The organism is Hymenobacter terricola (genome assembly GCF_017921975.2).
Classification (GTDB): domain Bacteria; phylum Bacteroidota; class Bacteroidia; order Cytophagales; family Hymenobacteraceae; genus Hymenobacter; species Hymenobacter terricola.
In genome coordinates, this window is record NZ_JAGEMO020000003.1 from 1 (window position 1) to 57,671 (window position 57,671).

The window sequence follows — 57,671 nt, forward strand, 5'->3', positions numbered from 1 at the left end:
GCGTGCCCGGCAGGGCGGCATTCGGTGAACGAGTGTCGCCCTGCCGGGCACGCCCCCGCCGGGGCTTTGTTGTTCTTTTGCGCTGCTTGCTACCGATATGTCGCCCCTACGAGGCTGTTGGGTGGCGGTAAGTGGTGGATGAGGCCCGGTAAGTGGCGGATGGGGGCTGGTAAGTCGTGGATAAGGTGCGGTAAGTCGTGGATAAGGCCCGGTAAGTCGCGGATAAGGCGTGGTAAGTGGTGGCGGAGGCGTAGCAAGTCGTGGCGGAGGGCAGGCAAGTGGTGGCGGAGGCCCGGCGAGGCGTGGCGTGGGCAATGCAACTGCCGGAGCAGGCCCGGTAAGCTGCCGTGAGGGGCCGGAGCATGCCGATACCTTCCGGCGAGCAGGCGTGGGGGTGAAGCCAGCGTGCCGGAGCCGGACGGGGGAGCTTGCGACGGGAAAATAAAGACCTACTTTAGCCGGCCTGAACCCACTTTACCCCTTCCGTTTCTTATGCAATCATTTCGTGCCGACCAATTTCGAATGATGGGCGTGCTTGCGCCCTGGCTGACTACCAACCTGCCGGCCATCGGCAAAAGTAAAATAGCGGCCAAGGAGGCCGCCGATGTGCTGGCCGGCCTGCCCGCCGTGCAAGCCAAAGCCGGCCTCACGGCCACCGAAACCAAAGCCGTGACCGAGCGCCGCACGAAGCAGCAGGCCTCTTTTGAAACCCGGATTCTGTCGATGCTCGGGCCCTTGCAAATGGTGGCCACGGCGGCCAACGACATGGATTTTCTGAGTCTCGTCACCATTGGGCGCAGCGCGTTCCGGCATTTGCGGCCCGAGCTGCAGGCGGGCGTGGGGCTGCAGGTGCTGGCCAAAGCCGAAGCCAACGAGAAGGCCCTGGCCGACCACGCCATCGACGCCGACTTCCTGACCGAGGCCCGCACCCTGGCCGAAACGTTCCAACAAGGCCTGCCCGATACCCAGTCGCTGCTCGACGCCCGCCAGAACGCCAATGCCACCTACGAGGAAGTGCACGAGGCCCAGATGACCCAGATTTATGAGCTGGACAAGGCCATGAGCATCTTCGAAACCGTGAATCCGGAGCTGTTCAAGGGCTACAAGTCGGCGCGGGCGCTGGTTAATTCGGCGGGGGCGAAATCGAAGAAGCCGAAGGGAGAGAAGGCGGCGTAGCGCGGACTTTGTAGTCCGCGTCCCCGGCGAAAACCCGAACGATGCTCGAACGGCGCGGGGACATGGACTACAAAGTCCGCGCTACTATTCGCCTCTTTGCTGGTTTTATGTGGCTGGCTCGTCGTTCACGAAACTCATCTCCAATGAGAGTTTCGTGAACTTTGAATGGTGAACGAGTTTCTTAAACTCCATCTGGACCGTTGAGCGGGTTTCTATGGCTGAGAAGCGCCAAATACATTCGTTTAAGGAAAGGAGCGTAATGGTAGCCACCTGGATTCGAGAAAAGCAGATTATCTTTCTCCAGCTACCTGTTTGGTTTATCCCCCCTATTTTTTCTGTGGTTCATGCTCGCTTCAGTTCCAGACACCCCCTATGGTCATGCCCTTGGACGGTTTTTGCTATTCTTCGAGCAATCGCCCCTTGACCTGCAAGCGGCGCACGCTGCCTTTACCGACCTCTCGGTTGTGGCCGCCCGCGAGCATCCGCAAATGGCATGGCCGCTGGCCGTGCCGCGGGAGGGCGAGGCGCCCTTTTTAATCACAGTCGACGGCCTGCTGGCCGCCAAGTGGGCGCGGTACGCTGCCTTTCCTACTGCCGACGCCGCGACCGTGGAAGCGGCGCTAGCGCCGTGGACCGGCGCGACCGTGCGCAGCGTGCAGGCCCATTGCTTCCACCAAGCCGGCCGGACCAGTTCGGTTTTTCACCTCGCGCTGAAAACAGTGGCTGGGCAAGCGCAGGGGTTCACGGCGTACTGTCCGTGGCAATTAACGTCCGCCCGCGCCGCGCCAGTCCAGTGGAACGACGCCGCGCCCTCTCCAGACCAAGCGCTTGCCCGCCTCCGCCGCGCACGGGTCCAACGGGTGGCTGTTTCGTCCGTGGGTGCCTTGCAGCTCACTTTCACCAATGGAGCTTACTTGGAGGTGGGCAGCGCAGGGTGGCAGCCGAACGAACAGGTGGCGGACCTGCATTATTTTCTGCAAACAGAAGACCAGCTGTTTTGGCGCGTGGCTAGCCAATTCCGTATCCAACCGCTCACACAGGAGGAAGACATAGGTTGAGTTCACAAAAACGGTAGTTAGAGCAAGATGTAAAGCTACATCTTGCTCTAACCAGTGTGAAGCCCTTACACTCCCGCCAGCTGCTGCCGCAGCATCGTGAGCACCGACTGCGCGGCGTACTCCACATTCAAGGGGCGGCCGCGGTCCAGCACGTACTCGCGGCTGGTGGTCTGTATTCCGTCGGCGTAGGCGAGGCACACGCTGTCCACCGACGAGGGCCAGCCGGGAAATGGGAGAGGCCCAAAGCCGCGTGAGCAGCCCTGAAAATGGTAACATTGGGCGTGATGATTTGACCCCGATAAAAGCTTATATTTAAGCAGTTATCGGGGTCAAATCATCACGCTATGCCATGAAAATCTGGATTGTCGTTTGGCTGTTTCTAATGGGGGTTTCGGCGGCGGCCCAGGTAAGCAGCGCAGTGCGGCTGAACTTCCAGTTTTGCCGGGTGGTACTGGCCAGCGGCGACACCCTGGACGGGCAGGCGGCGGTCGGTTTTTCCACCGATGTGCTCTACCTCCGCCAACCCGATGGCAAGGTGCGGGCCTTTTCGCCCGAAGCCGTGGCGGCTTTCGCCGTGCAGGGCGAAGTGGTCGGCTCGGGCCCCAATCGCCCCCGCGCCCCGCATGCCCTGGACCCCACCGTGGTGCGGCTGTTTCGCAGCCTGGCTCGCACCCCCGAGCACCCCGACCAGCGTCCCGAACCGGCCTTTTTCGAGCAGCTCAGTGCCGGCCCGGTGCTGCTGCTGCGGCGGCTGTGTCTGGTGCCGCGCATGGTGGCAATCGGGAGCAATCCGAATGCATTGCCGGCCTCAAATGCAGCGGGGATGTTTTGGGGCGGCAACGGTGGGGGCCGCGCCGCCCAGCAGGCCGCTGCTTCGGCGGTTCGCTACACCACCGTTACGGAGTTCCAGGACCAGTTCTACGTGGCGTGGCCAACCGGTGAGATTCGCTCGATTCGCACCTGCAAAAAAGACCTGCTGGCCGCTTTCCCCAAGCAAGCCCGGCAGCTGGAAAGCTACGCGGCCGAACACCGCCTGGGCTTCACCAGCGCCCCCGAATTAACTGAGCTGGTCAATTACGTTAATTCTCTCACCGCGACGGCCACGCAGTAGCCCCAGCGGCGCGGGGTGGCCGCCACCGGCTCAGACGCGCAACGTGTGGGAAATATCCAGCCCGGCCAGTTCCTGGCGCAGCATGGTGAGCACCGATTGCGCGGCGTATTCCACGTTCAGGGCGCGGCCCCGGTCCAGCACATATTCGCGGCTGATGGTTTTTGTGCCGTCGGCGTAGGCGAGGCAGACGGTGCCTACTTTCTTGGTGTCGGTGGCGCCGGTGGGGCCGGCGATGCCGCTGGTGGCTACGGCCACGTCCACGCCCAGGCGGCGGCGGGCACCCTCGGCCATCTCGCGCACGGTGGCTTCGCTCACGGCCCCGAACTGGGCCAGGGTTTCGGGTTTCACGCCCAGTTCTTCCTGCTTGATGTCGTTGTGGTAGGCCACGATGCCGCCCCGGAAGTAGCCCGAGCTGCCCGATACACTGGTGAGGCGCTGGGCCACGAGGCCGCCCGTGCAGCTTTCGGCGGTGCCGATGGTGAGGTTTTTGGCGAGCAGCAGTTTGCCGATGGCCGCTTCCAGGGTGGTTTCTTCTTCGGCAAAAATGAACTCACCGATGCGCTCGCGCAGGGCCGGCAGCAGGGCCAGCATCCGGCCACGCAGGTCGGGCTGGCCGTCGGCGGTGCCGGTCAGGCGCAGGCGCACGGCCCCGAAGCTGGGCAGGTAGGCCAGCTTGAAGTTGGCGGGCAGAGCGTCTTCCCAGTCGGCAATCTTCTCGGCCAGGAACGACTCGCCCAGGCCCGCCGTCATCACCACCAGGTGCTCGATGGGGGCGAGGTGGAACTGGGCCTGCAGGCGCGGCAGGACGTGGTCCGTCATCAGCCGCTTCATTTCAAAGGGCACGCCGGGCATGCTCACGAAAATGGTGCCCTGGTCCGAAAACCACATGCCGGGGGCCGTGCCCACCGCGTTGGGCAGCACCTCGCAGTTGGCCGGCACCAGCGCCTGCTGGCGGTTCACGTCGAGCATGGGCCGGTTGAAGCGCTTGAATATTTCCTCGACGTGGCGCAGCGTGGGCTCGTGCATCACCAGCTCGGTGCCGAAATAGCGGGCCAGCACGTGCTTGGTCAGGTCGTCCTTCGTTGGCCCCAGGCCGCCGGTGATGAGCACCACCTGCGCCCGCTGCCGAGCCTGGTCCAGGGCCGCCACTATCTCATCGGCCCGGTCCGACACCGACGAAATCTGCCGGACCCGCAGGCCGATTTTACCGAGCTCCTGGCCCATGAAGGCCGAATTGGTGTCGATTACCTGCCCGTACAGCAGCTCGTCGCCAATGGTCATGATTTCGACATCGGGCGGCGCGCCGGGGCTGATATTTGTGGAATTGGGGGTGGGAAGTGGGCTGGGCAGGAGCATGGGTTTGACGAAAAAAATAGGTTTGGCCGCAAAATTGTCTTCAATTTGCACACGCGGCGGTCCAAGGACAGCCACAGGGGCCATCCGGTTTTCCCGCCGCAGCTCTTTATTCCATGTTTATTCGCATTGCCAGTGCCCTGCTGGTAGCCGGCCTGCTGGCCACCACGGCCCCCGCCGCTCACGCGCAAACCACAGCTGCTAAAAAAGCCGCCGCCACCAAGGCTGCGGCTACTAAGGCCGCTGCCGCCAAAGCCGCCGCCGCGAAAGCTGCCGCGGCCAAGACAGCGGCCGCTAAGGCCGCTGCCGCCAAAGCTGCCACCACCAAAGCCCCAGTGGTAGCCACGCCCCCCGCCGCGTCCCTCACCGAAGCCCAGGCCAGCGCCGGCGTCAAAGAAGCCCTCAACAAAGGCATTATCAAGGCTGTGGGCTTTGCCTCGGAAGCCGACGGCTTCAACCTCAACGACGACATTCACATTCCCGTGCCGCCGGATTTGGACATGGTGAAATCGACCGTGGGCCGCCTGCCGGGCATGGCCACGGTATTTACTCAGTTCGAAACCCAGCTCAACCGCGCCGCCGAAGCCGCCGCGCCCAAAGCCAAGGACATTTTCCTCAACGCCCTGGCCAACATCAGCATCACCGACGCGCTGACGCTGGTAACCAGTGGCTCGACCGATGCCGCCACGCAATTCCTGCGCAAGTCGACCGAGACGCAGCTCATCGCGGCGTTCCACCCCGATATTGAAGCCGCCATCGACCAGGTGGGAGCCGGCCGGGCCTACGCCACCATCACCAATCAGTACAACAAAATTCCGCTGATGACCCCCGTGCAGCTCAGCCTGGCCGATTACACGACCCACAAGGCCGTCGACGGCCTGTTTGTCCTGCTGGGCCAGGAAGAGGCCAAGATTCGCAAGAACCCCGCCGCCCGCACTTCCGACATTCTGAAGCAGGTATTTGGCCGCTAACCGGTGAGGTAGTAAGAAGGCAATCAGACCATAAAATAGCCCCGGCTGGAAATCCCAGCCGGGGCTATTTTATGGTCTGATTAGTCGAATAACCTGAATGGGCTGCTCAACCTGATTAGAGCTAGAAGTCGTCGCTGTCGAAGCTGCTGCTGCGGCTGCTGCGCCCGCTGCTATAGCCTTCGTCTTCATCCTCGTCGTCGGCAAAGTCGTCGTCATCGTCGTCGAGGCTGGTGAAGCCGCCGCGGTCGGAGTTCTCAGCGCGCTCGGCTTCGGTAAATTCTTCCTCCGTCATGTTGGCCAGGTCCAGAGCCTCGTCGTGCGAGGAGCCCGTGTCGGTCCACATGAGGTAATCGGCGTATTTGGCCGAGAGGCGGTCTTCGGTGCTGCCGAGGGCGGCCGCGCCACCTTTGGCGGCGTAGGAATCCAGGCTGTCGTCGTCGTCGAGCAAGTCGTCGTCCAGGTCGTCGTTGTCTATCATGGCCGGGGCGGATTGTAGTTGAGGTGAGAAAATGAGCCTAAGCTGGCCGCGAAGATACGGAACGGGCGGATTTTCGGTTGACTTTCGAAGTTGTTTTCATGCGCAAAATGTAAGCTCAAGCTTTGCAATCGGCTGTTTTGCATGGCTGTGCTGGTACCAGCAATCCGAAATGACAAGATATTTTTGCCCTACTACAGCCGCTCAACTGCTAGCGCGCTACCTGAAAATCCGTCACCAGTAGCTGCTCGTCGCAGAAGGCGTACTCGGCCGGCACGTTGGAGCTAAGCAGCAGCGTGCGGCCGGTGCGGGTGGCCTGCACGTGTTCCTGGTACCAGGCCACGCCGGTGGCGTCGAGGTTGGTGGTGGGCTCGTCGAGCAGGAGCAGGGGCGCGGCGGCGTACAGGGCCAGGGCCAGCTTCAGCCGCTGCTTCATGCCCGATGAAAACTCGCGCACCAGCTGGTGGCGGGACTTTTCGAGGTACGTCAGCCCAATGAGCGCGTCCAGCGAAACCCCCGGCCGCAGGGGCTTAAACTGGGTATGAAACTGCAGCAGCTCCAGTAGCGTCAGCTCCTCCAGCAACTCGAGGTAGGGCGCGGCATACGCCAGATGCTGCGGCACATCTTCCACCGCTACGGTGCGCCCCGCCAGCGAATAAGTCAACATGCCTTCCGTGGGCAGCAGCTGGCCCGAAATCGTGTTCAGCAGCGTGCTTTTGCCCGCGCCGTTGGGGCCGAGCACGGCCGTGGCGCTGCCGGGCCGGAAGGTGCGCGTCAGGCCCCGGAAAATCCAGTCGCGCTGAAAGCGCTTGCCCAAGCCGGTGGCGATGATTTGCAAGTGTAGTTGTCAGTTGCTCGTTGTCAGTTGTCAGTTGAGCAGTGCCACGTAATAGCCAAGGCTAACAACTGACAACGAGCAACTGACAACTAAAAAGACTACTCCGACTCGCTACCGTCGGGGCGGCCGCGCTTGGGACCTTTGATGATGCCGCGGGTTGCCGCGCGCACGAAGCTCACCGCCGTTTCGCGCTCTGGCGATTCCGGCAGTTCCCGCTCAATCTGGGCCAGGGCATCCTGGTTGTTCAGCCCGCCCAAAAACAGCGTGCGGTACAGCTGTTGCACCATATTGATAGCTTCTTCGGAGAAGCCCCGGCGGCGCAGGCCCACCGAATTGGCCCCGGCGTAGGACAGCGGCTCGCGGCCGGCTTTCACGAACGGCGGCACGTCCTTGCGCACCAGCGAACCGCCCGAAATCATGGCGTGGGGGCCGATTTTAACGAACTGGTGCACCGCCGACGAACCGCCCACAATGGCATAATCGCCAATCTCGACGTGGCCCGCCACCTGCACGGTATTGGCCAGAATGCAGTGGTGGCCGATGATGCAGTCGTGCGCCACGTGCACGTAGGCCATCAGCAGGCAATGGCTGCCCACGCGGGTTTCGCCGCGCTCGATGGTGCCGCGGTTCACGGTCACGCATTCCCGCAACACGGTGTAATCACCGATAATGGCGGTGGTTTGTTCGCCGGCAAACTTCAAATCCTGCGGAATGGCCGCCACTACCGCGCCGGGAAACACCTGACAGTACTGCCCGATGCGGGCCCCGTTCATAATGGTGACGTTCGGCCCAATCCAGGTGCCCTCCCCAATTTCGACATCTGCCGCGATGGTCGTAAACGGTTCAACGGTTACGCCCGACGCGAGGCGAGCATTGGGGTGAATATAGGCGAGGGGGGAAATCATTCTTTACTTTAATGAAGAATGAGGAACGAAGAACGAGGAATTATACAACCGGTAAGCAGGTGCAATCCTTCATTCTTCATTCTTCATTATTAATTCAAATTAGGCGTCTTTGCGGACAATGGCGGCGCTCATTTCGGCATCGCACACCACTTTGCCGTTCACGAAAGCCTGGCCGCGCATCTTGGCGATGCCGCGCTTGATGGGGGCCAGCAACTGGCAGTGAAAAACGATGGTGTCGCCGGGCAATACTTTTTTGCGGAAGCGGGCATTTTCGATGCCGAGGAAGTACTGCCAGTAGTTTTCAGGGTCGGGCACGGTGTTCATCACCAGAATGCCACCGGTTTGGGCCAGGGCTTCAATCTGAAGCACGCCGGGCATAATCGGGTTGCCGGGGAAGTGGCCCTGGAAGAACGGCTCGTTGATGGTCACGTTTTTCACCGCCGTCACCATCTGGTCGTCGAGGTGAATGACCTTGTCAATCATCAGGAACGGGTAGCGGTGGGGCAGCACCTGCATGATGCGGTTCACGTCCATCACCGGCTCGCGGCTGGGGTCGTAGAGGGGCACGGGGTTGCTGCGCGCCTCCAGCATCTTCTTCTTGATTTTCTTGGCAAAGGCCACGTTGGCGGCGTGGCCGGGGCGGGCGGCCAGAATCTGGCCCTTCAGCGGGCGGCCCACCAGGGCGAGGTCGCCCACGAGGTCGAGCAGCTTGTGGCGGGCGGGCTCGTTTTTGTGGCGCAGGTCCACGTTGTTCAGAATGCCTTCTTTCTTGACCGAAACGCGGGGCTTGCCCAGCATTTTGGCCAGGTCATTCAGCTCGTCGTCGGTCACCACGCGGTCCACGACCACAATGGCGTTGCTGAGGTCGCCGCCGCGAATGAGGTTGTTTTTGTAGAGCATTTCCAGCTCGTGCAAAAAGCAGAACGTGCGCGAAGAGGCGATTTCGGCGCTGAACTTGCCGATGTCGTCCAGCGTGGCGTGCTGCGAGCCCAGCACCGGCGAATTGTAGTCCACCATCACCGTAAGGCGGTAATCGGTGAGGGGCAGGGCCGCGATTTCGACGCCGCGGGCGTTGTCCACGTAGCGGATGCTTTCCGGGATTTCGTAGTAGTTGCGCAGCGCGTTCTGCTCCGCCAGCCCCACGGTTTCAATCGCCTTGATGAACTCGGCCGAGGACCCGTCCATGATGGGCGGTTCGGGGCCGGACAGCTGAATCAGGACGTTGTCGAGCTGCAGGCCCACGAGGGCCGCCAGGGTGTGCTCCACGGTGTTGACGCGGGCGCCGTTCTGCTCGATGGTGGTGCCGCGGCTCAGGTCCACCACGTTGTCCACGTCGGCATCCACGATGGGCTGGCCGGGCAAATCCACGCGCTGAAACTTGTAGCCGTGGCCCACCGGCGCCGGGCAAAACGTCATGGTGGCTTCCACGCCGGTGTGCAGTCCGATGCCGCGCACCGTCACGGGTGCCTGAATGGTGTGTTGCTTGTCGTTCATCTGATTGGTTGTCAGCTGTTGGTTGTCAGTTGTTAGCTTTTGAGAGCCCAAAGCCCTGACAACTGACAACTAGCAACGAACAACTAAGAGGCTGCAAAGCTAGGGCTTTTCCGTCGCGTTTTTCGCCTTTTCCAACCGCTCTACTCGCTGCTCTAGTTCGGGCAGGCGGCGGAAAACGATTTGGGCGCGCTGGTTCTGCTTAAAATCGAAAGCCGTGGAGCCTTGCAGAATGGTGCCTTCTTTCTTCACGTTCTTGCCCACGCCCGACTGCGCCGCGACGGTGGTTTTATTGGCCAGCACCACGTGGCCGGCCATGCCCACCTGCCCCGCCAGCACGCAATGGTCGCCGATTTTGGCCGAGCCGGCGATGCCCGTTTGCGAGGCAATGACGGTGTGCTGGCCGATTTCGACGTTGTGGGCGAGCTGCACGAGGTTGTCGATTTTGCTGCCCCGGCCCACGCGGGTCGAGCCCAGCGTGGCGCAGTCCACGGTGGCATTGGCGCCGATGCTCACGTAGTCTTCCAGCACCACGTTGCCGATTTGCGGGATGGCCTTATAGGTACCGTCGGGCTGCGGCGCGAACCCAAACCCATCGGACCCCACCACGGCCCCGGCTTTGATGACGCAAAACTGCCCGATGACGGTGTCCGGATAAATCTTGGCCCCGGCGTGAATGATGCTGCCCGCGCCAATCGTGACCCGGTCGCCGATGTAGGCATGCGGGAAAATCAGCACGTTTTCGCCCAGCTTGCACTGTTCGCCGATGTAGGAAAACGCGCCCCGGTAGTGGCCAGGACCAATCTCCGAGGTTTCGCCGATATAGGAAGGCTGCTCGACGCCGCGCTTGCCCGTGCGGGTGGCCTGGGCATAAAACTCAAGCAGCTGGCTGAAGGCGGTGTAGGGGTTTTCGACCCGAATGAGCGTGGGCCTGACGGCCTGGCGCAGTTCCTGGGCAGTGCCTACGATGACGGCCGAAGCGCCGGTTTCGTACAGGAACGGCTCATACTTCGCATTCGAGAGGAAGGTGAGCGAGCCGGCCCGGGCCTCTTCAATCTTGGCCAGGCTGGAAATGCGTTGGGCCGCGTCGCCCTCCACGGTGCCGCCGAGAACTTCGGCAATTTGCTGAACGGTAAATTCCATAGGCGGCAAAATTAGTTGTCAGCTGGTGGTTGTCAGTTGTCAGATTCGGGCGGTTTGCTGTCGGCATCCAGGGCTTGGCAGCCTAACAACTGACAACTAGCAACTGACAACCAAAACTTACACAATCTCCTTCGGGTAGCAGATGTAAAATTTCTCCACCCGCTGGCTCAGGGCCCGGATGTTGGGCAGGTCGGAGGCTTCCATCACGTTCACGACGTCGCCTTTTTTGGTGAGAATTTCGATGGGCTCCTGGCTTTCGGCGTTGTAGGCGCTGTTGCTCAGGCGGCCCGATATCATGAGCAGGGCGGCCTGGTCGGGCGGCAGGTTGAATTTCTCCTCAATCAGCTCGCGAATGCCGAGGCGGAATTCCTCGTCGAAGGGCTCGGAGGCCAGCACGATTTTGAGCAGGTTGCGGTGCAGAATGCTTTTGGCGAGGTAGCTGAGCACGGGGTCGGGGTGGCCGGCCCAGGCTTTGATGGCCGACCAGATATCGTAGTCGTCCAGCTCCACGAAATGGCTGAGGATTTTGTTGTCCTTCTCGAACTCGGCCAGGCTCACGGCGCGGCCCAGGAAGAAGCTCAGGCAGCTGTTGGCGGGCACTTCTACGCCCTGGCGGGCCAGGTCGCGGGCGCGCTGCACGGTCCGAATCACCATTTGCTCGGCGCTGGTCACGGTTTTGTGCAGGTACACCTGCCAGTACATCAGGCGGCGGCTCACCAGGAAATTCTCGACCGAGTACACGGCTTTTTCTTCGAGCACCAGCCGCTCGTCGTGCACGCGCAGCATTTTGATGAGGCGGTCGGCGCCGGGCCGGCCTTCTTCCACGCCGGTGTAGAAGGAGTCGCGGTTAAGGTAGTCGAGTCGGTCCATGTCGAGCTGGCTGCTCACGAGCTGATGGAAAAACGGCCGCTTGTACGTCCCCTTAAACATGTCGATGGCCAAATCGAGCTTGCCGTGAAACTCGCCGTTCAGCCGCTCCATTAGGAAAAGGGAAAGCTGCTCGTGCGGCACGTCCTGGAAAATGGCCGTTTCGAGGGCGTGGGAGAGGGGGCCGTGGCCGATGTCGTGCAGCAAAATGGCGGCCAGCGCGGCCTCGCCCTCGGCGGCCGAAATCTTCACGCCCTTGTCCTTGAGCGTGCGCAGGGCCAGCGACATGAGGTGCATGGCGCCCAGCGCGTGGTGAAAGCGCGTGTGCAGCGCCCCCGGATACACAAACCCCGTGAGCCCGAGCTGCTGAATGCGCCGCAGCCGCTGGAAATAGGGGTGCTCGATGAGGTCGAACAGAAACTCCGTGGGGATGGTGACGAAGCCGTAAACGGGGTCGTTGAAAATCTTCTTTTTGTTCACGTTGGGGACTTGGCGGGAGAAAGAGGAAGCAAGAACGTCATGCTGAGCGGAGCCGAAGCATCTCGCGTGGGGAAGCATTTCAATCGTTTAGCGGTTTTGATTGCTGCCCCGAGCGAGATGCCCTGGCTGCGCCTGGCATGACGGCTTGGCAAGGCAAGCTGCGTTGAACAACATTTTGGCGGGGGAAACTTCGCGGCAGCGGAAATACTTGATGGGGCAACGCGCTGCCTTCCCGCCAGATTCTTAGCTTGCCGAAATCAACCATGGCAGCGGTTAAAAGACGGCTGGTAAAAAGCAAAAGGCAACATTTGCAGCCGTGAGCCGTCAATGTTATGCTGCGAAGCTACGGCGCACCATTGAGCCGGCTCCCACAATTCACCCGGGACTTAGCCCATTATCCCCATAAAAACCCAAGACCCTAAGTCCCCAAGACCCCAAGTCCCTATTATGCAACAAACCACCATTCTCTGGGCCGACGACGAAATCGACTTGCTCAAGCCCCATATTTTATTTCTCAAGGAAAAAGGCTACGACGTAACGCCCGTCAACAGCGGCGCCGATGCCATTGAGGAGATTCAGGAGAAGAGCTACGATTTGGTTTTCCTCGACGAGAACATGCCCGGCCTCACCGGCCTGCAAACCCTCACCGAAATCAAGGCCATCCGGCCCACCGTGCCCGTGGTGATGATTACCAAGAGCGAGGAAGAGCACATCATGGAAGAGGCCATCGGCTCGAAAATCGCCGATTACCTGATTAAGCCGGTGAACCCGAGCCAGATTCTGCTTTCCGTGAAAAAGGTGCTCGACAACAAGCGCCTGGTGAGCGAAAAAACCAACTCGGGCTACCAGCGCGATTTCCGCCAGCTCGGCATGCAGCTCTCCGACCGCCTCACGCCCGCCGAATGGGCCGAGGTGTACAAGAAGCTGGTGTACTGGGAGCTCGAAATCAACGAAACCGAGGGCAAAAGCATGGCCGAGGTCTTCAACATGCAGAAGGACGAGGCCAATTCGTATTTCGGCCGCTTCATCACCGAGAACTACGAGGACTGGGTGGATGGCAGCGACAAGGACGCGCCGCTCATGTCGCACCAGCTGTTCAAGGAGCGGGTGTTCCCGACCCTGAAGGCCACCGGCGACACGCCCGTGTACTTCGTGCTGATTGACAACCTGCGCTATGACCAGTGGAAAGTGCTGGAGCCCATCATCACCGAGCTGTTCACCGTGGACAGCGAGGAGATGTACTACGCCATCCTGCCCACCACCACGGCCTACGCGCGCAATGCCATTTTCTCGGGCATGATGCCGGCCGACATTCAGAAAAAATACCCCAACCTGTGGGTGACCGACGACGACGACGAGGGCAAAAACCTGCACGAGGCCGAGTTCATGGAAATCAATTTCCAGAAGAACAACCAGAAGGTGAAGCACAGCTACCACAAGGTGACCAACCTGCAGGCCGGCAAGGATTTGCTGGGCAAAATCAGCAACCTGCACAACAACTACAAGTGCAACGTCATCGTGTACAACTTCGTGGACATGCTCTCGCACGCCCGCACCGACATGGCCATGATTCGGGAGCTGGCGGCCGATGAGTCGGCCTACCGCAGCATCACCCGCTCGTGGTTTCTGCACTCGCCGCTGTATGAGATGATGCAGCAGATTGCCGAGAAAAAAGGCAAGCTCATCATCACCACCGACCACGGCACCATTCGCTGCAAGCGCCCCTACAAGATTGTGGGCGACCGCAACACCAACACCAACCTGCGCTACAAGCACGGCAAAAACCTGGGCTTCGAAGACTCGCGCGACGTGTACGTGGTGCGCAAGCCGGAAAGCATTATGCTGCCCCGCGAGAACGTGAGCACCGCGTATGTATTCACGATTGGCGACTATTTCTTCGCCTACCCCAACAACTACAACTACTACGTGAACTACTACAAGGACACGTTCCAGCACGGCGGTATTTCGCTGGAGGAATGCATCATTCCGTACATCACGCTCACGGCGAAGGGCTAATCCGCCTCGCCACCCCAGTAGAGAACCCCCGCCGTTGGGCAGCGCTTACTCCATCGAGTAGGCACTGCCCAACGGCGGGGGTTCTCTTTGAAAGTCGGGCCGAACCCTACCGGGCAGCGGCCGAGGCATACCGACACTCCCTCATGGCCTCACAATACTGAGCCGGAGACCACCAGCATGCCTTTGGGGGCTGCCGATGGCAGTTTGGGGACCACCAGCATGTTGTTGGGGCTGCCGATGCTCGGGTGGGGGCTACCGATGGTCGGGTGGGGGGTACCGATGGTCGTCTGGGGGGCCACAGAGGCCCACCGGCAGCCTTTTTGCCCATAATCCAGGGTTTCCCGAGCGCGGCTCCGGCCTACTTCAGCTACAGGTCCGAGGCGGGGGAGCCGTGGGGCATCCGCCACTTTACGCGTTTACTCGAGCAATTTCAGGAGTTCCTCCAGCTCACCCGGCCGTAGGTCGGCGCGGTCGGCTTTGTCGTAAATCGTGAGCAATACGATTTCTTCGTTAAGGATAGCGACGAACGTAACGACTCGCGCGCCCCCTGAGCTGCCTTGGCCCTTGCTGCTAACGGCAAGCCGGATTTTGTAGCAGCCCTTTCCAAGCGCGGTACCAAGCGTTGGATTTTCAAGCAGCTGCTGCTGCAAGCTTCCCAATTCACTTTTCAGGGAAGGATATTTTTTAAGGAGTGGTTTGGCCGCGCGCTTAAATTTTGCCAGTAGCTTGATGCTGTAGCTCACAACTCTTTCAAAAAGTCATCGAGCGTCTGAAGCTGCGTCTCGCCGCGCTGATACTGCTTTAATTCAGTAAATGCCTCCCGCAAATCATCGGCTACCGAAGGCAGCGGCTTCTTCGGCCGCCGGGCTTTGGGCACGGGTTGCTGGAGGAGCTCTACCAGCTGCTGCCGCTCAGCGGCGGAAAACTGGGTGCGCAGTAACTCGGCCAGCTGCGGTAGGGTGAGGGGGATGGTCAGATTCAGCGTGTGCATGAGTGCAAGGTAATGCGTCTGAATAACTAACGTGCCGCTGGCCCCAAATGTGACCAGCGGCTGCCGCTTTTTCTACTTCAGCTTATCCAGCGCCGCCTTCAAGCGGGGCAACGCCGCCACAATAGAATCCACCGTTTCGGCCCCCACCGAGGCACGGAACCAGGGCTCCGTGGCGGGCGAGCCGAAGGCGCTGAAGGGCACCAGGGCCAGCTTGGCCTCAGCGATGAGGTAGGAGGTGAGCTCGGCGGTGGTGGTGAGCACGGTGCCGTCGGGGGCGGTGCGGCCCAGCACGTCGATTTTGGCGGTGAGGTAAATGGCCCCGGCCGGCGCCACGGCATCGACGGGGTAGCCCTGGGCTTTCAGCTCTTTCAGGCCATCGAAGAGGGCGGTGAGCGAGGTTTGCAGGCGGCCTTTGATGCTGGTCAGGAAGGCATCGACGGCAGCGGTTTCGGGCAGGAATTTGCCGGTGGCTACCTGCTCGGCCTTGGGTGCCCAGGCCCCGACGTGGCCGAGGATGGACTTCATCTTGTCGATAATAGTGGCCGGGCCGAAGCTGTAGCCCACGCGCACCCCGGTGGCGGCGAAGCACTTCGAAATGCCGTCGATGTAGATGACGTAGTCGCGCAGCTCGGGGCGCAGGCTCACGGGGTCATAGTGCTGGGCTGCGCCAAAGGTGAGCAGCCAGTAAATCTGGTCGTAGAGGATGTAGAGGGGCTTTTCGTCGGGGCCCCGGCGCTTGTTTTCGGCAATCACCAGGTCGCAGATTTCTTCCAGTCCTTCCTTGGTGAAAACGGTGCCGGTGGGGTTTAGCGGCGAGCACAGGGCCAGCAGGTTGGCGCCCGCCACGTGCGGGGCCAGGTCGGCGGCGGTGGGCATGAAGTTGGTTGAGGGCAGCGTGGGCACGGCTACGGCCGTGGCCCCTACCAGGTGGCAGTAGTGGTTGTTGTTCCAGCTGGGCAGCGGGAAAATGGCGCGGTCGCCTTCGTCCAGCAGGGCGCGGTAGGTGGCGTAGATGAGCGGGCGCGAGCCGCCGGCAATGAGGATGTCGTTGGCGTTGTAGTCGAGGCCCTGGCGGGTTTTCAGGAAATCAGAAACGCTCTGGCGCAGGTCGCCCATGCCGGCGGCGGGCGGGTAATTGGTCATTCCGGCCTGGTAGGCCTGGATGATGCCGGCCGTGAGCCCGGCCGGAATGGGGAATATTTTGGAGTCAAAGTCCCCAATGGTCAGGTTGCAGATGTTCGCGCCCTGGCGCACCTGCTCGCTTACCTGGTTACCAATTCGAATGATTTCGGAGCCGATAAGGCCGGCTGCCATCTTGGATACTTGCATGGAGAGAAACGGGAAATAATTGCCGCATCGGCCCACGAAGGTAAATGACGCTTCGCTTACTGAGGAATGACGCCTGCGGCTTAATGAAGAATGAAGGATGAGCAATGAAGAATTCAGAAGGCGAGCGAATGGGTTGAAAACCCCCAATTTTTCATTCCTCATTCCTCATTCCTCATTCTTTATTAAGCCGCAGGCGTCATTGTCCGGCGCGGCGCAGCTCATCTTCGGCCCCGATGGCGCGCTTGCGGGCGGCGGCTACCTTGCTGTTGCCGAAGCGGTAGGTGAAGGCTACGGTGACTACCCGCGTATCCTGCCGCCGGTAGAAAGTTTCGGTGAAATCGGTGTAGGCCGAGGTGGAGCGAACGGGCAGGGTGTAAAATATATCGGTTGCGTTCAGGCGCAACGTGCCCTGTTTGGCCCACAGGCTTTTCTGGATGCCGGCGGCCACCTGGCCCCGATTACTAACCACTTCGAACCCGAATTTTTCGCGGGAGTCATACGAGCCGTTGAGGTCGGCCGACCAGCCGTGGGGCAGGGTAAAGCTGCTATTGGCCGTGAGGCCGAAAGCCATCTGGCCGCGGTCGAGCGCCGTGCCCGCGAGCTCACCCTGGAAACGAGCGTAGTAAAACACTCCATTGGCGTACAGGGTCCACCATTTGGCCAGCTCCAGGGGAACGGTGAGCGTGAGGGCGGCGTAGTGTTCCGTGGTCAGGTTCACGTCGCGGTTCACCACCAGGCGGCCGCCGTCGGGCGCGGGCTGCACGGCTCGCACAATGGGGTTGTCGGTTTGGGCATAGGTGAGGGCCGTCGTGAATTTCTGGCGGTAGGTGTGCGTCAGCTCAAAGTTGTAGCTGGTTTGGGCCACCAAAGCAGGGTTGCCCGACTGGTAGGAAGTAGCGTCGAGGTAGATGCGCAGCGGGTTTATCTGGCCGTAGCTGGGCCGGTCGATGCGGCGCGTGACGGACAGGCCCAGCTGGTGCCGCTCATTGAGCTGGTGCTGCACCGTGGCACTGGGAAAAAGCTGGAAGTAGTGGCGTTCCCGCGTGGCGTCGCCCGCCGTTTCCGCCAGCGTATTGGTCTGCTCGGCCCGCAGGCCGGCTTGCAGCGTGGTTTTGGAAGCGGTACCGCGCAGGTTCACATAGGCCGCGTTCACGTTTTCGTGGTACCTGAACTGGCTGGAAGCGGCCGGGACCGGCGTGCTGATGCCGTTGGCGGTGCTGACAAACTGCACGTTATTGTCCGACGTTACCCGCGTCGACTTCGCACCCGCTTCCAGGCGGGCCCGGTGGGGCAGGGGCTGGCTGAAATCCGCTTTGAGGGCCTGAATCGTGAGCGCACTGCGCTGGTCGCCGTGGAGCAAGGTGGTGGTGGCCGCGGGCTCCACAAAGTAGGTGGTCAGGTCCAGCAAGCGCGTGGTGTTGTAGCGGGCCATATCGGCGTCAACCGTAATGGCGCTGGCCGTCGCCGAGTCGGCAAAAGCGTGGCGCAGGTTCACGTTGGCGCCGCCGTTAGGCCGGCTCATCTCTTGGGGTGTCAGCGAGTTGTAGCGGCTGAGCGGCTCGCCGGCGGGGCCAAACAGCTGCGTGAAATTGGTGGTGGTGATATCGTTCTGGCTGGCCAGGCCGCTTACGGCCACGCCCAGCAGCGTGCGCTTCGACAGGGCCCAATCGAACCCCAGCTTGCCGGTGTGCGTGCGCAGGTGAGCCACCTGCTCGGTGGCCAGCACGCTGCTGGCGGCCGGCAGCAACGGCGTGGCGGCATACTGCCGGTCAAAATTGAGCCGCACAAAATTGGTGCGGTCATTATAAGAATAGCTGCCGTAGATATTGAGCCCTTTACGGCGATGGTTCATCGCCAGGGTGCTGGTGAACTTGCCGTATTCGCCCCGGCCGTAGCTGGCGTTCAGGCTGCCGTTGGTGCCCTGGCTCTGGTCTTTCCTGAGGTTGATGGCGATGACGCCCGCGCCGCCCTGCGCGTCGTACTGCGCCGGCGGGTTGGTGATGAGCTCGATGCTCTGAAGCTGCTCAGCGGGCAGGGCTTTCAGGTAATCGGCCAGCTCCAGGCCGGTAAGGGGTACCCGCTTGCCATCAACCAGCACCAGCAGGCCCTGGCGGCCGCGCAGGACCAGATTGTCGCTGCCGTCCAGGGTCAGACCCGGTGAGCGGCCCAGCACGTCGAGCGCCGTGGCCCCGGCCGAGAGCGGACTGTCGGCCACGTTCACCACCGTGCGGTCGGCCAGGTGCTCAAACAAGGGCTTGCGGGCCGTTATGGTCACCTCTTTCAGCGCCGCGCTCCGGCTGGTTGTCAGCCTGATTTCGGGCAGCTGCAAGCCCGCAGCCGGCAGCTCAAACGCCGGGCTCCAATACCGGGCAAACCCCACCTGCGCCGCCGAAACCAGGTAGCGCCCCCCCGCTTTGGCGGATAGCTGAAAGTGGCCCTGCGCATCGCTGAACTCGGTTTTGACGACCACCGAATCGGCAGCCCGGTGCAGAGTGATGGTAGCAAATTCCACCGCCGTGCCCGTGCCATTGGTCACGGTGCCGCTCAGGGCGGCCGGTTCCTGGGCCAGCACCGGCCGCGATAGCAGCAGCAGGCCCAGGAGCAGCAGCTGCACGAAACGAAAGGGCGCAAACCCGCCCCGGACAAGAGTAAAGTTGGGCATGTAGCAGAGACCGGGTAGAAATCGAAAAGAGCAAGGCGCACCCGCCTGGAGCTGGTGGCCAAACCAGTGCAACGTTTTAAGTACAGGGTTTTAAAAGGGAAGTGACACTTCTTTTAAACTGAATACTTTAGCGTGCCTGATAAAGTGTAAAGGTGCAGTTTTGGAGGAGATAATCCAAGAGCAGGAAGCTGCTTCTGCCCGGCAGTCGGTAATTTTGCTCAATGCTCCCTCTCACGCTCGCCGTTCCTACCCTCGCCGACCTGCCCGCCGCCGCCCGGCACCTGTGCGCGGCCATTGCCGAATCCGGCTGTTCGGTGGTGGCTTTCGAAGGCGAGATGGGCGCGGGCAAAACCACCCTCATCCGGGCGCTGGCGGCCACACTGGGCATCGCCGACGACGTGAGCAGTCCCACCTTCGCGCTGGTGAATGAGTACCGCGACGGCCGCGACCAACCCGTGTACCATTTTGACTTCTACCGCATTGATTCAATCGCGGAAGCCGAGCAAATGGGCGCTACGGAGTACCTTGATTCGGGGTATCTTTGTTTAGTGGAATGGCCCGCCCGCGTGGCGTCGTTATTGCCTCAGCCTCGGTTGGAAGTACGCCTGGACGTGCTGAGCGCCGAAGCCCGTGAAATACATCTAACTGTTATAAAATAATACCCGAGAATTGTTGATTAATAAGTAGCAGTTTACGCAGGCCCGGCCCCGCCGCTTGCCTAACTTGATTATTGTTAATTGATAACCGGTACTTACTGACATGGCCGAAAAGCTACCACCCGGTTTTGAATCACTAGCGACGAGCCGCGCCTATTTCACGCAGGAATCGATGCTGGCCGTGGAAACGCGCAAGCGCAAGCTCTTCATTGGCTTGCCCCGCGAAACCTCGTTGCAGGAAAACCGCATTGGCCTCACGCCTGAAGCCGTGCAGCACCTCGTGAACGAAGGCCACGAAGTGGTGATGGAAGCCGGCGCCGGCGAGCCCAGCAAGTACGCCGACCACGCCTATTCCGAAGCCGGCGCCCAGATTGCCTACTCCACTGAGGAGGTTTTCAAGGCCGACGTGCTGCTGAAAGTGGCCCCGCCTACGCTCGATGAAATTGAGCTGCTCCACGCCAATCAAACCCTGATTTCGGCCCTGCAAATGGGCTCCATGACCCAGGAGTACATCGCGGCGCTGGCCCGCAAGAAAATCAACGCCATCGGCTTCGAGCTGATGAAGGACCCCAGCGGGGCCCGCCCCGTGGTGCGCGCCATGAGCGAAATCGCCGGTTCCACCGTGATGCTGATTGCGGCCGAGTACCTGGCCCGCTCCAACGAGGGCAAGGGCATTATTCTGGGCGGCATCACGGGCGTGCCGCCATCGCAGGTCGTCATCCTCGGGGCGGGCACGGTGGCCGAGTACGCCGCCCGCGCCGCCACCGGCCTGGGCGCCGAAGTGAAGGTGTTCGACAACCACCTCTACAAGCTGCGCCGCCTCAAGCACAACCTGGGCATGCAGCTCTACACCAGCACGCTGGATACGTTTGCCCTCAGCCAGCAAATCCGCCGGGCCGATGTCGTCATCGGCGCGCTGGCCGTGGAGGATGGTCGCATTCCGTTCATGGTGCCCGAGGAAATGGTGGCCAGCATGGCCCCCGGCTCCGTTATCATCGACGTGAGCATCGACCAGGGCGGCAGCTTCGAAACCAGCGAAATGACCAGCCACAGCAAGCCCGTCTTCCGCAAGTACGACGTGGTGCACTACTGCGTGCCCAACATCGCCTCCCGCGTGCCCCGCACCGCCACCAACGCGCTGAGCAACATCTTCACGCCCATCCTCCAGGAAATCAGCCAGCACGGCGGCATCAACGAAGTGCTGTTCACCAACGAGCATTTCCGCAGCGGCGTCTACATCTACCGCGGCTCGCTGACCAATGCGATGATTGCGAAGAAATTTAATTTGCGGTATAAGGAATTAGGGCTGCTGATTGCGGTGCGAAATTAGGGGAGTGGGGCAATGCTTTTTGCGGGGCTTGATGTTTCACTTTGACTCTAGTTTTGACTGGCCCGCTTTAAGGGGGAGCTTACACTTCACGCCCTGGAACAGTCCCTGACGCTGCGCCAGCCCGCCCCGGGGCTCATCGTTCACGCCGACCGCGGCAGCCAGTACACCAGCGCGGCGTGCCGTGCCCGCATCGAACAGGCCGGCGCTGTGCCCAGCTTCAGCCGCCCCGGCAACCCCTACGACAATGCCCAGGCGGAGGCGGGCTGGAGCACGCTCAAAACCGAACTGCTGCCGCACGGCACCGCCTTTGCCTCCCTCGAAGAAGCCCGCCTGGAAGTGGCCCACTACCTCGATACCTACTTCAACCTCGACCGCCGCCACTCCGCCCTCGGCTACCGCTCGCCCCATCAATTTGAACACGACCTGATAAGCAATCTACCTTAACTCACTTTCTGGTTTTATTAGACTACTCCAGTATACGGACGGGAGGGAATTTATATTACGAATGATGCTATTAAGAATTTGAATGACAACAAGTAGTATAACTAATGTCTATCTTCCTGCTACTATAAGAAGGCCTTTACGAAAAAAGGCTCGCAATCCAGTGCTCTAACAGCTTCTATCCTTTGAGAATAGAAATTCCATGTATTATTAACTCTTTTTTTAGGTCTTCAAAAAAAAGTGTGTCATCTTCTATAACTAAACGTTCAGTATTTTCAAATATTATTTTTTTGCTTTCTGCAAATCCTCCTTTATGAAATATACACCGCAGGCAATCTACAAATGTATGGAAGCTATGCCCCATATAGCCTCGTTCTCCAAAAAAAGCCTCCCCCATCAAATATAATACATCTCTATACTCACGAACTAATGACATGTCTATTTTATATAAGTCTTTATCAATAATTTCTGTACTGACACCTGAATAATGTAGGCAAGCTGTGATGTAGTCTTCTTTTAAAAGACCTTTCGTTGGCAAACTGAACCAGTCAATCTTTTCTCCTTTTTGCCAAGAAGCAAGTACGTCAATTACACCCTGTCTGTATTCTTCATAATCGTGATGAACAAGTCCATAAACCCACTTTAGTTTACTATCAAAGTCTAATAATAGAATATTAAACTCATAAATAGGCTTTACATTAGAATATTTTGAACGGCAAGAAATGCGAACCTGTATCTTATTTAAAGATAAAAAGTCTTCAGTAGTTTTGAATTTTAAGTTATGGAATAAAAATTTTCTTGCGGTAGAAGTAGCATAAGGTTCTAAAATAATAGAACCGCATTTAGCAATTTTAACGTTATTAATGTATAAATTAATTTCCAGGATTTTTCTCATGATTATTTAGTTGCCTTTAGGTGTAAATTTTTGTATTTTCGATTGATAATGGTCAGTTTGTAAGCTCCCCCTTAAAGCGGGCCAGTCAAAACTAGAGGTTTGCGAGTTACGTATTGGTTAAACAATCACGCATTGTAAAGCAGCACTTTCCACGCTTCTACCAGCCGCCCTTCGGCCAGTAATTGGCGGCCCAACTGCAGCAGTTGCTGACGCAGTTCCGGGGTGTCGTCGCGGTATTTGTTGAGGAGGTAGGCTACCATCGGTTCGGATTTGAATTCCTCAACTTGCGCGGGCGTGGGTAGGGCGTCGCGCTCGATGTTGGAGAGGCGGCCCAACTCGTTGCCGGTCAGCACATCGCTACTGCGAAGGAAGTCGGGCAGCTGGTCGAAGCCGATGCCGATGTGGCGATTGGGCTTGGGCACTTCGAACAGGCTGGTGCCGCTGGCCCGGCAGTACCAATCGCCGCCGAGCCGAGCCACGGCATCCAGCTTAAATGGGTCGATACCGGTGGCATTGGGTAGGAGAATAGTGGTACGAAAGTGGGCGCGCACCACCCGGCAGATGATGAGGTTGCCGGCGCCATTGTTCTGGCCCAGCTCGATGATTTGCTCCACCACGCACTCAAAAGCGGCCGGCGCCTCGGCCACGCGCGGCGGCCGCACCAGCTCCGAGGCCAGCTCGGTGAGGCCGGCTTTGGTGAATTCGTTGATGCCCTTGCCGTATTCGGTGCTGGCCAGCGACATCTGCTCTACCAAGGCGAAATCACAGATATTGATGACGACTTCGGGCACCTCGCGCACGTTTTGGAGGGTGTGCTTCTGGGTGTTGTCGCGCACGCGGTTGGCGGGCGAAAACACGAGAATGGGCGGGTTCGAGCTGAAGGCGTTGAAAAAGCTGTAGGGGCTGAGGTTGACGCGGCCCTCGGCGTCGATGGTGCTGGCGAAGGCGACCGGCCGAGGCGCCACCGCGCCCACCAGAAACGGGTGCCACTGGGCGGGCGTGAGGTCGGCAGGCGTGAGGGAGTGGAAATCGGACATGGATGCAAAGGAAGTAATTGTTGGGCGGGCAGGCCAAGGGCGGGCACCGCAAGCCATGCGCTGCTGAGCAGGACCAAGGGGCGGCATCAACCGGTGAACCCGACGGATTTGCTTATGCGGAACGAAATGTTGCTAAATTAAAATAGGCGGATAAAACCTTTTCTCTAAGCCTTCAAAACCTGTTTTCTGTGCCGAAATGGAAACCTTCGGGTATCAATAACTATGGTGAATTCCTCCAATGCCATGGGGTAATACCGGTACAGCCGGGCGGGGCGGTGCGCTATTCCCAAAAAAATGGTAACGTTAGGTGTTTCAACCATTTCCCTCTTCTCTATGAATCCAACAAAAATTCCGGCTGACCCCGTGGTCCGCCCGGCGGTGGGCTTGTTCAGCGCCATCGTGATTGTGGCCTCTTTGGGCTATTTCGTAGATATTTACGACCTGGTGCTGTTCAGCATCGTGCGGGTACAAAGCCTGAACAGCATCGGCATCACTGAGGCTTCGGCCGTGACCAATGAGGGCCTGTTTCTGCTCAACATGCAGATGGGTGGCATGCTGCTCGGCGGCATTCTGTGGGGCGTGCTGGGCGATAAGCGCGGGCGGCTGTCGGTCCTGTTCGGGTCCATTCTGCTGTATTCGCTGGCCAACATTGCCAACGGCTTCGTGCAGAACATCGACCAATACGGCTGGTTGCGGCTCATTGCCGGTATCGGCCTGGCCGGTGAGCTGGGCGCGGGCATCACGCTGGTGGCCGAGACCCTGCCCAAGGAAAAGCGCGGCTACGGCACCATGATTGTGGCCTCGGTGGGCGTGAGTGGCGCGGTGGTGGCCTACTTTGTCGGAAATGAGTTTGGCTGGCGCAGCGCCTATTTCATCGGCGGCGGGCTGGGCCTGGCGCTGCTGGCCTTGCGGGCGGGCGTGTTCGAGTCGGGCATGTTTGAGCAAACCAAGAATTCGAGCGCGCGGCGCGGTAACTTCATGAGCTTATTTACCAACGCGGCCCGCTTCAGCAAGTACGTCCGCTGCCTGCTGGTGGGCGTGCCGTTCTGGTTTCTGGCCGGCATTCTGATTACGCTGGCCCCGGAATTTGGCAAGGCCTTTCATTTGCAGGGAGCCGTGACGGGCGGCCTGAGCATTTCCTGGTGCTACTTCGGCCTCACGCTGGGCGATTTCACCAGCGGCGGCCTCAGCCAGCTGCTCAAAAGCCGGATGCGAACCCTCCAGATGTTTATTCTGGGCAGCGCGGTAGCGGTATCCTTCTATTTGTTTGGGCTGAACGGGGCCAGCACCACGGCCTTCTATGCCGCCTGCTTTTTCGTGGGCTTCACCGGCGGCTTCTGGGCGCTGTTCGTCACGGTTTCGGCCGAGGAATTTGGCACGAACATCCGCTCTACGGTAGCCACCACGGCCCCCAATTTTGCCCGCGGGGCCCTCGTGCTCGTCACCATTGCCTTCAAGGCGCTCAAGTCCTTCCCTTCGCTGGGGATGGTGGGCGCGGCGGCCATCATTGGGGCGGTGTTGCTGGTGCTGGCCTTCTTCAGTGCCAGTACCCTGCCCGAAACCTACGGCAAAGACCTCGACTACCTGGAAGAGGAGTAAGGCCAGCCGCATCTCAGACCGGTAAGCCAGCTACAAAAGCGGCAGCGACCTCAGCCGGCGCTGCCGCTTTGCTTTTGGCCCCGGCTAAGGGTGCCCGCGGCACCAAAGGGCGGGGCTTGACGCGATGACCAGGCGTAAATATTAGCGAATTAGCACGTTGCCGGGCCGAAGGAATCCGGACAAAAATACAGAATGTGCTATTTATTCGCTAAAGTGCTATAGATTTGCTCAGCAACTATAGCTTTAGTATAAACTTCCCTGCTTTCGGCCCCATGAATGCTCCCGCCTGCCCCAAATGCGAATCGAGCGAAGCCACAAAAAGTGGCGTGGTGAACGAGCGGCAGCGTTTTAAGTGCAAAAGCTGCGGCTACCACTACACCGTGGCCAAAGTGGGCCGCGAAGTCAATCCCTACTACGTGGTGAAAGCCCTGCAACTCTACATCGAGGGCGTGAGCTACCGCGAGATTGAGCGGCTGCTGGGCGTAAGCCACGTGAGCGTGATGAACTGGGTGAAGAAGTACGGCGTGCGCGCGCCGCGCCAAACCGACTACCATCCCACCTACAAAATCCTTAATCAAGCCGAGCTGGCCGCGTTTTTTCAGGTGCCCGCCAACGTGAAAGGGGCCGGTATGATGGTGACGGAGCTGGGCGACAAGTTCATGGTGATTCGCTGGGAACGGTTCCGGGCGGGGTAGGAGGTGAGCAGCTATAGGCGGTTAGCAAAACGACCCCAATAAAGTAGCTAAGCGGGAATGAAGAATGCTATTTAGCAGAACCAATCGGCGTGAGGTAGGAGTAGGCGGTTTCGTCTTCCTCAATTCTACCGAATTCTACCGGAGGTTTCGCGGTATAACTTCACTTATTTTCCCCAAGTACAATGCAAAATACATGTTATGCATTAACTCTGAGTGGTCTGCTGCTCTCCGGTGCCGTCTTCGGCCAGGTCACTCCTCCCGCTACCGGCCCGGCCCCCGCGCCAGCCACTCCCACCGCGCCGCCGGCCGTGCCCACTCCAGCCAAGCCGGTGCCCTACGGCGCTGGCATGAAAGTAAATCTCTCGCCCGACGGCTCGAAGTACCTGCGCTTCCTGACCTGGGCGCAGATGTGGGCCCAATACAATGAGAACAACAGCAACACCGTCCGCAACGGCAACCCCAAAAGCGACCAGACCACGTTTGGCATCCGGCGGGCGCGCCTGATTATGCTGGCCCAGCTCAACCCCCGGTTCCTGACTTTTATCGACTTGGGCATTGAAAACCAGACGGCCCTGACCGGCGGCGTGCCCAACGACCCCAACGGCCCCGGAAAGCGCTCCCCAAACTACATCCACGAAGCCATAGCCGAATACAAGGTGAACAAGTACCTCAGCATTGGCGGCGGCTTGAACTACCAGGTGGGCGTGTCGCGGATGACGGCCGCCAGCACGGCCACTATAATGACCTACGACATTCCGGTCACCAACTTCCCCACGCTGGACCTAACCGACCAGTTCGGCTTTTTCCTGGGCTTTTATGGCAAGGGCCGCATTGGCGGCTTTGATTACCGCGTGGCCATCGACGATGCCTTTGCCACTAATACGGCCAGTACGCCGGCCGCGCTCCGCACCAATGTAGCGCAGTTCAACCCCCGCAACACCAACAAAATTTACCAGGGCTATTTCAGCTATTCCTTCTTTGATAAGGAGCCCAACTTGTTGCCCTTTACCACGGGTACCTGGCTGGGCACCAAGAAAGTGTTGAATGTTGGCGCCGGCTACCACTACAACGCCGAAGGGACGTACTCGCGGGACCAGGACGTGGTGGTGAACCCCACAACCCACACGCACGACATCAAGCTCTTTGGAGCGGACGTGTTCTATGATGCCCCGGTTGATACCACGTCTAACACGGCTCTGACGCTGTATGGCGTGTATTACAACTACGATTTCGGCCCCAACTACGTGCGTAATGTCGGCGTGCTGAACCCCGGCTCAAACACCGTGGTGGGCAGCCCCGGCCCGGCCAACCTGTATGGCAACGCCCTGCCCCTCATCGGCACTGGCCACAGCTACTATGCCCAGGCCGGCCTGCTGCTGCCCAAGCAATTGCTGGGTGCGAAAGCCCGCCTACAACCCTACGTCGCGTACCTGCGCAACGAGTGGGAGGGCCTGCACGACACCGACGGCAGCCGTAAATCGGTGAATGTGTACGATGCCGGCCTGAACCTGCTGCTCGACGGCCACAACGCCAAAATCACACTCAACTACCGCGCCCGGCCCGATTTCTCGGACCAGACCTTCATCCCGGCCAACAACGGCGCGGCCACGGTCAACAGCGTGCAGTACCGGCCCGAGGTCACCATGCAGTTCCAGGTGTACCTCTAGGCTCGGCGGCTATCTTTTTGCGTTCACACCTCATCTTTTTATGCTGAAATTTCCATGGAACAGAGTTTGACCCCACCGTACGGTGCCGCTTTGGACGCGCCGCTGGCGCACGACAACAACACGACCCCAACCAGTAAAATCTGGCAGGTGATTAAAGCCTCCTCGGTGGGCACGGTCATCGAGTGGTACGATTTCTACATTTTTGGCTCGCTGGCTACGATTATCGCCACCCAGTTTTTCCCGAAAACCAACCCGCTGGCGGCATTGCTGAGCACGCTGGCCGCGTTTGCGGTGGGCTTTGTGGTGCGGCCGTTTGGGGCCATTGTGTTTGGGCGCATCGGCGATATGGTGGGGCGGAAGTACACGTTTCTGCTCACGCTGCTGCTCATGGGCGGCTCCACGTTTGCCATTGGCCTGATTCCGAACTACGCCGCCATCGGCGTGGCCGCGCCGATTCTGATTTTCCTGCTGCGGGTGGTGCAGGGCCTGGCCCTGGGCGGTGAGTACGGCGGCGCTACCACCTACGTAGCCGAGCACGCGCCCGACAGCCGCCGTGGCTACTACACCAGCTTTATTCAGACCACGGCCACCATTGGCCTGTTCATCAGCATCGCCGTGATTGTGGGCACCAAGCTCACGGTGGGCGCGGCGGCCTTCGCCGAGTGGGGCTGGCGCATCCCTTTCCTGCTGTCTTCCATCCTGGTGGTGGCATCGTACATCATCCGCCGCAAGCTGAACGAGTCGCCGCTGTTTGAGAAAGCCAAAGCCGAAGGCACCACGAGCAAATCACCGCTGCGCGACTCTTTCGTGGAGCCCGTGAACCGCAAGCTGGTGCTGCTGGCCTTGTTTGGGGCTACCATGGGCCAGGGCGTGATTTGGTACACGGGGCAGTTCTACGCCTACTTCTTCCTGCAAACCATCCTGAAAATTGAGCAGGTGCAGGCCAGCATCATTCTGTGCGTGGCGCTGCTGGCGGCCACACCGTTCTTCGTGTACTTCGGCTCGCTGTCGGACCGCATCGGGCGCAAGCGCATCATCATGACGGGCATGCTGTGCGGCGTGCTGTTCACCGTACCGATTTTCTACGGCCTGAAGCAATTCTCCGGCCCCATCGTGGAGAAAACCGCCGCCACCGTGGATGCCGCCGGCGTGGCCGTGCCCGCCGTGATGGTGGCCAACGATTTCCAGATGCTGCCCATGATTGTGCTGGTGTTCTGCCTGGTGTTGTTCGTGACCATGGTGTACGGCCCCATTGCCGCTTACCTCGTCGAGCTATTCCCCACCAAAGTGCGCTACACTTCGCTGTCCGTGCCTTACCACATTGGCAACGGCATCTTCGGCGGCCTGGTGCCATTGATTTCGACCGCGCTGGTGGCCTATGCTGCCGCGCAGCCGTCGGGCTTCCTCAAGGAGCACAGCATCTACTTCGGCCTGGTGTATCCGGTGGTCATCGCGGCCATCTGCTTTCTCTACGGCTCGGCCAATATGAAAGACATGCGCAATGTGAAGCTGATGGACTAACGGCCCGGGCCCCGCTGCGACGGTTTAAAAGTCCGCCGGGCCCGCGCCCGGCGGACTTTTGCTTAGATTGACGGTCTATTTCACCGGCCCGTCCCATGCCCAACAAGCCCGGTTTTTTCATGCCCTCCACTCCACGCCCTGAGCAGGCCGAGCCGCGCCGGGACCAGCGCTTGCTGTTCCTGGCGGGCCTGTTTGGCGTGCTGCTCAATTTTCCGCTCCTGGCCGTGTTCGACCACGACGGCCGGCTGGCCGGCGTGCCGGTCCTCTACCTCTACGTGCTGCTGACGTGGATTTTACTGGTGGCCCTGACGGCGTGGCTGGTGAGGGAGAAGGCGTGAGCCCGCTTGTCATTGCCGCGTTCCGCTGCGCTCCACTCGCAATGACAAAATCTTAAAACCAATGTCCAAGCTGCTCGTTATTGGTTTCTCCTTCGGCTACCTGGCCCTGCTTTTCGGCGTGGCCTACGCGGCGGAGCGTCGGTCGGCGGCCCGGAAAAGCCTGGTGAGCAACCCCTACGTGTACGCCCTGAGCATGGCCGTGTACTGCACCGCCTGGACGTATTATGGCTCGGTGGGCCGGGCGGCGCACTACGGGCTGGAGTTCGTGGGCATTTACCTGGGGCCCACGCTGCTGGCCCCGGCCTGGTGGCTGGTGCTGCGCAAAATCATTCGGGTGTGCCGGCAGCAGCGCCTCACGTCCATTGCCGATTTTATCTCGGCCCGCTACGGCAAAAGTGCCTCGCTGGGGGCGCTGGTTACGGTGGTGTGCGTGCTTGGCATCGTGCCCTACATCGCCTTGCAAATCAAAGCCATTGCCGCCTCCTTCGTAACCATGACCGGCAGCAGCGCGGGCGTGGGCGGCCCGGCGGCCACCACGGCGCTCTACACCACGGGGGCGCTGGCGGTGTTCACCATCCTGTTCGGGGTGCGGTCCGTCGAGGCCACCGAGCGGCACGAGGGCATTGTGCTGGCCGTGGCCGTGGAGAGCGTGCTGAAGCTGGTGGCGTTTCTGGTGCTGGGCGTGTTCGTCACGTTCGGCTTGTTCCATGGCTTTGCCGACGTGTTTGACCAGGCGGCGGCAGTGCCGGCCCTGCGGCAGCTGTTCACGCTGCGCGGCAGTGGCACGAGCAGTGCCGGGTGGTTCACGCTGCTGGCCCTGAGCATGTCGGCAGTGCTGCTGCTGCCCCGGCAGTTTCAGGTGGCCGTGGTGGAGAACGTGGACGAAAACCACCTCCGCAAGGCCATGTGGCTGTTCCCACTCTACCTCATCGTCATCAACTTATTTGTGCTGCCGGTGGCTTTTGGGGGTATGCTGAAGCTGGGCGGGCGCGGGCTGGACGCCGACACCTTTGTGCTGGCGCTGCCGCTGGCGGCGGGGCATTTCTGGCTGGCGCTGCTCACCTACCTGGGCGGGCTCTCGGCGGCCAGCAGCATGATTATCGTCGAAACCATTGCCCTGAGCGTGATGATGAGCAACCACCTGCTCATGCCACTGCTGGTGCGGGTGCCCGCCGCCCGGCCCGAGGGCCAGACCCGCTGGTTTGCCTACCTGGGCCGTGTGGCCCTCAAAAGCCGCCGCCTGGCCGTGGTGCTGGTGCTGCTGCTGGCCTATATCTACTACGCCATGGTGGGCAAGCAGCTGCCGCTGGTGAACACCGGCCTGGTTTCGTTTGCGGCGGTGGCGCAGTTCGTGCCCGCCGTGTTGGGCGGGCTGTACTGGAAAGGCGGCACCCGGCGCGGGGCCACGGTGGGCCTGCTGGCAGGGTTTGGCGTCTGGTTTTTCACGCTGGTGCTGCCCACGCTGGTGGGGCCGGGCCGGCTGCCTGCTTCCATCCTCACCGAGGGCGTGGGCGGCATTGCAGGGCTGCGGCCGTTCGCGCTGTTTGGGCTCGAAGGGCTCGATTACCTCTCGCACGGGCTGTTCTGGAGCTGGTTTTTCAACATTGGTATCTACGTGGGCCTCTCGGTGGCGGTGCCGCCCACGGCCCTGGAGTTGCGGCAGGCCGACGTGTTCGTGGACGTATTTACCCGTCGCAGCCTGGCCGAGGAAGTGGCCGGCTGGCAGGGGCGCACGCCCTTTCCCGACGTGCGCGCGCTGCTGCTGGGCTTCCTCGGGAAGAAGCGTACCAACCAGGCCCTGCGCACCTTCGCCACCCGTTTCCCCGACGCGGTGCCGTCCGAAAACCCAACGTCCGACCCGGACTCAGTCCCCCATTCGTCCGCTCACCCCTTCACGCCCGCCGACCCGCGCCTGCTCACCTACGCCGAAAAGCTACTGGCCGGCAGCCTGGGCCCGGCCTCGGCTCGCATGCTGGTGGCCTCGGTGGCGGGCGCCGAACAGATTAGCTACGACAGCGTGGTGGGCATCCTGCGCGAAAGCCAGCAGCTGCTCGAAGCCAACCGCCAGCTGCAAAAGCAAAGCCGCCAGCTCCAACGCCTCACCGACGAGCTGCGCGCCGCCTACGACCAGCTCCAGGCCCTGGACCAGCGCAAGGACGAATTTCTCTACACCGTGACCCATGAGCTGCGCACGCCGCTCACCAGCATCCGGGCGCTGGCCGAAATCCTGGCCGACAACCCCGAGCTGGAGGAAGAGGAGCGCCAGCGCTTCCAACTCACCATCGGGCGCGAAGCCGAACGCCTCACCCGCCTGATTTCGCTGGTGCTCGATTTGGAGAAGTTCGAATCGGGCCAGGCCACCCTCGACCGGAACCGCGTGGTGGTGCCCGAGCTGGTGGCCGAAGCTTTGGAGGCCGTGGGCCAGCTCCTGCGCGACAAGCAAATTGCCCTCCACGTAGATGTGCCCGCCGATTTGCCGGTGCTTTCCGCCGACCGCGACCGGCTCATGCAAGTCCTCGTCAACCTGCTTTCCAATGCCGTGAAGGCCTGCCAGCCCCACGGCCTGGGGCGCATTTCGGTGCTGGCCTGGCCGGTGGCCGACGTGCTCCTGCTGTGCGTGGAAGACAATGGCCGGGGCATTTCGCCCGCCGCGCAGCACCTTATCTTCGACAAGTTTTACCAGGCCCACAACCAGAACATCCGCAAGCCCGAAGGCTCGGGCCTGGGCCTGGCCATCACCAAGAAGATTGTGGAGCTGCACCACGGCCGCATCTGGGTCGAAAGCGCCCTGGACCAGGGCGCCCGCTTTTTTATTGAGCTGCCGCTGCCCGTATCGGCCGTGCCCACCGCCGTTTACTCACCTTCCCTTTCCGCATGAAAACACTTGCTTTGCATGAAAACACCTCACATTTTAATTGTTGACGACGAGCCCAACATCGTCATGTCGCTCGAATTCCTGATGCGCAAAAACGGCTACCAGGTCGGCATTGCCCGCAACGGCACCGAGGCCCTGGCCGCCATCGCCCAAACGCCTTTCGACCTCGTGCTGCTCGACGTGATGATGCCCGACGTAGACGGCTACCGGGTGTGCCAGCAGCTGCGCCAGCGCCCCGACCGTGCCGGCACGAAAGTCATTTTCCTCTCGGCCAAAAGCCGCGAAGCCGACGTCCGGAAGGGCTACGAAGCCGGGGCGGACTTGTATATTCCAAAACCCTTCAGTACCCGCCAGCTCATGGAGAAAGTCCGCGAGCTGCTCACTATGTAGCGCGGACTCTGTAGTCCGCGCCTGAACAATACCCGAGTAACCTACCCAACCCATCCCATGCGCGGGCTGCAAAGTCCGCGCTACATCCCACCCGCCATGAAACCAGCCTGCTCTTACGCCGCCACCCACGCCGCCAGCCTGGCCGACCCCGGCGCCTTCTGGCTGGCCCAGGCCCACCACCTGCACTGGGACACCCGGCCCACTGAGCCGCTCTCGCAGGATGCCAACGGCACCTACCGCTGGTTCCGGGGCGGCGAGCTGAATACTAGTTTCCTCTGCCTCGATTACCACGTGCAAAACGGCCGCGCCGACCAGCCCGCCCTGCTTTACGACTCGCCCGTTACCCACACCCAGCGCACCTACACCTACGCCGAGCTGCTGGATATGACGGCCCGCTTCGCCGGCGGCCTGCGCGAAATAGGCGTAGGCCTCGGCGACCGCGTCATCATCTACATGCCCAACACGCCCGAAGCCGTGGTGGCCATGCTCGCCTGCGCCCGGCTCGGGGCCGTGCATTCGGTGGTGTTCGGCGGCTTTGCGGCCCACGAGCTGGCCGTGAGAATTGACGACGCCCAGCCCCGCGCCATCGTCTGCGCCTCGGGTGGCGTGGAGTTCGACCGCGTCATTCCCTACAAGCCGCTCGTGGACGAGGCCATTGCCCAAGCCGCCTTCAAGCCGGCCCACGTCGTGGTTTTTCAGCGCGATTTTGTGACCGCAGAGCTGCAGCCCGGCCGCGACCTCGACTACCAGGAGTTGCTCCGGGCCGCCCCCGTGCCGGCCGTGCCGGTGCCCGCCACGCACCCGCTCTACATCCTGTATACCAGCGGCACCACCGGCCGGCCCAAGGGTGTGGTGCGCGACCATGGCGGCCACGCCGTGGCCTTGCATTTCAGCATGCGGGCCATCTATGCTATGGAGCCCGGCGATGTCATCTTCACGGGTTCCGATATCGGCTGGGCCGTGGGTAGCAGCTACATCGTGTACGGGCCCTTATTGCGGGGCTGCACCACCGTTTTATTCGAAGGCAAACCCGTGCGAACCCCCGACGCCGGCACCTTCTGGCGCATCGTCGAGCAGTACCGGGTCCGCGTCATGTTCACGGCGCCCACCGCCATCCGGGCCATCAAAAAAGAAGACCCCGAGGGCCTGCTGGCCAAAAAATATGACCTCAGCAGCCTGCGCCACCTCTTCCTGGCCGGCGAGCGCTGCGACCCCGCCACCTATCAGTGGGCCCAACACCTGCTCGGCGTGCCCGTGGTCGACCACTGGTGGCAAACCGAATCGGGCTGGCCCATGCTGGCCACCCTCGTCGGCCTCGAAGGCATGCCCGCGCCCCGCGCCGGCAGCGCCGGCCACCCCGTGCCCGGCTACGACGTACACATTCTCGACGAGGCCGGCCACCCCGTGCCGCCCGGCACCACCGGCCTCGTGGCCGTGAAACTGCCCCTGCCCCCCGGCTGCTTTCCCACCCTCTGGAACGACGATGCCCGCTACCAGGCCTACCTCAGCACCTTTCCCGGCTACTACCTCAGCGGCGACGGCGGCTACCGCGACCACGAAGGCTACACCTACATCATGGGCCGCGTCGATGACGTCATCAACGTGGCCGGCCACCGCCTCAGCACCGGCGAAATCGAGGAAATCCTCGCCGCCCACCCCGCCGTGGCCGAGTGCGCCGTGCTCGGCATCGCCGACCCGTTGCGCGGCCAGGTGCCCGTGGGCCTGGTGGTGCTGAAGGACGGCCAGACGATAGGAGAGGAGGCCCTCGAAAAAGAGCTGATTGCCGCCGTGCGGGCCCAAATCGGGGCCCTGGCCTGCTTCCGGGCGGTGCTGGTGGTGAAGCGCCTGCCCAAAACCCGCTCCGGTAAAATCCTCCGCAAAACCCTGCGCCAGCTCGCCGACGGCGAAACTTTCCCCATGCCCCCCACCATCGACGACCCGCTTATCCTCGATGAAATCCGCGCGGGCCTGCAACGGCGCAGCATCGGCGCCGCCTTCGAAACTAACCCTGCGGCTTAGCATTTGACAATCGGAGGAATCGTTTCAGGACCTGGAGTATTGAATTTGACAAGTCCCGGAAGCCACAACCCAAGTCCCGGGAACAATAATCCAATCCCCGGAAGCCACAACCCAATCCCCGGAAGCTTTATTCCAAGTCCCGAAAGCTTTAGCCTAAGTCCCGAAAGCTTTAGCTCAAGTCCCGGAAGCAATAATCCAAGCCCCGAAAGCCATAACCCAATCCCAGCAAGACTTTCGGCAAGCCCCGATAAGCTGTTTTTAATCGCCTACAATCATTCCGCCTTTTTTTATTCCTCCAAAATGTCCGCCATCCGCACCCGCACGCTCGAAGAATACCACGCCGATTACCAGCAATCCATCGAAGACCCTGATGCTTTCTGGGCGGAAGCCGCCGAACAGTTCACCTGGCGCAAAAAGTGGGACACGGTGCGCGGCGGTGAGTTTTCGCCCGCCGGCAGCAGCACTTGGTTCGATGGCGCCACCCTCAACATCACCGAGAACTGCCTCGACCGCCACCTCGCCCAGCGCGGCAACAAGCTGGCCATCGTCTTCGAGCCCAACGACCCCAAAACCCGCCACCTGCGCCTCACCTACCGCGAGCTGCATACTCAGGTGTGCCAGATGGCCAATGTGCTCAAGAAAAACGGCGTGCAGAAGGGCGACCGCGTGGTTCTCTACCTGCCCATGATTCCGCAGCTGGCCATTGCCGTGCTGGCCTGCGCCCGCATCGGAGCTGTGCATGGGGTCATCTTCGCCGGTTTTTCGGCCACGGCCATCGCCGACCGCGTCAACGATGCCAATGCCAGCTTCGTCATCACCGCCGATGCCCTGGAGCGCGGCGCCAAGCAGATTCCCGTCAAGAGCGTGGTCGATGAAGCCCTGGCCAACTGCCCCTCCGTGCGCGGCATGCTGGTGGTGGAGCACACCGGCTGGCCCGTCGACATGAAAGAAGGCCGCGACGTTTGGTTTCACGACGAGGTGAAGGACGTGGAAAAAGACTGCCCCGCCGAGGAAATGGCCGCCGAAGACCCGCTCTTCATCCTCTACACCAGCGGCAGCACCGGCAAGCCCAAGGGCGTGGTCCACAGCCAGGCCGGCTACATGGTGTGGGCCGATTACACGTTTCGCAACGTGTTTCAGGTGGAAGAAAACGACCTGTACTGGTGCACCGCCGACATCGGCTGGGTCACCGGCCACACCTACGGCCTCTACGGCCCCTTGCTGGCCGGCAGCACCACGCTGCTGTTTGAGGGCGTGCCCACGTTCCCCTCGCCGGGCCGCTTCTGGGAGGTGATTGACAAGCACCACGTCACCATTTTCTACACCGCGCCCACGGCCATTCGCAGCCTCATGGCCACGCCCCTCGATAACGTGCTGGCCTATTCCCTCAGCAGCCTGCGCATCCTCGGCTCGGTGGGCGAGCCCATCAACGAAGAGGCCTGGTACTGGTACCACCAGCACGTCGGCAAGGGCCGCTGCCCCATCGTGGACACCTGGTGGCAAACCGAAACCGGCGGCATCATGATATCGGCCCTGGCCGGCATCACGCCCAGCGTGCCCGCCCGCGCCGGCTTGCCTTTGCCCGGCGTCCAGCCGGTGCTGCTGAACCAGGACGGCACCGAAATCGAAGGCAACGACCAGGAAGGCTACCTCGCCATCAAGGCCAGCTGGCCCGGCGTTATCCGCACCACCTGGGGCGACCACGAGCGCGCGCGCCAAACCTATTTCACGCCTTATCCCGGCTACTACTTCACCGGCGATGGCGCCCGGCGCGACGAAAACGGCCTCTACCGCATCATCGGCCGTGTCGACGACGTCATCAACGTCTCGGGCCACCGCTTCGGCACCGCCGAAATCGAAAACGCCATCAACCAGAGCGAGTACGTGGTGGAAAGCGCCGTAGTGGGCTACCCGCACGAGGTGAAGGGGCAGGGCATCTACGCCTACGTCATCTGCCAGAACGGCGTCCCCACCACCGACCTCGACCTGCAAAAGACCGAAGCCAGCATCATCGAAGCCGTAGTCGCCGAAATCGGCCGCATCGCCAAGCCCGACAAGATTCAAATCGTCTCGGGCCTGCCCAAAACCCGCTCCGGCAAAATCATGCGCCGCATCCTGCGCAAAGTAGCCGAGGGCGAAACCACCAACCTCGGCGACGTCACCACGCTATTGGACCCACTGGTTGTGGATGAAATCCTGGCCGGCAAAAAGTAGGCTTCCGCCACATACTCCCCATTAAAAAGGCGGCTCTGGATTTCCAGGGCCGCCTTTTTAATGAATCAGGAATCTTGCTGAAATCATCCAAACACTTTCACCCGCTCGCCCTTGCGCTTGGTCCGCAAATGCTGCCGGATAATCTGCTGCACGTCCTTATTGTCGGTGAACTGCTTTATCACGTCCCGGAAATCGGCCAGTTTGCGCGCCGTGAACGTTTCATCGACGTAGCCAAAGCCCTGGTACCGGCCGTTCTCCACCAGCACGATGGTTTTTTCCAGCTCCGTGCGGCCCGGGCCGATGACCACGAACGTCTCGTGCTCGTAGCTGATGCTGTCGATGGCCTCGTCCACGCGCAGGTTGTAGGATTCCGGCGGTTCCTGGCCCACGCAGGCGCCCTGGCAGCGGTGCACCTGGAAGTCGAAGCAGCTGCCCGGCGTTTTATACAGGCCGCAGAGCTTCTGGCAGAGGTTGTACTTGGCCACTTTGTGGTAGAGGAAGCCCTGGGCCTTGTATTGGTTGCCCAGTGCGATGATGGGAATTTCGGCATTCCGCGCATCGGCGCGGCCATAAGCCAGGCGCTTGTAGCCCTGCTCGTCTATCCGCAGATAGATGCCCGCCGGAAACACCGAGCGCCGCTGCGCCCGGTTGTACGCCGGCTTTAGCTGCTTAATCAGGTGCGACTCGTACAGCAGCGCCACCAGCTCCGAACCAGTTAATTCCCAGGTGATATCGGCAATAGAATTCTTGAATTCCAGGCTCTTGCGCGATTTCACGTCCACCGCAAAGTGCTGCTGAATGCGCTTGTAGATGTTGATGGACTTTCCCACGTAAATCACCTCGCCGGCCTCGTTGTGGAAGTAGTACACGCCCGTGGCCTGGGGCAGGCTGGCCACCAGCGCCGCCGATACCAGCGGCGGCATCAGCGCCTCCCGAATGGCAGATTGCACGGCGGCCACGCGCTTGGGCGAAGGCGCTTTGGTGCCGTCGGGCCGGCGGCCGGCAGGGGCCAGGGCATCTACCCGGGCCAGGGTATCAGCCGGAGCCTGGCCGTTTTGCACGGCTTCGCTGTCCTGCGTAATCTTCAGCAGCTTGCCAAAGAGCAGAGCCGTGGCGTGGGCATCGCCAGCCGCGCGGTGCCGGCCTTCGAGCGGAATACCGATATTCTGGCAGAGCTTTCCCAGGCTGTAGCTGGGCTGGCCGGGAATGAGCGAACGGCTCAGGCGCACGGTGCACAGCGTTTTGCGGGAATAATTATAGCCGAGGTCGGCAAACTCTTTTTTCAGAAACGAATAGTCAAACCGCACGTTGTGAGCCACGAACACGCAGCCTTCGGTCATTTCCACCACCTTGCGGGCTACTTCGTGGAATTTGGGTGCGTCGCTCACCATGTCATTGGTGATGCCGGTGAGTTGGGTGATAAATGGCGGAATAGCCCGACCGGGATTGAGAAGCGTGGCGTATTCGTCCACGATTTTCTCGCCGTCGTGAACGTAAATGGCTATTTCGGTGATGCGGTCCTGGGTAGGCTGCCCGCCGGTGGTTTCAAGGTCAATGATGGCGTACAAGGCGCGGCGCAGAAGGTGGTCGAAAGGAAAGCTAACAAACTTAGCCCGGCAGAAGGTTGCACGAAAAAAGGGCAGCCTGTGGGGCTGCCCTTTCTTCAATCAACCGTGAGCAGTTGTCAGCGAGTTGTTCAGTTCGCAATTTGATAACGGCCCAGCGTTAACTGCTCATTGAAACTATTTCACCTCGCCTTTCCACTGCGTCACCATGTTTTTGGCGTTCAGAATCTGGCTGCGCTGCTGCTCAATCACGCTTTTTGCTTCGGTGGGCAGGTCATTGGCTTGCAGGGCAGTTTCATAGGCTTTGAGAGCGGTGGCATCGCCGGTTTCGCATTCGCCGAGAATGGCCGAATCATCCTGGCCGGTGATGGCCGATTTGATGTTAATCCAGCCGCGGTGCACGGCGGCTGCAGCGTCGGTCAGGGCGCCTTCAACGGTGCCGTGCGCTTCGGGGTTGATGCCGTACTGGGTGGCGTGCTGCGAAAGCTCGGAGGCGAACTGGGCGCGCTGCTGCGAGAGGCGGCTCAATTCCGATTTCAGCTGGGGGCTGGTCACGCCTTCAGCGGCTTCCTGGTAGCCTTTGGTGGCGGTTTTATTGATTTCAACTAAGTCGTTGTAAGCGCGGGCCGTGGTTTCATTGGGCGTAGCCATAATCGTAGGAAATGAGTGGTGGAAGGAAACGTTACCTTGGTTATACTGCAATGCAAGCCAAGGGGTTGTGTAAAATATTGGCCTTTATCCGCCTTTTTACATGCGCTTTATCATGAGCCACGCCTTCGCCAGAAAGCTGAGCTTGTCGTCCGATTTGTCCTTTCTCGTGTCTTCGCCATCGGTCACATCGCCCAGCAAAAAGCCCCACGGCTCCGTCGATTTATTCGCATCAAACACAACCTTGAGCACGGCCATCAGCGGGATACTCAGAATCATGCCCGGCGTGCCCCACAGCTCGCCACCCAGAATAAGGGCCACGATGGCTGCCATGGGGTTAATGCTCACTTTGGAGCCCGTAATCATGGGCGTAATGAAGTTGCCTTCGAGGAATTGCACGAACACAAACACGCCCACCACGGCTGCGGCCTTGCCCGGCGAGCCCGTTTCGACCAGCGTAATCAGGGCCGGAATGGTGGCCCCCACCATAATGCCGATGTAGGGAATCACGGCCAGCACCGAGGCAAAAATGGCAAAAAAGATGGCAAATTTCACGCCCAGCAGCAGCAGCCCGATGCCGTTGAGCACCGATACGATTACGATGACCGTGAGCAACCCCGAAATGTAGGCCTGCACCACGCTCTGAATGCTGTCCATGGTGTGCAGCACGGCCGTACGCTTGTCGGGCGCCACAAAGCGGAACATGAACTGCCGCATGTGGTCGCGGTAATAGAGCAGGCAGAAAATATAAATGGGAATGAGGGTGAGCACGCTCAGCACGCCGGCCGTGGTGCTGAGCGTGCTGCCCAGAAACCCGCCTGCCGACTTTTTGGCCGAGCTCAGCGAGGAGTCGATGAACTCGTCCTTGCTCATCACGCGCATCCCAAACCGGTCGTGCAGCCACGTCTGGCCCTGGTCGAACATCACCGCCAGCTTGGCCTGAATCAGCGGCAACTCGGCTTTCAAATCCATTATTTGGGTGCCGAATAGCGCAATAAGCCCCGCGATGCCGCCCACCAGCATAAAAATGGCGGCGAGAATGGCCAGTATCCGCGGCCACCGCCAGCTTTCTAGCTTGCTCACCATGGGCAGGAGCAGGGTAGCCAGCAGGGCCGAGAAGAACAAGGGCAACAAAATGCCGTCGAGCTTGTGCAGCACAAACACCAGCAGCGACAGCCCAATGAGCAAAAAAGTATAGTGCACCACCGGCGCCAGCTTGGCCTCGGGGGTGGCCCCGCTTTGCTGCGTGACATGGGCGTGCGGTGTGCCGCGGTTGATTAGAGGAGGAAACATGGAGTGAAAGATGAGAGAGGCCGAAAGCGAGGGGGCAGGAAACCCGGAAAAGCGTAGCAAACGCAAAATGCCGGGCAATGGCTATAATCCGGGGTGAACCAGGGCCGCCGCAACGGTGTTGAAGGCTAAATAAATTAGTTGGGATATGCTAAGCAAGCTGGCAATATTTCTTGCCCTCCCGCCAATTTCTGCGTTATTTTACCCCAAAACTGGAGAACAGTTGCCCCCATGAACAACGAACTACTTTCCGACGCTTCGGAAGCCCCCACCAAAACTCCCGACCACGGCTATAACGAAGACAGCATTCGCTCGCTGGACTGGCGCGAGCACATCCGCCTGCGGCCGGGTATGTACATCGGCAAGCTCGGCGACGGTTCGGCTTACGACGATGGCATTTACGTGCTGGTGAAGGAGGTCGTCGATAACTGCATCGACGAGCACGTGATGGGCCACGGCCGCACCATCGACATCAAGATTTCAGATTCCCGTGTCCAAGTCCGCGACTACGGCCGCGGTATTCCGCTGGGCAAAGTGGTGGATGTGGTGAGCAAAATAAACACCGGGGGCAAGTACGATTCCAAAGTGTTTCAGAAATCCGTCGGCCTGAACGGCGTGGGCACCAAGGCCGTGAACGCCCTCAGCGGCTATTTCCTGGTGCAGAGCGTGCGGGAAGGCATCATGAAAGCGGCCGAATTTGCCCAGGGCAAGCTGGTGAGCGACCCCAAGCCCCAAAAAACCAGCCAGCGCAACGGCACGCTCGTCACGTTCCAGCCCGACGACACGATTTTCAAGAACTATCGCTTCATCCCGGAGTACCTCGAAAATCAAATCTGGAACTACGTTTACCTCAATGCCGGCCTCACCATCAATTTCAACGGCCAGAAGTATTACTCCGAAAACGGCCTGCTGGACCTGCTGGCCCGCAAAGCTGACGTTGAGAGCCTGCGCTATCCCATTATCCACCTGAAAGGGCCGGATATTGAGCTGGCCCTGACCCACGGCAACGACTACGGCGAAGAATATTATTCCTTCGTGAACGGGCAGTACACCACGCAGGGCGGCACACACTTAGCCGCTTTTCGCGAGGCGGTGGTGAAAGCCGTGCGCGAGTTTTATAAGAAGGATTTTGATGCGGCCGACGTGCGCGGCTCCATCATCGCGGCGGTTTCGATTCGGGTGCAGGAGCCGGTGTTTGAGAGCCAGACCAAAACCAAGCTGGGCTCCATCAACATGGGAGACGACGGCCCCACGGTGCGCGGCTTTATCCTCGATTTCGTCAAGGAAAACCTCGACAACTACCTGCACAAGAACCCCAAGGTAGCCGAAGACCTGCTCAAGCGCATCATGCAGAGCGAGCGGGAGCGCAAGGACATGGCGGGCGTGAAAAAGCTGGCTAACCAGCGCGCCAAAAAAGCCAACCTACACAACCGCAAGCTGCGCGACTGCCGCTTCCACCTGGGCGAAAATGCCAAGGACGGCGCCGAAAAAGAGTTGCTCACTACGCTGTTCATCACGGAGGGCGACTCCGCCTCCGGCAGCATCACCAAAAGCCGCAACGTGGAACTGGAAGCCGTGTTCAGCCTGCGCGGCAAGCCGCTGAACTGCTTCGGTCTGAAAAAGAAAATCGTGTATGAGAACGAGGAACTGAACCTGCTGCAGCACGCCCTCAACATTGAGGAGGGCATTGAGCACCTGCGCTACAACCGCGTGGTGGTGGCCACCGATGCCGACGTCGACGGCATGCACATCCGCTTGTTGCTCCTCACGTTCTTTTTGCAGTTTTTCCCCGATTTGGTGCGCAACGGCCACGTCTTTATCCTCGAAACGCCGCTGTTCCGGGTGCGCAACAAGAAGGAAACCATTTACTGCTACAACGAGCAGGAAAAGCAAAACGCCATGCGCAAGCTGGGCAAGAACCCTGAAATCACCCGCTTCAAGGGGCTGGGCGAGATTTCGCCGGAGGAGTTCGGTAAGTTCATCGGCGAGAACATCAAGCTGGAGCCGGTTATCCTGCAATCGGACCGCAGCATCCAGCAGGTGCTCACCTACTACATGGGCAAAAACACGCCCGCCCGCCAGGAATTCATCATCGAAAACCTGCGCCTTGAGAAAGACCTGGTGACTTCCGACGTGCTGCCTGTGGCCGAGGTGACGGAGGCCGATTTGGCTTAATCGGCCTCCGTTAGCCGGACCTACCGAACAGCTTGGCGTTTTTTCGTTGGAATTGGGGGCAGACTGCCCGCGCACCGGCTACCAGATTTTGACCTAAAAGTGTGTTGCTGAAAACAACCGTTGGAAAAAGAAACGAACTTTTTTTTTCCGTAACTGGAATAAGCTCAACAGAAATAACATGAAACCGCCGTCTGTTAATGACGAACGTTTGGGAATAATTAATTTCTTTCGTACGTTTGAACCGCCGGCCAGGGGTAGACTGGTCGGCAAATTCCACGGAAAAGCCCGAGCCTTTGGTTCGGGCTTTTTTCTTGTCCGCTCAAATTGACGGATTGACAGGCTTTGTGTTGGCGCAATCAGGCCAAGGCTGGCTATTTTTTTTAGCTTGTTTACTGCTAAAAAATGCCGTTATTTGAGGCATAAGCCCGATTTAGTGGGTTGCCGCAATCCCAGCTTCTTAGAATGCAACACTAAAAATGTTGGGAACTTTCCGGCCCCGGGTAGAATTGTAATTTGTTGCGCTCCGCGCTGATTCTGGTATTTTTGACGGCAGTTCGCCGACTTCATTCATTTCCTTCGTGGCTACTCTCGATACTCCCAACTCCGACGCACCCGACCAATTTTTTTTGCAGCCCGGTGATTCGGTGGATTTTGATTTGTCCGCATTTTCCCCGGCTGCGGCAGCTGATGCTGAAGAGCCCGCCGGATTTAGCGACCAGGTCACGGCTGAGGCCGACAGCTTGCCTCCGGTGGGCACGGACCTGTTTGGTATGCCACCGGCGGACCAGCCGGCCATTGAGCTGACTCCGGCCATCGAAACCGAAGAAGAGCCCAAATTTGCCCCCGGCGAAACCATTCACGACGTGGCCACCGTGAAAGGCATGTACCAGAACTGGTTTCTGGATTACGCATCTTACGTGATTCTGGAGCGGGCCGTGCCAGCTATTGAAGATGGCCTGAAGCCCGTGCAGCGGCGCATTCTGCACGCCATGAAGGAGATGGACGACGGCCGCTTCAACAAGGTGGCTAACGTCATTGGCCAAACCATGCAGTACCACCCGCACGGCGATGCCAGCATCGGCGATGCCATGGTGAACCTGGGCCAGAAAGACCTGCTCATCGAAACCCAGGGCAACTGGGGCGATATCCGTACCGGCGATGGCGCCGCCGCCCCCCGCTACATCGAAGCCCGGCTGAGCAAGTTTGCCCTCGACGTGGTGTTCAACCCCGATACCACCGAATGGCAGCTGAGCTACGACGGCCGCAAGCGCGAGCCCACCACGCTGCCCGTGAAGTTCCCGCTGCTGCTTGCGCAGGGCGTGGAAGGCATTGCCGTGGGCCTGAGCACCAAGATTATGCCCCACAACTTCCGCGAGCTGTGCCGGGCCAGCATCGACGTGCTGCGGGGCCGCGAGGTGCAGCTGTTTCCGGATTTTTCGACCGGCGGCCTCTGCGATGTGAGCAACTACAACTCGGGCATGCGCGGGGCCCGAATCCGGCTGCGCGCCACCATCGAGAAGGTCGACAAAACGCTGCTCATTATCCGCGACATTCCGTACGGCTCCACCACCACGGCGCTGATGGAAAGCATTGTGAAGGCCTCGGAAGCCAATAAAATCAAGATTAAGAAGGTGGTCGACAACACGGCCGCCGACGTGGAAATCCAGGTGCAGCTGCCCGCCGGCGTTTCGCCCGACCTGACCATGGACGCGCTGTATGCCTTCACCGACTGCGAAATCAGCATCTCGCCCAACACCTGCGTCATCATCGACGACAAGCCCCGGTTTGTGGGCGTGGAGGACGTGCTGCGCCAGAGCACCCAGGCCACGGTGCGGCTGCTGGAACGCGAGCTGGAAATTCGTCAGGATGAGCTGTGGGAGAAGTGGCACAACGCTTCGCTGGAAAAAATCTTCATCGAAAACCGCATCTACCGCAAGATTGAGGAGTGTGAAACCTGGCCCGAAATCCTGGAAACGATTGATAAGGGCCTGAAGAAATTTGTGCGCATCGAGGGCGATAAGGCGCGGGCCGATGACCAGCGCATCGTGCTGCGCCGCCCCATTGAAGAAGATGACTTGACGCGTCTGACTGAAATTCGCATCAAGCGCATCTCGAAATTCGACGGGTTCAAGGCTGACGAATACATTCAACGGCTGGAAGCGGAGTTGGCCGAAGTGGCCGACCATCTCGCCAACCTCACGCGCTACGCCATCAACTACTTCGAGGGCCTGCTGAAAAAGTACGGCGCGGGCCGCGAGCGCAAAACCCAGCTCCGCACCTTCGACGTGGTGACGGCCCAGAAAGTGGCCATCGCCAACCAGAAGCTTTATGTGAACCGCGTGGATGGTTTCGTGGGCTACGGCCTCAAAAAGGACGAATTTGTGTGCGACTGCTCCGATTTGGACGACATCATCGCCATCAAGCGCGACGGCACGTTTACGGTGACTAAAATCGCGGAGAAAACCTTTGTCGGCCGTGACATTCTACACGTTGGTGTGTACAACAAGAACGACGACCGGCTGGTGTACAACATGGTGTACCTGGACGGCGCCTCGGGCATTTCGTTCGCCAAGCGCTTCCTGGTGTCGGGCATCACCCGCGACAAAACCTACGACCTGACCAAGGGCACTAAAGGCACTAAGACGCTGTATCTGACGGCAAATCCCAACTCCGAGTCGGAAATTGTGAACATTCAGCTGAGCGATAAAGCACCGGCGCGGGTGAAGCAGTTCGACTTCGATTTTGCCGAGCTAGGCATCAAGGGCAAGGGCTCGATGGGCAACATCGTGACCAAACAGCTCATCAAAAAAATTACGCAGAAAACCCTGGGCGACTCCACGCTGGGTGGCCGCGAAATGTTTTTCGACAGCGTGGTGGGCCGCCTCAACACCTCGGCCCATGGCCGCTATCTCGGCACCTTCGACACCGACGACCATGTACTGGTGGTGTTTAAGGACGGCAGCTACGAATTGAAAACCGCCGACCCCGCCAATCATTACGACGTGCCCAACATTGTGCTGCTGCGCAAGCACGAGCCCGAAGTAGCGCTCAGCGCGGTGTATGTGGAGGGCGAAACCAAAATCCACTACGTCAAGCGGTTCAAGATTGAAACCAGCACCATCGACAAGCGCTTTACCTTCATTTCCGAAACCAAAGGCTCGAAGCTGCTGGCCGTGACGGCCAACCCCGAGCCGTTGGTGGAGGTGAAAATCCAGAAGGACAAGAAGGCCGACAAGGAAGCTGAGAAAATCGCCCTCCACGAATTCATCGACGTGAAAGGCTGGAAGGCCATGGGCAACAAGCTCAACTACTTCAAAGTCCACGCCCTGGCCTTGCTCACCGACGAAGGCCCCGAGCCCCAGCGCCGCGAAGTGGCCAAGCGGCGCGTGGTGCCGGCGGCACCCAAACCCGGCGAAAATGGGGGAGAGGCTCCGGCCGCCGAGCCCACCGGCCCCGTTGATGTGACGGCGGAAGAGGTAGCCCAGGCCCGGGAGCTGCTGAAGCGCCCCAAGGCCCAGCTAGGCTTGTTTTAACCGCGTTGCCTGGGTAATATTCGGAATGAAGTGAGCGGAATAATTGTCTTAGGAGTCAATTCCACTTGCCTCTTTCTGTGCTCCTCGTTGAGCGAAGCGTTGTGCGCCGTTTCTTTGCCTTTATGCTTGCTTCATCCCGGTTGCGGTCGTGCCCTGCTGCTCTGCCATCCAAGCCGTGGCGGAGCTGGTTGTGCGGAACGTTGCTGCTTTACCTGATAATCGGGCTGCCTGTTGCCGGGCAGTTTCGGCCGCGGCCGCGCAAGCCCACGGTTTCCGTAGCCAGCATTCCCGCTACCGTGCCAGCATCCGACCCGCCAGCGGTGCGTACCAAGCTGTTTCAGGCTGCCAGCCTGGTCAATAGCTTTAAGGATTCCGAGGCGCTGGCCATGTACCAGGACATTCTCAAGCAGGCGCCCGCGCACTACCTGGCCCTGTGGCAGGCTTCGGTGCTGAGCGTAAAAATTGGCAGCCGCTATTCCGACGAAACCCGAAAGGCCGCCTATTTTGAGGCTGCCCGCCAGTACGCCGACCGCGCCCTGCTGCTCCGGCCCGAAGGCGGCGAAAGCAACTACGCCGTGGCCCTCGCGCTCTTCAACCAAGCCACGCTCTACCGCTCCGGGGCGCGCCTGCTGGCCTTTCGCGACCTGCGCTCGCACGTCTACCTCGCCACCGAGCACCGGCCCGACTTGCCCGAAACCTGGCAGCTGCTGGGCCGCTGGCAGTACCGCGTGGCGCACTACAACCTGCTTGAACGGGTGTATAGCAAGCTGTTGCTCGGCGATGTGCCCGATGGCGGCGACAGCCGCGAGGCCATGGACGATTTGGAAAAAGCGCGTAAGCTGGCCCCACAAAACCTGCAATTCTGCTACGACCTGGCCCGTATGTGCCGCTACCAGGGCCGCCGGCGCCGGGCCATCGAAGTGCTGCACGATGCCGAAAAAATACCTCCCATAACCAGTGAAGATTTGGTGGTAAGCCGCCTGTGTCGCAACATGCTGCCGCCCTTGTTGCGCGCCGACGCCCGCCGCCAAAAGCGCCTGACCCGCGACTTGCCGCCGTCGCTAAGTCCTGGCCCTGATTCAGTAAAGCCACCGGTCGAAACCGTCAGCAAAAAGGAATAGCTGCCTGCGCGGCGTTGGTCAAACATTCCCAATGACCCGTCGCAGAGGCCGGTTGACTGGTTGGCTAGCTGGAGATATTCGTTCTTTGCGGCAATTACCCACTTTCTCAATGTATTCCCCTCGGTTGTTCAGGCTTGTTGCGGTGCCCCTGCTTTTGCTGGTGGTAGCTGCCTGCCATACGGCGCCCGCCGAGCGCCCCGATACCCTTGTGAACCTGGCCACGGTGCAAAGTGGCCCCCGGGTGCAAGCCGATGAGCTGAACGGCGCCATTGCCCGCGAGCCCCGCAATACGGCGCTGCTGGCCCGCCGTGCCACTCTGCGCCTCGCGGCCGGCCAGCCCCACGCCGCCCTGGCTGACGTCACGGCCGCCTTGGATATCAACGATGCCGACGGCAGTCTGTACTTTCTGCAGGCGCGGGTATTTCGCACGTTAGGTCAATTGCCCGATGCCTTGGCCGCTGCCCGTCAGGCGGCAGACCACGGATTTTCGGGCCCCGAACTGCCGCTGCTGGTGGGCGAAACCCACCTCGCCGCCCGTAATTACCCCGCCGCTCTCGACAACCTCGACCGGACCCTGCGCCTCGACCCCGACCAGCCGGCCGCGCTCTTCTACAAAGGCTTGGCCTACGCCGCTACCGCCGATACCTCCACCGCCGTGCAGTATTTGCAGGACGCGCTGGCCCGCGACCCCCGCGAACCCGAAATCCTGCACCAGCTGGCCTTTCTGCTGAATGCCTGGCGAATCCCCGTCGAAGCCGCCCGCTACGCCGCGCAGGGCATGCGCCTCGACAGCGCCTCCGGCCTGCTGCACTACGATTACGGCCGCCAGCTGGAGCTGCAAGGCCGCCCCGACAGCGCCCTCTGGTACTACCGCCGCGCTATCGCCCTCGATTCTTCGGTGTACCGGGCCGATTATCGCCTGGGGCTCGCCGCGGCCAAGCTCCGCCAGCCGGCCGCCGTTATTCAGCACCTTGCCCGCGCCCTGCGCCGCAACCCGCGCCTTCCCGAAGCCCGGGGCTTACTGGCCGAAGCCCTCGAAACCCAAAACCGACTGCCCGAAGCATTGGCGCAATACCGCTTGCTCGTGGCCGATAACCCCGGCAACCCGCACTGGACCTTTAAAGCCTGGAAGACCAATGAGCGGGTGCAAGCCTCGCTGCCCGATAGCCTCCGAACCGGGCCTCGCTATTATTACCGCCGCCCTTCGGCACCAGTGCGGCCGCTGCCCATCAGCCCGTTGCTTTCCCTAAAGCCCACTGCCCGGCAATAGCGCCTGACTAAAATGTGGCGCGAAAGAAGCGGGAATAACCAACAATTCTCCATTCCGCATTCTTTATTCCTGATTCAGCGAAGCGTAACTTGCGCCCCGCTTGGCCCCTTGGGCCCTTTTTCACTTCATTCTCATGCTTAATATCACCCTCCCCGACGGCTCGGTTCGCCAGGTCGAGTCCGGCACTACCGGCTACGACCTGGCCTCCAGCATCAGCGAAGGCCTGGCCCGCAACGCCTTGGCCGTGCGCGTCAACGGCGAAGTCCGCGACCTGCACCGTCCTTTTACTGAAGATGCCGCCGTTGAAATCCTCACCTGGAATGACGCCGCCGGCAAGGCCACGTATTGGCATTCCTCGGCTCACCTCATGGCCGAAGCGCTGGAGGCTCTGTACCCCGGCGTGAAGCTGGCCATCGGTCCCGCCATCGAAAATGGCTTCTATTATGATGTCGATTTGGGCGAAGGCCGGAGCATTTCCAGCGAAGATTTCCCCGAAATCGAGAAGAAAATGCTGGAGCTGGCCAAGCACAAAAGCCGCTACATCCGCCAGGATGTTTCGAAAGCCGATGCCATTGCGTACTTCACCGAAAAGCAGGACCCCTACAAGCTGGAGCTGATTGACGGCCTTCAGGACGGCCAAATCACCTTCTACACGCAGGGCGGCTTCACCGACCTCTGCCGCGGCCCGCACATCCCCGACACCAGCACCATCAAGGCGGCCAAGCTCATGAATGTGGCCGGTGCCTACTGGCGCGGCGACGAGAAAAACAAGCAGCTCACGCGCCTCTACGGCATCACTTTCCCCAAGGCCAAGGACCTCACCGAGTACCTCGAACGCCTCGAAGAAGCCAAGCGCCGCGACCACCGCAAGCTGGGCAAAGAGCTGAAGCTGTTTGCTTTCTCCGAGAAAGTAGGAGCGGGGCTGCCCCTGTGGCTGCCCAAAGGCACCGCTCTGCGCGAGCGCCTCGAGCAGTTCCTGCGCAAAGCCCAGGTGAAGGCCGGCTATCAGCCCGTCGTCACGCCCCACATCGGTGCCAAAGAGCTGTACGTGACCAGCGGCCACTACGAGAAATACGGCGCCGACTCCTTCCAGCCCATCAAAACGCCCAACCCCGGCGAGGAATTCTTCCTCAAGCCGATGAATTGCCCGCACCACTGCGAAATTTACAAAACCGAGCCCCGCAGCTACCGCGACCTGCCCGTGCGCTACGCCGAATTCGGCACCGTGTACCGTTACGAGCAGTCGGGCGAGCTGCACGGCCTCACGCGGGTGCGTGGCTTCACACAGGACGATGCCCACATCTTCTGCCGCCCCGACCAGGTGAAAGACGAGTTCAAAAAGGTAATCGACCTGGTGCTTTACGTTTTCAAAAACCTCGGTTTTGACGACTATACGGCCCAAATCAGCCTGCGCGACCCTGAGAACAAAACCAAGTACATCGGCTCCGACGAAAACTGGGCCCTGGCCGAAAGTGCCATCCAGGAAGCCGCCGCCGAAAAAGGCCTGCCCACGGTAACCGAACTCGGCGAAGCCGCCTTCTACGGCCCCAAACTTGACTTCATGGTGCGCGATGCCCTCGGCCGCCGCTGGCAGCTCGGCACCATTCAGGTCGACTACAACCTGCCCGAGCGGTTCGACCTCGAATACGTAGCCCCCGACAACACCAAGCAGCGGCCCGTGATGCTGCATCGCGCGCCCTTCGGCTCGCTGGAGCGCTTTGTGGCCGTGCTCATCGAGCACTGCGCCGGCAACTTCCCGCTCTGGCTCACCCCTGAGCAGTTCATCGTCCTGCCCATCTCGGACAAGTACCTCGACTACGCCAACGAAGTGAAAGCCCAACTGGAGCAGCGCGAACTCCGCGGCACCGTCGATTCCCGCGACGAGCGAATCGGCCGCAAAATCCGCGATGCCGAAATGGGCAAAATCCCTTATTTGCTGGTAGTTGGGGAAAAAGAAGCGCAGGACAACATCATTTCCGTGCGCAAGCACGGCGAAGGCGACCTGGGCTCAATGCCTTTGGACGCCTTCGTGAAAAGCGTGCAAAGCCAGATTGTTGCGGCTTATTAGCCCGAAACAAGAAGAAGATTGAAAAAGGGATGTCCTGCTGAGCTTTTCGCAGCAGGATATCCCTTTTTTTCGGCCCTCACAAATTGAATGGGCAATCCACTTGTCTTTCCAATTAAAAATGCCGATATTTGCCCCCTGATTGCCAGGCCTTACCCGGCCTAAACCGCCAAGAATCTCATTCCCCGCCACTTTTTTAGCAGGAGGACCAAACCATAGCAGCTCCGAATCGTCGGTACGTGCCCCGCCAGCAGGTGGAAGAGCCGTTCAAAATCAACCAAAAAATCCTGGCTCGCGAAGTGCGCCTCGTCGGCGACAATGTCGAGCAAGGTATCTATCCGACCGACCAGGCCCGGAAAATGGCACAGGACCAAAATCTCGACCTCGTCGAGATTTCGCCTACTGCCACCCCGCCCGTCTGTCGCGTCATCGACTACTCGAAATTTAAGTACGAGCAGAAGAAGAAAACCCGCGAGCTGAAAGCCAAGCAGACCAAGGTGGTCCTCAAGGAAATTCGCTTCGGTCCTAACACCGACGAGCACGACTTTGCCTTCAAGGTGAAGCACGCCCAGGAATTTTTGCGTGAAGGCGCGAAAATCAAGAGCTACGTGCACTTCGTCGGTCGCAGCATCGTGTTTAAAGAGCGGGGCGAAATCCTGTTGCTCAAGTTTGCCCAGGCCCTTGAGGACCTTGCCAAAGTTGAGCAGCTGCCCAAGCTCGAGGGCAAGCGCATGTTCCTCTACCTGGCTCCTAAAGCGGCTGCCGTAGTGAAACCTGCCGCCAAACCCGTCGCTCCGGATGCTAAAGCCGAAAAGAAGGCTCCCAAGCCGGCCGAAGACAAAGACAAGACCTCCGAAACGGCGCCGGCTACTACCGACGCCGCCGAATAGACTTTACCCGGTTGAAGATGGCTTCCCGACCACTGGTCAGTCAGCAATCAACAATCAACAACCAACCCTCCAACACTTACTACAATGCCGAAAGTAAAGACGAAATCCGGTGCTAAGAAGCGCTTTGCGCTCACCGGAACGGGCAAGGTGAAGCGGAAGCACGCCTTCAAATCGCACATCCTCACGAAGAAGACGACCAAGCAGAAGCGCGGCCTGACCCACACCGGCCTCGTGAGTAGCGCCGACATGAACCGCGTGCGCCAGATGCTAAACATCTGATTAGTTGTCGGTTGCTCATTGTCAGTGGTTAGTCACTTCTAACATTGCCATTTGAGACAAGCAACTGACAACGAGCAACAAACAACTAAAATATTCACCAGGCTTCCGGCCTTAAGACCTTCACCCGTCGCCGGCTGCCAAAAACTCTCAAGGTTATGCCAAGAAGTGTCAACCACGTGGCCTCGCGCCACCGCCGTAAGAAAATTATGCGTTTGGCGAAAGGCTATTATGGCCGTCGCAAAAACGTGTGGACCGTAGCCAAAAACGCCGTTGAAAAAGGCCTGCTCTACGCTTACCGCGACCGTAAAGTAAAGAAGCGCGAATTCCGTGCCCTTTGGATTCAGCGTATCAACGCCGGCGCTCGTGAGCACGGCCTGTCGTACTCGCAACTGATGGGCGGCCTGAAAAAGGCTGGCATTGAACTCAACCGCAAAGTGCTGGCTGATTTGGCGCTGAACCACCCTGCCGCATTTAAAGGCATCGTGGAAAAGGCAAAATAACTGCCCCGGCACGCTATCCTCCAAGAAAACGCTGGCCCTTGGGTTCAGCGTTTTCTTGTTTTGAGCCTATAATTCCGGCCTTGGCGGCCATTAATGCGGATGGAACAAGAAGGAGCGCCAGCGCTCTGCTTACTGCCAGAACCGCGCTAATGCAAAAAACCGCTTCAGCATATGGCTGAAACGGTTTTTACGTAGCGGGAGGCGGGCTCGAACCGCCGACCTCAGGGTTATGAATCCTGTGCTCTAACCAGCTGAGCTACCCCGCCGGGTTTTTGTGGGTGCAAAGGTAACGCCATCGTCGGCCGCGAAGCAAGGCCCAGGGCCAAAAAACACGACATTTCTCCCATATAACGCCGGTGCTGTGCTGACTTCTGCGCTGGTCCCCTTGACTATTCCTATGGCTTTGCCTGATACTCAAATCAAAACGCGCTTCGTGGTGGAATTCCCCATCAACGCATCGCCTAAAATTCTCTTCCCTTATCTGGCTACGGCCTCGGGACTGACCCAATGGTTTTGCGACGATGTGCGCTATGTTGAGGGGCAGCGCCTCAATTTTATCTGGGACCATGAGAATCATTACGCCGAAATTTCGGGACAGCGCCTGAACCGTGCCGTGCGCTTCGTATTCCTCGATGACCATCGCCAGCCGGTGGTAGATGCAAATTTTCTGGAGTTCACCCTCGACTCCTCGCAGGTAACTGATGAAGTATACCTGCGCGTGGTCGATTATTCGGCGGGCCATGATGCTGCTGAGCAACACGAACTGTGGGAAGGCCTGGTGGCCAAGCTGCGGGAACAAGTAGGAGGGTAGCTGTCGGGAAATAACGCCTTGGGGCGCGGTTTTTCAGGTACTTTTTCCAACTGGTTTTCGTTTTGGGGCTGGCGTAAAACAACAGCCCGGCGCCGCACACTATGCTCAAAAAGCTCGATAAGCTCATTCTGAAGGCCTTTGCCGGGCCATTTTTGCTCACTTTCGCGGTGGTGCAGTTCATTCTGCTTACCCACACGCTGCTCAAATACCTTGATGATATCATCGGCAAGGATTTGGGAACGGCCGTGCTGTTGCAGCTGCTGTTCTATTTCAGTGTGCTAATCGTGCCGGTTTCGCTGCCATTGGCCGTGTTGCTCTCTTCGCTGATGACCTACGGCAATCTGGGCGAACACCACGAATTGACTGCGATTAAGGCTTCTGGTATAGCCCTGACGCGGATTTTGCGGCCGGTGCTGCTGCTTACGGTGGCCCTGGCGGTGGGGGCGTTCTGGTTCAACGAAACCATTGTGCCCCGGGCCAACCTAAAAGCCTACAGCTTGCTCTGGGACGTACGCCAACAAAAATTGGCTCTCGACATCCGGGAGGGCGTCTTTTACAACGGCATTCCTGGTTACACCATCAAGGTTGATAAGAAAACGGGCGAAAACGGTGACCGGTTGCACGGGGTCATGATTTATGACCACACCCAAAAATCGGGCAATGCCATGGTGATGCTGGCCGACTCGGGCCGCATGTTCACCCGCTTTAATGGCGGCTATCTGGGCCTGGAGCTTTTCCACGGCCACAACTACATTGAGCAGCCCGATGCCACGGACCGGGCCGGCGCTAGTTTTATCCGGCAAGGATTTGACCATAATACGGTCACGTTTTCGCTGGCTTCGTTTAGCCTTGGCCGTACGCCGCAGGAGTTGTTTAAGGAGAATCGGATGATGCTTAACATTCCGCAACTCCATTATGCCACCGATTCGGTGCAGAAGAAGCTGCGCATCGAGGAGCATCTGTTGCCTCGCCAAATGAACGCCTATTACACCTTCATCCGGTTCGATACCGTGGGGCGAGCAGCCAACCGCAAAGTAGAAAACTGGAAAGTTCCGGTTAGTCGCCTGCCCGTTGCCAGCGTTGCCACCATCCAGCAAGCCACCAATCGCGCCCGTAACCTTCGCTCGTTCGCAAATTCCACATCGGAGCGATTGACTGACATGGCCAAGAACTCGGCCTTGTTTCGCATTGAGGTGTATCGCAAGTATTCGCAGTCGGTGGCTGTGCTGCTGATGTTTTTGATTGGGGCTCCGTTGGGTTCCATTATCAAAAAAGGTGGCCTGGGCGTGCCGATTCTGGTATCCATCCTTTTCTTCATTGTTTACTACGTGCTCAGCATCATGGGCGAAAAGTATGGCCGCGAGTTCGTGATGCCGGTGGGACTGGGCATGTGGATGTCGAACCTGGTGCTGTTGCCGGCGGGGCTGTTCTTCCTCTATCAGGCTTACAACGATTCGGGCCTGCTGGAGCTGGATTTCTGGCGGCGGCTGCCGCAGCGGTTAGGTATTCCGTCCCTGCGTAAAATCACTGCGCCAGTCGAGGAATAGGTTCCCCTTTTAGCCCATCAAAAGCCAGACTGCGGCGATACCGAAAAATTACGGCATCGTGCTTTTCTCCTGTTTTTAAATTCCGTACCTTTGCGGCACCCCAATGTGTGGGGTATCTGTTTATCTTTTTCTCATTCTTAAAATCTAAAGACGGGGTACCACCTATCAGCCGATGAAATTGACCACCGAAGTAAAACAAGGCATTTTTGAAAAGAACAGCCTTCAGAAAGTGAAAACCGATACCGGTTCGGCCGAGGCCCAGATTGGCCTCTTCACCCACCGCATCATTCACCTCACCGAGCACCTCAAGGCCAACAAAAAGGACCACAGCACGCGTCTGGGCCTGTTGAAGCTGGTAGGTAAGCGCCGCCGCATGTTGGATTACCTGCAGCACCGCGAAATCAACCGTTACCGCGCCATCATCAAAGAGCTGGGCATCCGTAAGTAAGTCCGGAATCTGAGAGTAGGGAGCCTTCCAACGAAGGTTCCCTACTCTTTTTTTGTTCGGGTCGGTTTGGCGCCGAGGCTGGCCCGTGGCATGTTTTATCGCGCCGCATTGTTGTTGAGTTTACTTGAGTAACGAGGGCCGTGCGCGGTACTCGTTTTTGGCTGCTCGCCCGCTGTCGCTTTTCTAAGCAAATCCCGCTGATGTCCCAACCCCACGCCATTACCAAAACCCTGGCGCTGCCCGACGGCCGCGTTATCTCCATCGAAACCGGCAAGCTGGCCAAATTTGCCGACGGCGCCGTCGTGGTTCGCCTCGGTGACACCATGCTGCTCGCCACGGTAGTGTCGGCCCCAAGCCAGCGCGACGGCGTTGATTTTCTGCCGCTGTCGGTGGATTACCAGGAAAAATTCGGCTCGGCCGGCAAGATTCCCGGTTCGTTCCAGCGCCGCGAAGGCCGCCTGAGCGACTACGAAATCCTGGTCTGCCGCCTCGTCGACCGCATTCTGCGGCCGATGTTCCCCAAAGACTACCACTACGAAGTGCAGGTGATGATTACGCTCATCTCTGCCGACAAAGAAGTTCAGCCCGATGCACTGGCTGCTTTGGCCGCTTCGGCTGCCTTGTCGATTTCCGACATTCCGTTTGCTGGCCCGATTTCCGAAGTGCGCGTGGCTCGCATCGACGGCCAGTTCCAGATTAACCCCAAGACTTCCGACCTGGCCCGCGCCGACATGGACCTGATGGTGGGCGCTACTGCCGATTCCGTGGCCATGGTGGAAGGTGCCATGAAGGAAGTGAGCGAAGAGGAAATGGTGGCGGCCATTGCCTTCGGCCACGAAGCCATCAAGGCCCAGTGCCAGATGCAGAAGGAGTTGGCCGCGGCTGTGGGCCGCACGGCCGATTCGCCAACCCGCGAGTACCCCAAATACGATGAGAACCACGAGCTGAAGCAGCGCATCCACGAAGGCATCTACCAGGGTGCTTACGACGTAGCCCGCAGCGGCAACACCAGCAAGGGCGGCCGCAAGGAAGGCTTCTCGCTGGTAAAAAAGGCTTTCCTGGAAAAGCTAATCGCGGAGCAGCCCGAACTGGATACGAAAATGTTCAGCCGCTACCACAGCTCGGCAGAGAAGAAGGCCATCCGCGACATGATGGTGAAGGAGCGGGTTCGCCTCGACGGCCGCCAGCTTACTGAAATTCGCCCTATCTGGTCGGAAATCAACTATCTGCCGGGTGCACATGGCTCGGCTATTTTTACCCGTGGTGAAACCCAGAGTTTGACCACGGCCACGCTCGGTACCAAGCTGGATGAGCAAATCATCGACCAGCCGCTGACCAAAGGCTACTCGAAATTCATGCTGCACTACAACTTCCCCGGTTTCTCGACCGGCGAAGTGAAGCCGAACCGGGGCGCTGGCCGCCGCGAAATCGGCCACGGCAACCTGGCTCTGCGCTCGCTGAAGCAGGTGCTGCCGCCCGAAGACGAAAACCCTTACACCATCCGCATCGTGTCGGACATCCTGGAGTCGAACGGCTCCAGCTCGATGGCCACGGTTTGCGCCGGCTCGCTGGCGCTGATGGATGCTGGTGTGAAAATTACGGGTGCTGTTGCCGGCATCGCGATGGGCCTGGTGCAGGATAAGGAAACCGGGGAATACGCCGTGCTGAGCGACATTCTCGGCGACGAGGACCACCTCGGCGACATGGACTTCAAGGTAACCGGCACTGAGAAAGGCATTTGCGCCTGCCAGATGGACATCAAAATCCAAGGCCTGAGCAATGAGATTCTGACGGCTGCCTTGCACCAGGCTCGTGAAGGCCGCCTGCACATCCTGCGTGAGATGGCAAAAACCATTGCCGCGCCGGCTGCCGAGCTGAAGCCTCACACGCCGCGCTCGCACAAGATGCTCATCGACAAAGAATTTATCGGTGCTATCATCGGGCCGGGTGGCAAGGTTATCCAGCAAATCCAGAAGGATACCAACGCTACGGTGATTATCGAGGAGAAGGACGAGAAGGGCCACGTAAGCATCTATGCCTCCAACCAGGAGGATATGCAGGGCGCTATCGACCGGATTCGGGCCATTGCGGCTCAGCCGGAAGTAGGCGAAATCTACAAAGGCAAAGTGCGCAGCATTCAGCCTTATGGCGCTTTCGTGGAGATTATGCCGGGCAAAGACGGCCTGTTGCACATCTCGGAAGTGACGCACGAGCGGATTCAGACGCTGGAAGGCTTGCTGGAAGTAGGGCAGGACATTGACGTGAAACTGGTGGAAATTGACAAGAAAACCGGCAAATACCGGCTCTCGCGCAAGGTGTTGCTACCGAAACCCGAAGCGGCTGCTGCCAGCAACGGCGAAGCCCAAGCGTAGCTACGCTGAGAGTCCCGAACTAATGTGAGGGGAAGCCTGTTGGCTTCCTCTGACTTAGGGGACTGTCCGGACGGCTTTTTCTTTCGTATAACCCCATCAGATATCGTTCTTACCTAGTCCCCAATGAGACAGCTAAAAATTAGTAAGCAGATTACCAACCGCGAAAGCCAGTCGCTGGATAAATACCTCCAGGAGATTGGCAAGGTTGATTTGCTCACGCCCGACGAGGAGGTAACGCTCGCGCAGCGTATCCGCGACGGGGACCAGCAGGCGCTGGAAAAATTGACCAAAGCCAACCTGCGTTTCGTGGTGTCGGTAGCTAAGCAATATCAGAACCAAGGCCTTAGCCTCGGTGACCTCATCAATGAGGGCAACCTCGGTCTTATCAAAGCGGCCAAACGCTTTGATGAAACCCGCGGTTTTAAATTCATTTCCTACGCCGTGTGGTGGATTCGTCAGTCCATTCTGCAGGCCCTGGCCGAGCAAAGCCGCATTGTGCGTTTGCCCCTGAATCGTGTAGGTTCGCTGAACAAAATCAGCAAATCTTTCTCCGAGTTGGAGCAGAAGTTCGAACGTGAGCCTTCGCCCGAAGAAATTGCTGAAGTGCTGGAGTT

Annotated in this window: 47 protein-coding genes, 1 tRNA gene and 2 pseudogenes (1 of these 50 running past the window's edge); 30 read left to right on the forward strand and 20 right to left on the reverse strand. The window is 59.7% G+C overall.

Going from position 1 to position 57,671, the window contains the following annotated elements; all coding sequences use genetic code 11:
* Positions 1-106: 106 nt before the first annotated feature.
* Entirely contained in the window at positions 107-364 is a 258-nt protein-coding gene (locus tag J4G38_RS03190) for a hypothetical protein (protein ID WP_210515642.1), read from the reverse strand.
* A gap of 128 nt (positions 365-492) precedes the next feature.
* On the opposite strand from J4G38_RS03190, the gene J4G38_RS03195 reads away from it, so the two are divergent.
* Both J4G38_RS03195 and J4G38_RS03200 read left to right on the forward strand, forming a co-directional pair.
* Positions 493-1,176: a hypothetical protein gene (locus J4G38_RS03195; RefSeq protein WP_210515640.1), complete on the forward strand. Its 684-nt coding sequence runs from the start codon at positions 493-495 to the stop codon at positions 1,174-1,176.
* Between the two features lie 344 nt (positions 1,177-1,520).
* The gene (locus tag J4G38_RS03200; protein ID WP_210515638.1) at positions 1,521-2,234 is read left to right on the forward strand and encodes a hypothetical protein; all 714 of its coding nucleotides are present in this window, start codon (positions 1,521-1,523) and stop codon (positions 2,232-2,234) included.
* Positions 2,235-2,299: 65 nt separating this feature from the next.
* Here the strand turns inward: J4G38_RS03200 and J4G38_RS03205 are convergent, their stop codons facing one another.
* Positions 2,300-2,443, reverse strand: a complete 144-nt coding sequence (locus J4G38_RS03205) for a hypothetical protein (RefSeq protein ID WP_210515637.1) — start codon at positions 2,441-2,443, stop codon at positions 2,300-2,302.
* A gap of 140 nt (positions 2,444-2,583) precedes the next feature.
* Between J4G38_RS03205 and J4G38_RS03210 the strand changes: the two genes are divergently transcribed.
* Positions 2,584-3,345 (forward strand): hypothetical protein, encoded by a 762-nt coding sequence (locus J4G38_RS03210; protein ID WP_210515635.1) that lies wholly within the window; start codon positions 2,584-2,586, stop codon positions 3,343-3,345.
* A 30-nt stretch (positions 3,346-3,375) separates the two neighbouring features.
* Here the strand turns inward: J4G38_RS03210 and J4G38_RS03215 are convergent, their stop codons facing one another.
* Positions 3,376-4,701, reverse strand: a complete 1,326-nt coding sequence (locus J4G38_RS03215) for a competence/damage-inducible protein A (protein ID WP_210515633.1) — start codon at positions 4,699-4,701, stop codon at positions 3,376-3,378.
* A 113-nt stretch (positions 4,702-4,814) separates the two neighbouring features.
* Between J4G38_RS03215 and J4G38_RS03220 the strand changes: the two genes are divergently transcribed.
* A complete protein-coding gene (locus J4G38_RS03220; RefSeq protein ID WP_210515631.1) occupies positions 4,815-5,669 on the forward strand; it encodes a DUF4197 domain-containing protein in 855 nt (284 codons plus the stop codon).
* Between the two features lie 121 nt (positions 5,670-5,790).
* Here J4G38_RS03220 and J4G38_RS03225 read toward each other — a convergent pair whose 3' ends face one another.
* From J4G38_RS03225 to J4G38_RS03250, 6 genes and pseudogenes are all read right to left on the reverse strand, one after another.
* The gene (locus J4G38_RS03225; RefSeq protein WP_210515629.1) at positions 5,791-6,147 is read right to left on the reverse strand and encodes a hypothetical protein; all 357 of its coding nucleotides are present in this window, start codon (positions 6,145-6,147) and stop codon (positions 5,791-5,793) included.
* A gap of 208 nt (positions 6,148-6,355) precedes the next feature.
* Positions 6,356-6,913, reverse strand: a pseudogene (locus J4G38_RS03230) (ABC transporter ATP-binding protein); the annotation flags it as partial.
* A 167-nt stretch (positions 6,914-7,080) separates the two neighbouring features.
* A complete protein-coding gene (gene lpxA, locus J4G38_RS03235) occupies positions 7,081-7,887 on the reverse strand; it encodes an acyl-ACP--UDP-N-acetylglucosamine O-acyltransferase (protein WP_210515625.1) in 807 nt (268 codons plus the stop codon).
* A 99-nt stretch (positions 7,888-7,986) separates the two neighbouring features.
* Positions 7,987-9,381 (reverse strand): bifunctional UDP-3-O-[3-hydroxymyristoyl] N-acetylglucosamine deacetylase/3-hydroxyacyl-ACP dehydratase, encoded by a 1,395-nt coding sequence (locus J4G38_RS03240; protein ID WP_210515623.1) that lies wholly within the window; start codon positions 9,379-9,381, stop codon positions 7,987-7,989.
* Between the two features lie 99 nt (positions 9,382-9,480).
* The gene (gene lpxD, locus J4G38_RS03245) at positions 9,481-10,521 is read right to left on the reverse strand and encodes a UDP-3-O-(3-hydroxymyristoyl)glucosamine N-acyltransferase (RefSeq protein WP_210515621.1); all 1,041 of its coding nucleotides are present in this window, start codon (positions 10,519-10,521) and stop codon (positions 9,481-9,483) included.
* A gap of 117 nt (positions 10,522-10,638) precedes the next feature.
* Positions 10,639-11,868, reverse strand: coding sequence for an HD domain-containing protein (locus tag J4G38_RS03250; RefSeq protein WP_210515619.1), 1,230 nt, complete (start codon positions 11,866-11,868; stop codon positions 10,639-10,641).
* A 447-nt stretch (positions 11,869-12,315) separates the two neighbouring features.
* Between J4G38_RS03250 and porX the strand changes: the two genes are divergently transcribed.
* Positions 12,316-13,884 (forward strand): T9SS response regulator signal transducer PorX, encoded by a 1,569-nt coding sequence (gene porX, locus J4G38_RS03255; protein ID WP_210515617.1) that lies wholly within the window; start codon positions 12,316-12,318, stop codon positions 13,882-13,884.
* 416 nt (positions 13,885-14,300) lie between these two features.
* Here porX and J4G38_RS03260 read toward each other — a convergent pair whose 3' ends face one another.
* From J4G38_RS03260 to J4G38_RS03275, 4 genes are all read right to left on the reverse strand, one after another.
* Positions 14,301-14,627 (reverse strand): type II toxin-antitoxin system RelE/ParE family toxin, encoded by a 327-nt coding sequence (locus tag J4G38_RS03260; RefSeq protein WP_210515615.1) that lies wholly within the window; start codon positions 14,625-14,627, stop codon positions 14,301-14,303.
* Entirely contained in the window at positions 14,624-14,875 is a 252-nt protein-coding gene (locus tag J4G38_RS03265) for a hypothetical protein (RefSeq protein ID WP_210515613.1), read from the reverse strand. Before J4G38_RS03265 ends, J4G38_RS03260 begins: the two co-directional genes overlap by 4 nt.
* 72 nt (positions 14,876-14,947) lie before the next feature.
* The gene (locus J4G38_RS03270; RefSeq protein ID WP_226163112.1) at positions 14,948-16,204 is read right to left on the reverse strand and encodes a pyridoxal phosphate-dependent aminotransferase; all 1,257 of its coding nucleotides are present in this window, start codon (positions 16,202-16,204) and stop codon (positions 14,948-14,950) included.
* A 196-nt stretch (positions 16,205-16,400) separates the two neighbouring features.
* Positions 16,401-18,866: a TonB-dependent receptor gene (locus tag J4G38_RS03275; protein ID WP_210515612.1), complete on the reverse strand. Its 2,466-nt coding sequence runs from the start codon at positions 18,864-18,866 to the stop codon at positions 16,401-16,403.
* A gap of 221 nt (positions 18,867-19,087) precedes the next feature.
* Here J4G38_RS03275 and tsaE point away from each other — a divergent pair, with 221 nt between their 5' ends.
* The 3 genes from tsaE to J4G38_RS29105 all read left to right on the forward strand — a co-directional run bounded on the left by tsaE (position 19,088) and on the right by J4G38_RS29105 (position 21,296).
* The gene (gene tsaE, locus J4G38_RS03280; RefSeq protein WP_210515611.1) at positions 19,088-19,525 is read left to right on the forward strand and encodes a tRNA (adenosine(37)-N6)-threonylcarbamoyltransferase complex ATPase subunit type 1 TsaE; all 438 of its coding nucleotides are present in this window, start codon (positions 19,088-19,090) and stop codon (positions 19,523-19,525) included.
* Positions 19,526-19,625: 100 nt separating this feature from the next.
* Positions 19,626-20,852, forward strand: a complete 1,227-nt coding sequence (locus J4G38_RS03285) for an alanine dehydrogenase (protein WP_210515610.1) — start codon at positions 19,626-19,628, stop codon at positions 20,850-20,852.
* Between the two features lie 57 nt (positions 20,853-20,909).
* Positions 20,910-21,296 carry an integrase core domain-containing protein gene (locus J4G38_RS29105; protein WP_210515771.1) on the forward strand — a complete coding sequence of 129 codons (387 nt, stop codon included), beginning with the start codon at positions 20,910-20,912 and terminating at the stop codon, positions 21,294-21,296.
* A gap of 175 nt (positions 21,297-21,471) precedes the next feature.
* On the opposite strand, the gene J4G38_RS03295 is transcribed toward J4G38_RS29105, so the two are convergent.
* Complete coding sequence (locus J4G38_RS03295; RefSeq protein ID WP_210515609.1) at positions 21,472-22,188, reverse strand: hypothetical protein; 717 nt, start codon at positions 22,186-22,188, stop codon at positions 21,472-21,474.
* 125 nt (positions 22,189-22,313) lie between these two features.
* Positions 22,314-23,225 carry a flavin reductase family protein gene (locus tag J4G38_RS03300; protein WP_210515608.1) on the reverse strand — a complete coding sequence of 304 codons (912 nt, stop codon included), beginning with the start codon at positions 23,223-23,225 and terminating at the stop codon, positions 22,314-22,316.
* A 333-nt stretch (positions 23,226-23,558) separates the two neighbouring features.
* Here J4G38_RS03300 and J4G38_RS03305 point away from each other — a divergent pair, with 333 nt between their 5' ends.
* From J4G38_RS03305 to acs, 9 genes are all read left to right on the forward strand, one after another.
* On the forward strand, positions 23,559-24,824 hold the full coding sequence (locus J4G38_RS03305; RefSeq protein ID WP_210515607.1) for an MFS transporter: 1,266 nt from the start codon (positions 23,559-23,561) through the stop codon (positions 24,822-24,824).
* Positions 24,825-25,096: 272 nt separating this feature from the next.
* Positions 25,097-25,519, forward strand: coding sequence for an IS1/IS1595 family N-terminal zinc-binding domain-containing protein (locus J4G38_RS03310; RefSeq protein ID WP_210515770.1), 423 nt, complete (start codon positions 25,097-25,099; stop codon positions 25,517-25,519).
* Between the two features lie 182 nt (positions 25,520-25,701).
* Positions 25,702-27,186 (forward strand): hypothetical protein, encoded by a 1,485-nt coding sequence (locus J4G38_RS03315; RefSeq protein WP_210515606.1) that lies wholly within the window; start codon positions 25,702-25,704, stop codon positions 27,184-27,186.
* Positions 27,187-27,240: 54 nt separating this feature from the next.
* Entirely contained in the window at positions 27,241-28,707 is a 1,467-nt protein-coding gene (locus tag J4G38_RS03320; RefSeq protein WP_210515604.1) for an MFS transporter, read from the forward strand.
* A 119-nt stretch (positions 28,708-28,826) separates the two neighbouring features.
* Positions 28,827-29,045, forward strand: coding sequence for a hypothetical protein (locus tag J4G38_RS03325; RefSeq protein WP_210515602.1), 219 nt, complete (start codon positions 28,827-28,829; stop codon positions 29,043-29,045).
* 61 nt (positions 29,046-29,106) lie between these two features.
* Positions 29,107-31,923, forward strand: coding sequence for a sensor histidine kinase (locus J4G38_RS03330; protein WP_210515600.1), 2,817 nt, complete (start codon positions 29,107-29,109; stop codon positions 31,921-31,923).
* 15 nt (positions 31,924-31,938) lie between these two features.
* The gene (locus tag J4G38_RS03335; RefSeq protein WP_210515598.1) at positions 31,939-32,310 is read left to right on the forward strand and encodes a response regulator transcription factor; all 372 of its coding nucleotides are present in this window, start codon (positions 31,939-31,941) and stop codon (positions 32,308-32,310) included.
* 57 nt (positions 32,311-32,367) lie between these two features.
* Complete coding sequence (locus J4G38_RS03340) at positions 32,368-34,329, forward strand: AMP-binding protein (protein WP_226163116.1); 1,962 nt, start codon at positions 32,368-32,370, stop codon at positions 34,327-34,329.
* Between the two features lie 261 nt (positions 34,330-34,590).
* The gene (gene acs, locus J4G38_RS03345) at positions 34,591-36,543 is read left to right on the forward strand and encodes an acetate--CoA ligase (RefSeq protein ID WP_226163155.1); all 1,953 of its coding nucleotides are present in this window, start codon (positions 34,591-34,593) and stop codon (positions 36,541-36,543) included.
* Positions 36,544-36,626: 83 nt separating this feature from the next.
* On the opposite strand, the gene J4G38_RS03350 is transcribed toward acs, so the two are convergent.
* The 3 genes from J4G38_RS03350 to J4G38_RS03360 form a co-directional block, all read right to left on the reverse strand.
* On the reverse strand, positions 36,627-38,111 hold the full coding sequence (locus tag J4G38_RS03350; protein WP_210515594.1) for an exonuclease domain-containing protein: 1,485 nt from the start codon (positions 38,109-38,111) through the stop codon (positions 36,627-36,629).
* Positions 38,112-38,285: 174 nt separating this feature from the next.
* Positions 38,286-38,759, reverse strand: coding sequence for a ferritin-like domain-containing protein (locus J4G38_RS03355; protein ID WP_210515592.1), 474 nt, complete (start codon positions 38,757-38,759; stop codon positions 38,286-38,288).
* Positions 38,760-38,855: 96 nt separating this feature from the next.
* Positions 38,856-40,049, reverse strand: coding sequence for an AI-2E family transporter (locus tag J4G38_RS03360; protein WP_210515590.1), 1,194 nt, complete (start codon positions 40,047-40,049; stop codon positions 38,856-38,858).
* 228 nt (positions 40,050-40,277) lie between these two features.
* Here J4G38_RS03360 and J4G38_RS03365 point away from each other — a divergent pair, with 228 nt between their 5' ends.
* Complete coding sequence (locus J4G38_RS03365; RefSeq protein WP_210515588.1) at positions 40,278-42,221, forward strand: DNA topoisomerase IV subunit B; 1,944 nt, start codon at positions 40,278-40,280, stop codon at positions 42,219-42,221.
* 10 nt (positions 42,222-42,231) lie between these two features.
* Here J4G38_RS03365 and J4G38_RS03370 read toward each other — a convergent pair whose 3' ends face one another.
* Positions 42,232-42,498 carry a hypothetical protein gene (locus J4G38_RS03370; RefSeq protein ID WP_226163120.1) on the reverse strand — a complete coding sequence of 89 codons (267 nt, stop codon included), beginning with the start codon at positions 42,496-42,498 and terminating at the stop codon, positions 42,232-42,234.
* Between the two features lie 493 nt (positions 42,499-42,991).
* On the opposite strand from J4G38_RS03370, the gene J4G38_RS03375 reads away from it, so the two are divergent.
* The 7 genes and pseudogenes from J4G38_RS03375 (at position 42,992) to rplT (ending at position 51,879) form a co-directional block, all read left to right on the forward strand.
* The gene (locus tag J4G38_RS03375; protein WP_210515768.1) at positions 42,992-45,754 is read left to right on the forward strand and encodes a DNA gyrase/topoisomerase IV subunit A; all 2,763 of its coding nucleotides are present in this window, start codon (positions 42,992-42,994) and stop codon (positions 45,752-45,754) included.
* A 296-nt stretch (positions 45,755-46,050) separates the two neighbouring features.
* Positions 46,051-46,875, forward strand: coding sequence for a tetratricopeptide repeat protein (locus J4G38_RS03380; RefSeq protein ID WP_210515586.1), 825 nt, complete (start codon positions 46,051-46,053; stop codon positions 46,873-46,875).
* Positions 46,876-46,984: 109 nt separating this feature from the next.
* The gene (locus J4G38_RS03385) at positions 46,985-48,145 is read left to right on the forward strand and encodes a tetratricopeptide repeat protein (protein ID WP_210515584.1); all 1,161 of its coding nucleotides are present in this window, start codon (positions 46,985-46,987) and stop codon (positions 48,143-48,145) included.
* Positions 48,146-48,278: 133 nt separating this feature from the next.
* Positions 48,279-50,213: a threonine--tRNA ligase gene (gene thrS / locus J4G38_RS03390; RefSeq protein WP_210515583.1), complete on the forward strand. Its 1,935-nt coding sequence runs from the start codon at positions 48,279-48,281 to the stop codon at positions 50,211-50,213.
* Between the two features lie 212 nt (positions 50,214-50,425).
* Positions 50,426-50,983, forward strand: a pseudogene (infC, locus tag J4G38_RS03395) (translation initiation factor IF-3); the annotation flags it as partial.
* Positions 50,984-51,184: 201 nt separating this feature from the next.
* On the forward strand, positions 51,185-51,379 hold the full coding sequence (gene rpmI, locus J4G38_RS03400) for a 50S ribosomal protein L35 (protein ID WP_046242504.1): 195 nt from the start codon (positions 51,185-51,187) through the stop codon (positions 51,377-51,379).
* 155 nt (positions 51,380-51,534) lie between these two features.
* Positions 51,535-51,879, forward strand: a complete 345-nt coding sequence (rplT, locus tag J4G38_RS03405; RefSeq protein ID WP_070728591.1) for a 50S ribosomal protein L20 — start codon at positions 51,535-51,537, stop codon at positions 51,877-51,879.
* Between the two features lie 192 nt (positions 51,880-52,071).
* Here rplT and J4G38_RS03410 read toward each other — a convergent pair.
* A tRNA-Met gene (locus tag J4G38_RS03410) sits at positions 52,072-52,145 on the reverse strand.
* 137 nt (positions 52,146-52,282) lie between these two features.
* On the opposite strand from J4G38_RS03410, the gene J4G38_RS03415 reads away from it, so the two are divergent.
* The 5 genes from J4G38_RS03415 to J4G38_RS03435 all read left to right on the forward strand — a co-directional run.
* The gene (locus tag J4G38_RS03415; RefSeq protein ID WP_226163122.1) at positions 52,283-52,690 is read left to right on the forward strand and encodes an START-like domain-containing protein; all 408 of its coding nucleotides are present in this window, start codon (positions 52,283-52,285) and stop codon (positions 52,688-52,690) included.
* Positions 52,691-52,791: 101 nt separating this feature from the next.
* Complete coding sequence (locus tag J4G38_RS03420) at positions 52,792-54,237, forward strand: LptF/LptG family permease (protein ID WP_210515582.1); 1,446 nt, start codon at positions 52,792-52,794, stop codon at positions 54,235-54,237.
* A gap of 172 nt (positions 54,238-54,409) precedes the next feature.
* Positions 54,410-54,685, forward strand: coding sequence for a 30S ribosomal protein S15 (gene rpsO, locus J4G38_RS03425; protein WP_210515581.1), 276 nt, complete (start codon positions 54,410-54,412; stop codon positions 54,683-54,685).
* A 200-nt stretch (positions 54,686-54,885) separates the two neighbouring features.
* Positions 54,886-57,057 (forward strand): polyribonucleotide nucleotidyltransferase, encoded by a 2,172-nt coding sequence (gene pnp / locus J4G38_RS03430; RefSeq protein WP_210515580.1) that lies wholly within the window; start codon positions 54,886-54,888, stop codon positions 57,055-57,057.
* Between the two features lie 123 nt (positions 57,058-57,180).
* On the forward strand, positions 57,181-57,671 hold the 5' portion of the coding sequence (locus J4G38_RS03435) for a sigma-70 family RNA polymerase sigma factor (protein ID WP_035566352.1). It continues 373 nt past the right edge of the window; 491 of the gene's 864 nt are visible here — the first part of the coding sequence; its start codon is at positions 57,181-57,183; the stop codon falls past the right edge of the window.

What these genes read in the sequence shown, in the direction of transcription:
- J4G38_RS03190 (WP_210515642.1), bottom strand. Translation starts at nt 364, where the DNA reads ATGCTCCGGCCCCTCACGGCAGCTTACCGGGCCTGCTCCGGCAGTTGC.
- J4G38_RS03195 (WP_210515640.1), top strand. Translation starts at nt 493, where the DNA reads ATGCAATCATTTCGTGCCGACCAATTTCGAATGATGGGCGTGCTTGCG.
- J4G38_RS03200 (WP_210515638.1), top strand. Translation starts at nt 1,521, where the DNA reads ATGCTCGCTTCAGTTCCAGACACCCCCTATGGTCATGCCCTTGGACGG.
- J4G38_RS03210 (WP_210515635.1), top strand. Translation starts at nt 2,584, where the DNA reads ATGAAAATCTGGATTGTCGTTTGGCTGTTTCTAATGGGGGTTTCGGCG.
- J4G38_RS03215 (WP_210515633.1), bottom strand. Translation starts at nt 4,701, where the DNA reads ATGCTCCTGCCCAGCCCACTTCCCACCCCCAATTCCACAAATATCAGC.
- J4G38_RS03220 (WP_210515631.1), top strand. Translation starts at nt 4,815, where the DNA reads ATGTTTATTCGCATTGCCAGTGCCCTGCTGGTAGCCGGCCTGCTGGCC.
- J4G38_RS03225 (WP_210515629.1), bottom strand. Translation starts at nt 6,147, where the DNA reads ATGATAGACAACGACGACCTGGACGACGACTTGCTCGACGACGACGAC.
- lpxA (WP_210515625.1), bottom strand. Translation starts at nt 7,887, where the DNA reads ATGATTTCCCCCCTCGCCTATATTCACCCCAATGCTCGCCTCGCGTCG.
- J4G38_RS03240 (WP_210515623.1), bottom strand. Translation starts at nt 9,381, where the DNA reads ATGAACGACAAGCAACACACCATTCAGGCACCCGTGACGGTGCGCGGC.
- lpxD (WP_210515621.1), bottom strand. Translation starts at nt 10,521, where the DNA reads ATGGAATTTACCGTTCAGCAAATTGCCGAAGTTCTCGGCGGCACCGTG.
- porX (WP_210515617.1), top strand. Translation starts at nt 12,316, where the DNA reads ATGCAACAAACCACCATTCTCTGGGCCGACGACGAAATCGACTTGCTC.
- J4G38_RS03265 (WP_210515613.1), bottom strand. Translation starts at nt 14,875, where the DNA reads ATGCACACGCTGAATCTGACCATCCCCCTCACCCTACCGCAGCTGGCC.
- J4G38_RS03270 (WP_226163112.1), bottom strand. Translation starts at nt 16,204, where the DNA reads ATGCAAGTATCCAAGATGGCAGCCGGCCTTATCGGCTCCGAAATCATT.
- J4G38_RS03275 (WP_210515612.1), bottom strand. Translation starts at nt 18,866, where the DNA reads ATGCCCAACTTTACTCTTGTCCGGGGCGGGTTTGCGCCCTTTCGTTTC.
- tsaE (WP_210515611.1), top strand. Translation starts at nt 19,088, where the DNA reads ATGCTCCCTCTCACGCTCGCCGTTCCTACCCTCGCCGACCTGCCCGCC.
- J4G38_RS03285 (WP_210515610.1), top strand. Translation starts at nt 19,626, where the DNA reads ATGGCCGAAAAGCTACCACCCGGTTTTGAATCACTAGCGACGAGCCGC.
- J4G38_RS03295 (WP_210515609.1), bottom strand. Translation starts at nt 22,188, where the DNA reads ATGAGAAAAATCCTGGAAATTAATTTATACATTAATAACGTTAAAATT.
- J4G38_RS03300 (WP_210515608.1), bottom strand. Translation starts at nt 23,225, where the DNA reads ATGTCCGATTTCCACTCCCTCACGCCTGCCGACCTCACGCCCGCCCAG.
- J4G38_RS03305 (WP_210515607.1), top strand. Translation starts at nt 23,559, where the DNA reads ATGAATCCAACAAAAATTCCGGCTGACCCCGTGGTCCGCCCGGCGGTG.
- J4G38_RS03310 (WP_210515770.1), top strand. Translation starts at nt 25,097, where the DNA reads ATGAATGCTCCCGCCTGCCCCAAATGCGAATCGAGCGAAGCCACAAAA.
- J4G38_RS03315 (WP_210515606.1), top strand. Translation starts at nt 25,702, where the DNA reads ATGCAAAATACATGTTATGCATTAACTCTGAGTGGTCTGCTGCTCTCC.
- J4G38_RS03320 (WP_210515604.1), top strand. Translation starts at nt 27,241, where the DNA reads ATGGAACAGAGTTTGACCCCACCGTACGGTGCCGCTTTGGACGCGCCG.
- J4G38_RS03325 (WP_210515602.1), top strand. Translation starts at nt 28,827, where the DNA reads ATGCCCTCCACTCCACGCCCTGAGCAGGCCGAGCCGCGCCGGGACCAG.
- J4G38_RS03330 (WP_210515600.1), top strand. Translation starts at nt 29,107, where the DNA reads ATGTCCAAGCTGCTCGTTATTGGTTTCTCCTTCGGCTACCTGGCCCTG.
- J4G38_RS03335 (WP_210515598.1), top strand. Translation starts at nt 31,939, where the DNA reads ATGAAAACACCTCACATTTTAATTGTTGACGACGAGCCCAACATCGTC.
- J4G38_RS03340 (WP_226163116.1), top strand. Translation starts at nt 32,368, where the DNA reads ATGCGCGGGCTGCAAAGTCCGCGCTACATCCCACCCGCCATGAAACCA.
- J4G38_RS03355 (WP_210515592.1), bottom strand. Translation starts at nt 38,759, where the DNA reads ATGGCTACGCCCAATGAAACCACGGCCCGCGCTTACAACGACTTAGTT.
- J4G38_RS03360 (WP_210515590.1), bottom strand. Translation starts at nt 40,049, where the DNA reads ATGTTTCCTCCTCTAATCAACCGCGGCACACCGCACGCCCATGTCACG.
- J4G38_RS03365 (WP_210515588.1), top strand. Translation starts at nt 40,278, where the DNA reads ATGAACAACGAACTACTTTCCGACGCTTCGGAAGCCCCCACCAAAACT.
- J4G38_RS03375 (WP_210515768.1), top strand. Translation starts at nt 42,992, where the DNA reads ATGCCACCGGCGGACCAGCCGGCCATTGAGCTGACTCCGGCCATCGAA.
- J4G38_RS03385 (WP_210515584.1), top strand. Translation starts at nt 46,985, where the DNA reads ATGTATTCCCCTCGGTTGTTCAGGCTTGTTGCGGTGCCCCTGCTTTTG.
- thrS (WP_210515583.1), top strand. Translation starts at nt 48,279, where the DNA reads ATGCTTAATATCACCCTCCCCGACGGCTCGGTTCGCCAGGTCGAGTCC.
- rpmI (WP_046242504.1), top strand. Translation starts at nt 51,185, where the DNA reads ATGCCGAAAGTAAAGACGAAATCCGGTGCTAAGAAGCGCTTTGCGCTC.
- rplT (WP_070728591.1), top strand. Translation starts at nt 51,535, where the DNA reads ATGCCAAGAAGTGTCAACCACGTGGCCTCGCGCCACCGCCGTAAGAAA.
- J4G38_RS03420 (WP_210515582.1), top strand. Translation starts at nt 52,792, where the DNA reads ATGCTCAAAAAGCTCGATAAGCTCATTCTGAAGGCCTTTGCCGGGCCA.
- rpsO (WP_210515581.1), top strand. Translation starts at nt 54,410, where the DNA reads ATGAAATTGACCACCGAAGTAAAACAAGGCATTTTTGAAAAGAACAGC.
- pnp (WP_210515580.1), top strand. Translation starts at nt 54,886, where the DNA reads ATGTCCCAACCCCACGCCATTACCAAAACCCTGGCGCTGCCCGACGGC.